The 54,253-nt window shown below is 71.8% G+C and carries 56 protein-coding genes and 2 riboswitches (1 of these 58 cut by a window edge); of the genes, 17 read left to right on the top strand and 39 right to left on the bottom strand.

The genetic code is table 11. The features are described 5' to 3' along the window. Positions 1-24: 24 nt before the first annotated feature. The 5 genes from ACYF6T_RS36085 to ACYF6T_RS36105 all read right to left on the bottom strand — a co-directional run bounded on the left by ACYF6T_RS36085 (position 25) and on the right by ACYF6T_RS36105 (position 4,330). The gene (locus ACYF6T_RS36085) at positions 25-219 is read right to left on the bottom strand and encodes a hypothetical protein (protein WP_461701858.1); all 195 of its coding nucleotides are present in this window, start codon (positions 217-219) and stop codon (positions 25-27) included. A 219-nt stretch (positions 220-438) separates the two neighbouring features. Then, positions 439-1,020 (bottom strand): hypothetical protein, encoded by a 582-nt coding sequence (locus tag ACYF6T_RS36090; RefSeq protein WP_461701860.1) that lies wholly within the window; start codon positions 1,018-1,020, stop codon positions 439-441. A gap of 35 nt (positions 1,021-1,055) precedes the next feature. Then, entirely contained in the window at positions 1,056-1,631 is a 576-nt protein-coding gene (locus ACYF6T_RS36095) for a GNAT family N-acetyltransferase (protein WP_461701862.1), read from the bottom strand. Continuing rightward, the gene (locus ACYF6T_RS36100) at positions 1,609-3,837 is read right to left on the bottom strand and encodes an MMPL family transporter (protein WP_461701863.1); all 2,229 of its coding nucleotides are present in this window, start codon (positions 3,835-3,837) and stop codon (positions 1,609-1,611) included. The genes ACYF6T_RS36095 and ACYF6T_RS36100 overlap by 23 nt, the downstream gene beginning before the upstream one ends. 190 nt (positions 3,838-4,027) lie before the next feature. Further along, positions 4,028-4,330 (bottom strand): hypothetical protein, encoded by a 303-nt coding sequence (locus ACYF6T_RS36105; RefSeq protein WP_461701864.1) that lies wholly within the window; start codon positions 4,328-4,330, stop codon positions 4,028-4,030. A 127-nt stretch (positions 4,331-4,457) separates the two neighbouring features. Between ACYF6T_RS36105 and ACYF6T_RS36110 the strand changes: the two genes are divergently transcribed. Beyond that, positions 4,458-5,249 carry an SAM-dependent methyltransferase gene (locus ACYF6T_RS36110; protein ID WP_461701866.1) on the top strand — a complete coding sequence of 264 codons (792 nt, stop codon included), beginning with the start codon at positions 4,458-4,460 and terminating at the stop codon, positions 5,247-5,249. A 61-nt stretch (positions 5,250-5,310) separates the two neighbouring features. Here the strand turns inward: ACYF6T_RS36110 and gatB are convergent, their stop codons facing one another. From gatB to ACYF6T_RS36140, 6 genes are all read right to left on the bottom strand, one after another. Next, positions 5,311-6,825 carry an Asp-tRNA(Asn)/Glu-tRNA(Gln) amidotransferase subunit GatB gene (gatB, locus tag ACYF6T_RS36115; RefSeq protein ID WP_461701868.1) on the bottom strand — a complete coding sequence of 505 codons (1,515 nt, stop codon included), beginning with the start codon at positions 6,823-6,825 and terminating at the stop codon, positions 5,311-5,313. 15 nt (positions 6,826-6,840) lie between these two features. Further along, positions 6,841-7,080: a hypothetical protein gene (locus tag ACYF6T_RS36120; RefSeq protein WP_365883766.1), complete on the bottom strand. Its 240-nt coding sequence runs from the start codon at positions 7,078-7,080 to the stop codon at positions 6,841-6,843. Then, a complete protein-coding gene (gatA, locus tag ACYF6T_RS36125; RefSeq protein WP_461701869.1) occupies positions 7,077-8,576 on the bottom strand; it encodes an Asp-tRNA(Asn)/Glu-tRNA(Gln) amidotransferase subunit GatA in 1,500 nt (499 codons plus the stop codon). The genes ACYF6T_RS36120 and gatA overlap by 4 nt, the downstream gene beginning before the upstream one ends. 2 nt (positions 8,577-8,578) lie before the next feature. Then, the gene (gene gatC, locus ACYF6T_RS36130) at positions 8,579-8,875 is read right to left on the bottom strand and encodes an Asp-tRNA(Asn)/Glu-tRNA(Gln) amidotransferase subunit GatC (protein WP_031117542.1); all 297 of its coding nucleotides are present in this window, start codon (positions 8,873-8,875) and stop codon (positions 8,579-8,581) included. 85 nt (positions 8,876-8,960) lie between these two features. Beyond that, positions 8,961-9,452 carry a cupin domain-containing protein gene (locus ACYF6T_RS36135; RefSeq protein ID WP_461701872.1) on the bottom strand — a complete coding sequence of 164 codons (492 nt, stop codon included), beginning with the start codon at positions 9,450-9,452 and terminating at the stop codon, positions 8,961-8,963. A 26-nt stretch (positions 9,453-9,478) separates the two neighbouring features. Continuing rightward, positions 9,479-9,850 (bottom strand): DUF4267 domain-containing protein, encoded by a 372-nt coding sequence (locus tag ACYF6T_RS36140; RefSeq protein ID WP_461701874.1) that lies wholly within the window; start codon positions 9,848-9,850, stop codon positions 9,479-9,481. Between the two features lie 95 nt (positions 9,851-9,945). Between ACYF6T_RS36140 and ACYF6T_RS36145 the strand changes: the two genes are divergently transcribed. Beyond that, complete coding sequence (locus ACYF6T_RS36145; protein ID WP_461701875.1) at positions 9,946-10,527, top strand: TetR/AcrR family transcriptional regulator; 582 nt, start codon at positions 9,946-9,948, stop codon at positions 10,525-10,527. A gap of 21 nt (positions 10,528-10,548) precedes the next feature. On the opposite strand, the gene ACYF6T_RS36150 is transcribed toward ACYF6T_RS36145, so the two are convergent. From ACYF6T_RS36150 to ACYF6T_RS36170, 5 genes are all read right to left on the bottom strand, one after another. Next, positions 10,549-12,789 (bottom strand): putative bifunctional diguanylate cyclase/phosphodiesterase, encoded by a 2,241-nt coding sequence (locus tag ACYF6T_RS36150; RefSeq protein WP_461701876.1) that lies wholly within the window; start codon positions 12,787-12,789, stop codon positions 10,549-10,551. Positions 12,790-13,036: 247 nt separating this feature from the next. After that, positions 13,037-15,232 (bottom strand): NAD-dependent DNA ligase LigA, encoded by a 2,196-nt coding sequence (gene ligA, locus ACYF6T_RS36155; RefSeq protein ID WP_461701877.1) that lies wholly within the window; start codon positions 15,230-15,232, stop codon positions 13,037-13,039. Positions 15,233-15,245: 13 nt separating this feature from the next. Next, a complete protein-coding gene (locus tag ACYF6T_RS36160) occupies positions 15,246-16,244 on the bottom strand; it encodes a methionine synthase (RefSeq protein ID WP_461701879.1) in 999 nt (332 codons plus the stop codon). Next, the gene (locus ACYF6T_RS36165) at positions 16,241-16,939 is read right to left on the bottom strand and encodes an SDR family oxidoreductase (RefSeq protein ID WP_461701880.1); all 699 of its coding nucleotides are present in this window, start codon (positions 16,937-16,939) and stop codon (positions 16,241-16,243) included. Before ACYF6T_RS36165 ends, ACYF6T_RS36160 begins: the two co-directional genes overlap by 4 nt. 7 nt (positions 16,940-16,946) lie before the next feature. Further along, a complete protein-coding gene (locus tag ACYF6T_RS36170; protein WP_461701882.1) occupies positions 16,947-17,486 on the bottom strand; it encodes an LOG family protein in 540 nt (179 codons plus the stop codon). A 51-nt stretch (positions 17,487-17,537) separates the two neighbouring features. Here ACYF6T_RS36170 and ACYF6T_RS36175 point away from each other — a divergent pair, with 51 nt between their 5' ends. Both ACYF6T_RS36175 and ACYF6T_RS36180 read left to right on the top strand, forming a co-directional pair. Further along, entirely contained in the window at positions 17,538-17,861 is a 324-nt protein-coding gene (locus ACYF6T_RS36175) for a DUF427 domain-containing protein (RefSeq protein WP_461701884.1), read from the top strand. A gap of 62 nt (positions 17,862-17,923) precedes the next feature. Beyond that, positions 17,924-18,703, top strand: a complete 780-nt coding sequence (locus tag ACYF6T_RS36180) for an alpha/beta fold hydrolase (RefSeq protein ID WP_461701885.1) — start codon at positions 17,924-17,926, stop codon at positions 18,701-18,703. A gap of 24 nt (positions 18,704-18,727) precedes the next feature. Here the strand turns inward: ACYF6T_RS36180 and mnmA are convergent, their stop codons facing one another. Further along, positions 18,728-19,855 (bottom strand): tRNA 2-thiouridine(34) synthase MnmA, encoded by a 1,128-nt coding sequence (mnmA, locus tag ACYF6T_RS36185; protein ID WP_461701887.1) that lies wholly within the window; start codon positions 19,853-19,855, stop codon positions 18,728-18,730. Between the two features lie 60 nt (positions 19,856-19,915). On the opposite strand from mnmA, the gene ACYF6T_RS36190 reads away from it, so the two are divergent. Both ACYF6T_RS36190 and ACYF6T_RS36195 read left to right on the top strand, forming a co-directional pair. Then, positions 19,916-20,569 (top strand): N-acetylmuramoyl-L-alanine amidase, encoded by a 654-nt coding sequence (locus ACYF6T_RS36190; RefSeq protein WP_461701888.1) that lies wholly within the window; start codon positions 19,916-19,918, stop codon positions 20,567-20,569. A gap of 213 nt (positions 20,570-20,782) precedes the next feature. Further along, on the top strand, positions 20,783-22,336 hold the full coding sequence (locus ACYF6T_RS36195; protein WP_461701890.1) for a multicopper oxidase family protein: 1,554 nt from the start codon (positions 20,783-20,785) through the stop codon (positions 22,334-22,336). 13 nt (positions 22,337-22,349) lie between these two features. On the opposite strand, the gene ACYF6T_RS36200 is transcribed toward ACYF6T_RS36195, so the two are convergent. The 3 genes from ACYF6T_RS36200 to ACYF6T_RS36210 form a co-directional block, all read right to left on the bottom strand. Further along, entirely contained in the window at positions 22,350-23,513 is a 1,164-nt protein-coding gene (locus ACYF6T_RS36200) for a cysteine desulfurase family protein (protein WP_461701892.1), read from the bottom strand. A gap of 114 nt (positions 23,514-23,627) precedes the next feature. Next, positions 23,628-23,909: a DUF4190 domain-containing protein gene (locus ACYF6T_RS36205; RefSeq protein WP_461701894.1), complete on the bottom strand. Its 282-nt coding sequence runs from the start codon at positions 23,907-23,909 to the stop codon at positions 23,628-23,630. 38 nt (positions 23,910-23,947) lie between these two features. Further along, entirely contained in the window at positions 23,948-24,112 is a 165-nt protein-coding gene (locus ACYF6T_RS36210; protein ID WP_461701896.1) for a hypothetical protein, read from the bottom strand. 145 nt (positions 24,113-24,257) lie between these two features. Between ACYF6T_RS36210 and ACYF6T_RS36215 the strand changes: the two genes are divergently transcribed. Further along, complete coding sequence (locus ACYF6T_RS36215) at positions 24,258-24,884, top strand: TetR family transcriptional regulator (protein ID WP_461701897.1); 627 nt, start codon at positions 24,258-24,260, stop codon at positions 24,882-24,884. A 105-nt stretch (positions 24,885-24,989) separates the two neighbouring features. On the opposite strand, the gene ACYF6T_RS36220 is transcribed toward ACYF6T_RS36215, so the two are convergent. Then, entirely contained in the window at positions 24,990-25,379 is a 390-nt protein-coding gene (locus tag ACYF6T_RS36220; RefSeq protein WP_461701899.1) for a hypothetical protein, read from the bottom strand. A gap of 141 nt (positions 25,380-25,520) precedes the next feature. Beyond that, positions 25,521-26,498, bottom strand: a complete 978-nt coding sequence (locus ACYF6T_RS36225) for a helix-turn-helix transcriptional regulator (RefSeq protein WP_461701901.1) — start codon at positions 26,496-26,498, stop codon at positions 25,521-25,523. A 104-nt stretch (positions 26,499-26,602) separates the two neighbouring features. On the opposite strand from ACYF6T_RS36225, the gene ACYF6T_RS36230 reads away from it, so the two are divergent. Continuing rightward, entirely contained in the window at positions 26,603-27,190 is a 588-nt protein-coding gene (locus tag ACYF6T_RS36230; protein ID WP_461701902.1) for a TIGR03086 family metal-binding protein, read from the top strand. Here ACYF6T_RS36230 and ACYF6T_RS36235 read toward each other — a convergent pair. Next, positions 27,177-28,037: a thioesterase family protein gene (locus ACYF6T_RS36235; protein WP_461701904.1), complete on the bottom strand. Its 861-nt coding sequence runs from the start codon at positions 28,035-28,037 to the stop codon at positions 27,177-27,179. The two genes, ACYF6T_RS36230 and ACYF6T_RS36235, sit on opposite strands and share 14 nt — an antisense overlap. Before the next feature lie 135 nt (positions 28,038-28,172). Here ACYF6T_RS36235 and ACYF6T_RS36240 point away from each other — a divergent pair, with 135 nt between their 5' ends. Next, the gene (locus ACYF6T_RS36240; RefSeq protein ID WP_461701906.1) at positions 28,173-29,396 is read left to right on the top strand and encodes an alpha/beta hydrolase; all 1,224 of its coding nucleotides are present in this window, start codon (positions 28,173-28,175) and stop codon (positions 29,394-29,396) included. On the opposite strand, the gene ACYF6T_RS36245 is transcribed toward ACYF6T_RS36240, so the two are convergent. The 9 genes from ACYF6T_RS36245 to ACYF6T_RS36285 all read right to left on the bottom strand — a co-directional run bounded on the left by ACYF6T_RS36245 (position 29,305) and on the right by ACYF6T_RS36285 (position 39,198). Then, the gene (locus ACYF6T_RS36245) at positions 29,305-29,961 is read right to left on the bottom strand and encodes a trimeric intracellular cation channel family protein (protein WP_461701907.1); all 657 of its coding nucleotides are present in this window, start codon (positions 29,959-29,961) and stop codon (positions 29,305-29,307) included. The genes ACYF6T_RS36240 and ACYF6T_RS36245 overlap by 92 nt on opposite strands. Positions 29,962-30,049: 88 nt before the next feature. Further along, positions 30,050-31,312 (bottom strand): ABC transporter ATP-binding protein, encoded by a 1,263-nt coding sequence (locus ACYF6T_RS36250; RefSeq protein WP_461701908.1) that lies wholly within the window; start codon positions 31,310-31,312, stop codon positions 30,050-30,052. A 23-nt stretch (positions 31,313-31,335) separates the two neighbouring features. Beyond that, positions 31,336-32,433, bottom strand: coding sequence for an ABC transporter ATP-binding protein (locus tag ACYF6T_RS36255; protein WP_461701909.1), 1,098 nt, complete (start codon positions 32,431-32,433; stop codon positions 31,336-31,338). Continuing rightward, positions 32,430-33,428 carry an ABC transporter permease gene (locus ACYF6T_RS36260; RefSeq protein ID WP_461701910.1) on the bottom strand — a complete coding sequence of 333 codons (999 nt, stop codon included), beginning with the start codon at positions 33,426-33,428 and terminating at the stop codon, positions 32,430-32,432. The genes ACYF6T_RS36255 and ACYF6T_RS36260 overlap by 4 nt, the downstream gene beginning before the upstream one ends. Positions 33,429-33,538: 110 nt before the next feature. Beyond that, entirely contained in the window at positions 33,539-35,332 is a 1,794-nt protein-coding gene (locus ACYF6T_RS36265; RefSeq protein WP_461701911.1) for an ABC transporter substrate-binding protein, read from the bottom strand. 69 nt (positions 35,333-35,401) lie between these two features. After that, positions 35,402-36,409 carry an ABC transporter permease gene (locus tag ACYF6T_RS36270; protein ID WP_461701912.1) on the bottom strand — a complete coding sequence of 336 codons (1,008 nt, stop codon included), beginning with the start codon at positions 36,407-36,409 and terminating at the stop codon, positions 35,402-35,404. A gap of 329 nt (positions 36,410-36,738) precedes the next feature. Then, a complete protein-coding gene (locus ACYF6T_RS36275; RefSeq protein ID WP_461701936.1) occupies positions 36,739-37,494 on the bottom strand; it encodes an enhanced serine sensitivity protein SseB C-terminal domain-containing protein in 756 nt (251 codons plus the stop codon). 171 nt (positions 37,495-37,665) lie between these two features. Beyond that, positions 37,666-38,463 carry an enhanced serine sensitivity protein SseB gene (locus ACYF6T_RS36280; protein ID WP_461701913.1) on the bottom strand — a complete coding sequence of 266 codons (798 nt, stop codon included), beginning with the start codon at positions 38,461-38,463 and terminating at the stop codon, positions 37,666-37,668. A 60-nt stretch (positions 38,464-38,523) separates the two neighbouring features. Then, on the bottom strand, positions 38,524-39,198 hold the full coding sequence (locus tag ACYF6T_RS36285) for an AAA family ATPase (protein ID WP_461701937.1): 675 nt from the start codon (positions 39,196-39,198) through the stop codon (positions 38,524-38,526). A 172-nt stretch (positions 39,199-39,370) separates the two neighbouring features. Further along, a riboswitch (glycine riboswitch) is annotated at positions 39,371-39,472 on the top strand. After that, a riboswitch (glycine riboswitch) is annotated at positions 39,473-39,581 on the top strand. A 75-nt stretch (positions 39,582-39,656) separates the two neighbouring features. Here ACYF6T_RS36285 and gcvT point away from each other — a divergent pair. The 4 genes from gcvT (at position 39,657) to ACYF6T_RS36305 (ending at position 43,980) form a co-directional block, all read left to right on the top strand. Further along, the gene (gcvT, locus tag ACYF6T_RS36290; protein ID WP_461701914.1) at positions 39,657-40,784 is read left to right on the top strand and encodes a glycine cleavage system aminomethyltransferase GcvT; all 1,128 of its coding nucleotides are present in this window, start codon (positions 39,657-39,659) and stop codon (positions 40,782-40,784) included. 98 nt (positions 40,785-40,882) lie between these two features. Further along, positions 40,883-41,260, top strand: a complete 378-nt coding sequence (gene gcvH, locus ACYF6T_RS36295; RefSeq protein WP_461701915.1) for a glycine cleavage system protein GcvH — start codon at positions 40,883-40,885, stop codon at positions 41,258-41,260. 15 nt (positions 41,261-41,275) lie between these two features. Next, on the top strand, positions 41,276-42,541 hold the full coding sequence (gene glyA, locus ACYF6T_RS36300) for a serine hydroxymethyltransferase (protein ID WP_461701916.1): 1,266 nt from the start codon (positions 41,276-41,278) through the stop codon (positions 42,539-42,541). Between the two features lie 56 nt (positions 42,542-42,597). Continuing rightward, a complete protein-coding gene (locus tag ACYF6T_RS36305; RefSeq protein WP_461701918.1) occupies positions 42,598-43,980 on the top strand; it encodes an L-serine ammonia-lyase in 1,383 nt (460 codons plus the stop codon). Between the two features lie 25 nt (positions 43,981-44,005). Here the strand turns inward: ACYF6T_RS36305 and ACYF6T_RS36310 are convergent, their stop codons facing one another. From ACYF6T_RS36310 to ACYF6T_RS36325, 4 genes are read right to left on the bottom strand one after another with little or no spacing between them, the layout of a single operon-like run. Next, positions 44,006-45,103 carry a caspase, EACC1-associated type gene (locus ACYF6T_RS36310; protein WP_461701919.1) on the bottom strand — a complete coding sequence of 366 codons (1,098 nt, stop codon included), beginning with the start codon at positions 45,101-45,103 and terminating at the stop codon, positions 44,006-44,008. Continuing rightward, positions 45,100-45,519 carry an effector-associated constant component EACC1 gene (locus ACYF6T_RS36315; protein ID WP_461701920.1) on the bottom strand — a complete coding sequence of 140 codons (420 nt, stop codon included), beginning with the start codon at positions 45,517-45,519 and terminating at the stop codon, positions 45,100-45,102. Before ACYF6T_RS36315 ends, ACYF6T_RS36310 begins: the two co-directional genes overlap by 4 nt. Next, on the bottom strand, positions 45,516-46,721 hold the full coding sequence (locus tag ACYF6T_RS36320) for a hypothetical protein (RefSeq protein WP_461701921.1): 1,206 nt from the start codon (positions 46,719-46,721) through the stop codon (positions 45,516-45,518). The genes ACYF6T_RS36315 and ACYF6T_RS36320 overlap by 4 nt, the downstream gene beginning before the upstream one ends. Next, positions 46,718-47,569, bottom strand: coding sequence for a hypothetical protein (locus ACYF6T_RS36325; RefSeq protein ID WP_461701922.1), 852 nt, complete (start codon positions 47,567-47,569; stop codon positions 46,718-46,720). The genes ACYF6T_RS36320 and ACYF6T_RS36325 overlap by 4 nt, the downstream gene beginning before the upstream one ends. 196 nt (positions 47,570-47,765) lie before the next feature. Here ACYF6T_RS36325 and ACYF6T_RS36330 point away from each other — a divergent pair, with 196 nt between their 5' ends. Next, on the top strand, positions 47,766-48,797 hold the full coding sequence (locus tag ACYF6T_RS36330) for a phosphatidylinositol-specific phospholipase C domain-containing protein (RefSeq protein WP_461701923.1): 1,032 nt from the start codon (positions 47,766-47,768) through the stop codon (positions 48,795-48,797). Between the two features lie 104 nt (positions 48,798-48,901). Beyond that, the gene (locus tag ACYF6T_RS36335; RefSeq protein ID WP_461701924.1) at positions 48,902-49,459 is read left to right on the top strand and encodes a glycoside hydrolase family 25 protein; all 558 of its coding nucleotides are present in this window, start codon (positions 48,902-48,904) and stop codon (positions 49,457-49,459) included. 22 nt (positions 49,460-49,481) lie between these two features. Here ACYF6T_RS36335 and ACYF6T_RS36340 read toward each other — a convergent pair whose 3' ends face one another. Next, complete coding sequence (locus tag ACYF6T_RS36340) at positions 49,482-50,165, bottom strand: NADPH-dependent F420 reductase (protein WP_461701939.1); 684 nt, start codon at positions 50,163-50,165, stop codon at positions 49,482-49,484. A gap of 79 nt (positions 50,166-50,244) precedes the next feature. Next, entirely contained in the window at positions 50,245-51,246 is a 1,002-nt protein-coding gene (locus ACYF6T_RS36345) for a zinc-dependent alcohol dehydrogenase family protein (protein WP_461701925.1), read from the bottom strand. A 91-nt stretch (positions 51,247-51,337) separates the two neighbouring features. On the opposite strand from ACYF6T_RS36345, the gene ACYF6T_RS36350 reads away from it, so the two are divergent. Then, entirely contained in the window at positions 51,338-52,246 is a 909-nt protein-coding gene (locus ACYF6T_RS36350) for an AraC family transcriptional regulator (RefSeq protein ID WP_461701926.1), read from the top strand. A 34-nt stretch (positions 52,247-52,280) separates the two neighbouring features. On the opposite strand, the gene ACYF6T_RS36355 is transcribed toward ACYF6T_RS36350, so the two are convergent. Beyond that, positions 52,281-52,982 (bottom strand): FadR/GntR family transcriptional regulator, encoded by a 702-nt coding sequence (locus tag ACYF6T_RS36355; RefSeq protein ID WP_461701927.1) that lies wholly within the window; start codon positions 52,980-52,982, stop codon positions 52,281-52,283. A 207-nt stretch (positions 52,983-53,189) separates the two neighbouring features. Between ACYF6T_RS36355 and ACYF6T_RS36360 the strand changes: the two genes are divergently transcribed. Then, positions 53,190-54,253, top strand: the 5' portion of a protein-coding gene (locus ACYF6T_RS36360) for a 2-isopropylmalate synthase (protein ID WP_461701928.1). It continues 613 nt past the right edge of the window; the window shows 1,064 of its 1,677 coding nt (coding positions 1-1,064); the start codon lies at positions 53,190-53,192; its stop codon lies off the right edge, out of view.

The following is a 54,253-nucleotide window of genomic DNA, read 5'->3' on the forward strand; positions in this document are numbered from 1 at the left end:
TCGTCTCCCCCGTCTCCCCCGCCGTCACGCGGCGCGCGGCTGCCGGTTCCGGCGGAAGCGCGAGGTATGGGATTCCGTGGCCGCCCGGTCGCGCTCGGAGCGCTCCGCCTCGCGGCGGGCGGCGCGGCGGTCGCGGACCACCTCGCGGGCCAGGCGCTCGTGCTCGGCCTGGCGGATCAGTTCGGCGGAACGGAACTGGTGAAGGTCGTACTCATACATGGTGTGTCCCCTGGCAGAAGGTCGGTTCCGGCTTCGCTCTCGGCGATGACTCAACCTTCGTCTCCCAGGGGGGTGCGCCACATCGGGAGAGTTCCGCATCTTCCGGGGCCGCGGGGGCCTTAGACGCGCGTGAGGGGCCTCAGGGACCTCCGTAAGGCGCACGGGTGTGCTGACGGAGGGCCTAAGGCCCCTCATGACCTGCGCCGACTCGGGCGGTGATCAGCTCGTGGAGGGCAGGCTGAACAGGACGTCGGTGTACTTGAGGACCGCCAGCAGCAGCCCCAGGACACCGAGCGCGACGCCGCCCCACGCGACCGACTTGATCCACACGGGCTGCGGCCTGCCGGGGACGCCGAAGGCGGGCCGGACCAGCACCACGACGCCGACGATCAGCGCGAGCAGCGCGAACACGCCGCCCCAGAACGCGGTGGCGTGCCAGGCGTCGCCGTAGATCTCCTTGACCTGCTTGGCGACGCTCGCCGTCGAGGAGGTCTCCAGCTGGCCCTTGAGGGTCTCGCGGGCCGCGGCCACGGTGCCGACCCAGCTGCCGGTCAGCGAGACGAAGCCGAGTGCGGCGGAGACGACCGCGCCCGCGCCCTGGCCGACACCGGAGGGACCGGCCTCCGCCTCGGCGGCCAGCTGCGCGTCCTCACCGGCCGCCCCGTCCGTCGCCTCCGCGTCCGTCGCCTCGTCGTCCGCCTCCTCGGCTTCGCCGGCCGCGGTGAGGTCCTCCGTCTCCTCGTCGGGCTTCACTTCGGTGGCCTCGGTCGTACCGGCCTCGTCAACTGTCTTCGTTCCCATGTCTGGCACCGTACGGACGCTCTCTGAGAGGGGGCTTAATGATCGTTCTGTGCGGCACGCGCGCGTGCTTCACGCCACTGCGGGGCGAGGATCGACCACACCTCCAAGTCGTGCCGCACCCCACCATAGGGGTGCGCTTCGCGGCGTACTCCGTCGCGGGTCATCCCCAGGCGCCGGGCGACGTTCAGGCTGGGGGTGTTGCCCGAGGCGGCGACCCATTCGACCCGGTGGATGCCGCGTTCCTCGACCGCCCAGTCGATGAGGACCCGCATCGCGCGCGTGATCAGTCCGCGTCCGGTCGCGGCCGGCTCCAGCCAGCACCCGACCTCGCAGTTGCCGGTCGCCGCGTCGAAGTTCAGGGTGAGCACCCCGCCGACGAGTTTCCCGTCCCGCCAGATGCCGTGGTACGAGGCCGTGTCGGCGGCGCGCATGTCCGCGTAGCGCTGGAGCGTCTCGCGCGCCGAGGCCACGTCGGTGACGTGCTGCCCGAAGGGGATGAACCGGCCGATGAACTCCCGGCCGCGCTCCAGGTGGGCGTGGAACTCCTCGGCGTGCCAGGGCTCCAGCGGCCGCAGTTCGGCCCCGTCGTCACCCAGGGATATCGCGTACATCGCCCCGCTGCTCCTTCTCCAGTTCCGCCACGACGTCCGTGAGCCTCTCATGGGCGGCGCGGCACTCGGGCGGCTCGATGCTGATGCGGGGCATACGGCGCTCCAGCCAGCCCGGCAGCCACCAGTTGGCGCTGCCGAGGAGGTGCATGAGGGCGGGGACGAGGAGGGTGCGCAGGACGAAGGCGTCCAGGGCCACGGCGGAGGCGAGGGCGATGCCGAACATGGCGATCACGCGGTCGCCGCTGAGCACGAAGGCGAGGAAGACGGAGATCATGATGACCGCGGCCGAGTTGATGACCCGGCTGGTCTCGGCGAGCCCGACGCGGACCGCGCGCCGGTTGTCGCCGGTCTCCAGCCACTCCTCGTACATCCGGCTGACCAGGAAGACCTGGTAGTCCATGGAGAGGCCGAAGAGGACCGACACCATGATCACGGGCAGGAAGGGCTCGATGGGGCCCGCCCGGCCCAGGCCCAGCAGCTCGCTGCCCCAGCCCCACTGGAAGATCGCGACGACGACGCCGAAGGCGGCGGCGACCGCGGCGACGTTCATCGCGGCGGCCTTCACCGGGATGCCGACGGACCGGAAGGCGAGCAGCAACAGCAGGCAGCCCAGGCCGATGACCACGCCCACGAACAGGGGCAGCTTGCCGACGATGACGTCCGCGAAGTCGTCGTAGGAGGCCGTGACACCGCCGACGTGCAGGTCGAGCGAGGTGCCGGTCTCGGCGCGCGGCAGCACCTCGGTGCGCAGCCGGTCGACGAGGTCGCTGGTCTTCTGCGACTGGGGTGCGGAGGTCGGCACGACGGTGAAGTAGGCGGTGTCCCCGCCCGCGTCGTACGTCACCGGGGTCACCGAGGCGACGCCCTCGGTGGTGCGCAGGGTGGCGTCGAGGTTGTCGAGGGCGAGCCTGTCCTCGGCGCCGTCGACCTTGGTGACCAGGGTGAGCGGGCCGTTGACGCCGGGGCCGAAGCCGTCGGCGAGCAGGTCGTAGGCCTGGCGTGTGGTGGACGTCTTCGGGTCGTTGCCCTGGTCGGAGGTGCCGAGGTGGAGGGAGAGGGTGGGCAGGGCGAGGATCGTCATCACGGCCAGCGCGACGACGCCGAGCACCTTGGGGTGGCGCTCGACCAACGCCGACCAGCGGTGCGCGAACCCGGTCGGCATCTCGGGCTGCGGGCCGTGCTCGGTCAGGCGCCGCCGCTCGCGCCGGCTGAGGGCGTGCATGCCGATGAAGGACAGCAGGGCGGGCAGCAGGGTGACGGAGGCGGCGACCGTGAGGACGACGGTCAGCGAGGCGGCGATCGCGACGCCGTTGAGGAAGCTCAGCCGCAGGATCAGCATGCCGAGCAGGGCGATGCAAACGGTGGCACCCGCGAAGACGACGGCGCGTCCGGTGGTGGCGACGGCGTTGGTGGCGGCCTCGGTGACGGACAGCCCGCGTTTCAGGCCGCGCCGGTGTCTGGTGACGATGAACAGGGCGTAGTCGATGCCGACGCCGAGCCCGATCAGCATGCCGAGCATGGGCGCGAAGTCGGCCACCGTCATCGCGTGCCCGAGCAGCACGATCGCGCCGTACGCGGTGCCGACGCCGACCAGCGCGGTCGCGATGGGCAGCAGGGAGGCGGCCGGCGAGCCGAAGGCGAGGAACAGCACGACCGCGGCGACGACCACGCCGACGACCTCGGCCAGATGCCCGCCGGAGGACTCGGTGAGGGCGATCGCGCTGCCGCCCAGCTCCACTTCGAGGCCGTCGCCGTCGGCGGCCCTGGCCGCCTTGACCACGGCCTGGGCCTCGCCCCTGGGGATGTTCTCGGCCCGGTCCGCGAAGGTGATCGTGGCGTACGCGGTGTGCCCGTCGGCGCTGATCCGGCTCGTGCCCTGGCCGTCGTAGGGGCCGGTCACGGAGGCGACCCCGGGGAGGTTGCCGATCTTGTCGAGGACCCTGGTCATGGTCTGCTCGACGTCGGCGGCGCGCACGGTCCCGGACGTGGTGTGCCACACGACGGTGTCGCTGTCCCCGCCGGCGTCCTGGAAGCCGTCCCGCAGCAGCTGGGTGGCGCGGCCCGACTCGGTGCCGGGTGCCTCGTAGTCGTTCGAGTAGGCCGAGCCGGCGACGGCGGCGGCCGCGCTCACCCCGCCGAAGGCGAGGAGCCAGAGCAGAACGGCGAGGAGGCGGCGTTGGACACACCAGCGTGCGAGTGCTGCCACGAACGTGCTCCCATGGGGATGTGTGGATCTTTGACCGGGAACAGTCGTTCATAACATGAACAGCCCGCAAAGAACGCATGAGCAATGCGAAGACCACTCTCGCAGGCGAATGTGATCGTTTATGCCGTTCGTGTGCTTCTTCACAGGAGTGGGAGGCAGATCACAGGACAGTAACGAGAACTCTGTCACCTCAGTCGAACTGGTCTCCCAGGGCCATCACCATCGCCCCGAAGATCAGCAGCCACAGCGCTCGCCGGGTGTGCCCGCGCGAGCCCAGGACGGCGGCCCCGGCGCAGACGGCGGCGCCGAAGGCGTAGGCGGCCGGCACCAGCGCCGGCAGGCCGGAGGCGGCCCGGAGCGCGGAGGCGGCCAGCCCGGCGAGAGCCAGCAGCGCCCCGGTTCCGGCAGCCGTCCAGCGGGCCCGCCGCGCCTCGGCGGCCGGGTCCGCGACGTCCCGTATGCCGGAGGTCTCGGAATCACCGCGTCCACTCATGGCGGGCGAGCGTAGCGCGTCCGGCTGAGAAACCTGGTGCGCCGGGTCTCGTTTGAAGATACGACGGTGCTTCTGCGTATCCCCTTGCGCTGCCCCGGATCCCCGCACCCAAGGAGCCCGCTCACCGATGTCCGACGCCGCACGGGACACCCTGGCCGACCGCCTGACCCACCCCCGCTACCCGCGCAGCAACCACTACGACGTCCGCTGGACCATCGACAACCAGATGGGCCCGCACGCGCTGTGGCTGCTGGAGTGGCTGGCGCCCGCGCTCGGCCTGGACGGCCTGCGCCCCTGCGCCCGGGTGCTCGACCTGGGCTGCGGTCGCGCGATGACGTCCGTGTTCCTGGCCCGCGAGTTCCACGCCCAGGTCACCGCGGCCGACCTGTGGGTCGGGGCCGACGACAACGCCCGGCGCATCGCCGAGGCGGGGTTCGCCGACCGGGTGCAGCCCGTGCACGTCGAGGCCCACGACCTGCCCTTCGCCGAGGGCGGCTTCGACGCGGTCGTCAGCATCGACGCCTACCAGTACTTCGGTACGGGCGACCTGTATCTGCCCACGCTGACCCGGCTGTTGAAGCCGGGCGGACGGATCGGCGTGGTCGTGCCGGCGCTGCGGGAGGAGCCCGAAGGGGCCGAGCCGCCGGAGCATCTGCGGCCCTGGTGGGAGCCGGAGTACTGGTGCTTCCACTCCGCCGGCTGGTGGCGCCGGCACTGGACCCGCAGCGGTGCCGTCGAGGTGGAGACGGCCGACTGGCTGGAGGACGGCTGGCGGGACTGGCTGCTGTGGTGCGAGGTGGTCGCCGAGGAGAGCCCGGAGGAGTTCCACCGCACGACAGCCCGCCGGGTCGCCGAGATGGTCCGCGCCGACGAGGGCCGCGCGCTGGGGTTCGTACGGGTCGTCGGGCGCCGCACGTAGCAGCCGTACGGCCCCGCAGAGCGCGTCAGCGCCTCTCCGGGGCCGTGCCGGCCGGGTGTGCTCAGCCCTCGCTGACGCCGAGCTTCTCCAGGATGAGCTCCTTGACGCGGGCCGCGTCGGCCTGGCCGCGGGTGGCCTTCATGACCGCGCCGACCAGGGCGCCGGCCGCGGCCACCTTCCCGCCGCGGATCTTGTCGGCGATGGCCGGGTTGCCGGCGATGGCCTCGTCGACGGCGGCGGTGAGCGCGCCCTCGTCGGAGACGACCTTCAGGCCGCGCTTGTCGACGACCTCGTCCGGGGTGCCCTCGCCCGCGAGGACGCCCTCGATGACCTGGCGCGCGAGCTTGTCGTTCAGGTCGCCCTTGGCGACCAGCTCGGTGACCCGGGCGACCTGCGCCGGGGTGATGGCCAGTTCGTCCAGGGAGACGCCCGACTCGTTGGCGCTGCGGGCCAGTTCGCCCATCCACCACTTGCGGGCGGAGGCCGCGTCGGCACCGGCGTCGATCGTGGCCACGATCGGCTCCAGGGCGCCGGCGTTGAGGATGGCCTGCATGTCGGTGGCGGAGACGCCCCACTCCTCGCGCAGCCGGTTGCGGCGCACCAGCGGCAGTTCGGGCAGCGCCGCCCGGATCTCCTCGACCCACTCGCGGGACGGGGCGACCGGGACCAGGTCCGGCTCCGGGAAGTACCGGTAGTCCTCGGCCTCCTCCTTCACGCGGCCCGAGGTCGTCGACCCGGTGTCCTCGTGGAAGTGCCGGGTCTCCTGCACGATCGTGCCGCCGGAGGACAGCACGGCCGCGTGCCGCTGGATCTCGAAGCGGGCCGCGCGCTCCACCGAGCGCAGCGAGTTGACGTTCTTCGTCTCCGAGCGCGTGCCGAACTTCTCGCTGCCCTTGGGCATCAGCGAGAGGTTCACGTCGCAGCGCATCTGGCCCATCTCCATGCGGGCCTCGGAGACGCCGAGCGCCCGGATGACCTCGCGCAGCTCGCGGACGTACGCCCGTGCGACCTCGGGAGCGCGCTCGCCCGCGCCGACGATCGGCTTGGTGACGATCTCGATCAGCGGGATGCCGGCGCGGTTGTAGTCCAGCAGCGAGTGCGAGGCGCCGTGGATACGGCCCGTCGCGCCGCCCACGTGGGTGGACTTGCCGGTGTCCTCCTCCATGTGGGCGCGCTCGATCTCCACGCGGAAGGTCTCGCCGTCCTCCAGCTGCACGTCGAGGTAGCCGTTGAAGGCGATCGGCTCGTCGTACTGGGAGGTCTGGAAGTTCTTCGGCATGTCCGGATAGAAGTAGTTCTTCCGGGCGAAGCGGCACCACTCGGCGATCTCGCAGTTCAGCGCGAGACCGATCTTGATCGCCGACTCGACGCCGGTCGCGTTGACGACCGGGAGGGAGCCGGGCAGGCCGAGGCAGGTGGGGCAGGTCTGCGAGTTGGGCTCGGCGCCCAGTTCGGTGGAACACCCGCAGAACATCTTGGTCTTGGTGCCGAGTTCGACATGGACCTCAAGGCCCATGACGGGGTCGTACGACGCCAGCGCGTCCTCGTACGACACCAGGTCGGTCGTGGTGGTCACGGTGAAACTTCCCTCTCAGCCCAGCAGGACGTCGTCGTCGCCCAGCCGCTTCAGCTCGCGGTACAGGATGGCGAGGCCGGTGACGATCGCGGCGGCGGAGACGGTGGCGTCGATCAGCCGCAGCGTGTCGTTCTCCAGGCGGGCCTTCTTGATCTGCTTGACGACGCTCACCGCGCCGAAGGCAGTGGTGGCCATGGACAGGTACGTGCCGGACTTGGACTTCTTGAAGTCCTTGGCCTTGGACAGCTTGCTCACAGCGACGGAGCCTCCTCCAGGAGCGGGTGCCCCCACTTTTCCACGAAGGCGGCCTCGACGGCGGCGCCGACCTTGTACAGCCGGTCGTCCTTCAGGGCCGGGGCGATGATCTGCAGGCCGACCGGGAGGTTGTCCTCCGGGGCGAGACCGCAGGGCAGCGACATGGCCGCGTTGCCCGCGAGGTTGGTCGGGATGGTGCACAGGTCGGCCAGGTACATCGCCATCGGGTCGTCGGCGCGCTCGCCGATCGGGAAGGCGGTGGTGGGCGTGGTCGGCGAGACGATCACGTCGACCTGCTCGAAGGCCTTCTCGAAGTCGCGCGTGATGAGCGTGCGCACCTTCTGGGCGGAGCCGTAGTAGGCGTCGTAGTAACCGCTGCTCAGCGCGTAGGTGCCGAGCATGATGCGGCGCTTGACCTCGGGGCCGAAGCCCGCCTCGCGGGTGAGGGAGGTGACCTCCTCCGCGGAGTGCGTCCCGTCGTCGCCGGTCCGCAGGCCGTAGCGCAGGCCGTCGAAGCGGGCGAGGTTGGAGGAGCACTCGGAGGGCGCGATGAGGTAGTACGCCGACAAGGCGAGGTCGAAGGACGGGCAGTCCAGCTCGACGATCTCGGCGCCCAGCTCCTTCAGCAGGGCGACGGACTCGTCGAAGCGCTGGATGACGCCGGCCTGGTAGCCCTCGCCGCGGAACTGCTTGACGACGCCGACGCGCATGCCGGCGACGCTGCCGTTGCGGGCGGCCTCGACGACCGGCGGGACCGGCGCGTCGACGGACGTGGAGTCCAGCGGGTCGTGGCCGGCGATGACCTCGTGCAGCAGGGCCGCGTCCAGGACCGTACGGGCGCAGGGGCCGCCCTGGTCGAGGGAGGACGAGAAGGCCACCATGCCGTAGCGGGAGACCGCGCCGTACGTCGGCTTCACGCCGACCGTGCCGGTGACGGCGGCCGGCTGGCGGATGGAGCCGCCGGTGTCGGTGCCGATGGCGAGGGGGGCCATGTGGGCGGCCAGCGCGGCGGAGGAACCGCCGCCGGAGCCGCCGGGGATGCGGGTGAGGTCCCACGGGTTGCCGGTCGGCCCGAACGCGCTGTTCTCCGTCGAGGACCCCATGGCGAACTCGTCCATGTTGGTCTTGCCGAGGATGACGACGTCGGCGGCCTTCAGCCGCTTGGTGAGCGTCGCGTCGTACGGCGGGATCCAGCCCTCCAGGATCTTCGAGCCGACGGTCGTCGGAACGCCCTCGGTGGTGAAGATGTCCTTGAGGGCGAGGGGCACGCCGGCCAGCGGGCCGAGCTTCTCGCCCCGCTCGCGCTTGGCGTCGACGGCACGGGCCTGGGCCAGCGCGCCCTCGCGGTCGACGTGCAGGAAGGCGTGCACCTTCTCGTCGACGGCCTCGATGCGGGCCAGGTGGGCCTCGGTGACCTGGACGGCCGTCAGCTCGCCGGAGGCGATCTTCGCGGCGGTCTCGGCGGCGGTGAGCTTGATGATGGTGCTGTCCGTCATGGTCAGTCCTCCCCCAGGATCTGCGGCACCTTGAAACGCTGCTGCTCCTGGGCCGGGGCGCCGGAGAGAGCCTGCTCGGGGGTGAGCGACGGACGGACCTCGTCCGGCCGCATGACGTTGGTCAGCGGGAGCGGGTGCGAGGTCGGCGGTACGTCTTGGTCGGCGACCTCGCTGACGCGGGCGACCGCGCCGATGATGTCGTCCAGCTGTCCCGCGAAGTGGTCGAGCTCTTCGGGTTTCAGCTCCAGACGCGCCAGCCGGGCGAGGTGGGCGACCTCCTCGCGCGTGATGCCAGGCATGCAGCGTTCCTCTGGGGTGAGTGTGTGTGGTTTGGGCCCAATCCTAGGGGGCGGGAGGCTCCGGCCGTTAAACGGTTTCCCCGGCTCAGCGGCGGGCCTCCCAGGCGTGGCTGTGCAGGAAGTGGTTGTCGTACAGCTCCTGCACGTCGAGCAGGCTCTCCGGAGCCACCTCGCCCAGGCGGATGCGCTGCAGGTGGCGGAAGTACTCGAAGCGCTCGACGCCCGGTGTGATGACGATGAGCAGGTCCGCCGGGGCGCCCGGGACGGCGGCGAAGGCGTGCGGGCGGTCCGGCGGGACGACGATCAGATCGCCGGGTCCGACGGTGACGACGTCCTCACCCGACAGGACGTCGAGGGCGCCGTCGAGCAGGTAGAACATCTCGGCGGAGTGGTGGTGCGTGTGCGGGCGGGCTCCGTCGGCGCCCTCGGCGAGGGTGACGCGCACGGTGGACAGCGCGCCGCCGGTGGCGCTGCTGTCGGCCAGCAGCTTCACGGCGACCGGAGCGCCGCCGACGACCTCGGCCTCCGCGTCACGGACCAGGACGGTCTCGTCGAACTTCGGTACGAACAGCGACATGGCTCGGCTCCCCCAGTGAGACGTGGTCAGACCGCGAACAGCAGTCCCGCTCCGATCAGTACAACGATCGCCGTGGCGAAGTGGATCCCGAACGCCACGGCTTTCGCTCCGCCGTTGCGCAGGACTATCACGGTGTCGCCGAACGGGATCAGCGCCACGGCCAGCAGGAACCAGGCCTCGGCGTGTGCGCCGGCGAAGGCCAGCACGGCCAGCCCGACCACGCCGAGGGTGCCGTCGCGCAGCCCCTTGATCGAGAGGTAGGCCCCGGCGTCGCCCTCCGGCCGGGCGGGCACCCCGTAGCCGGCGGCGGCCGCGGCGGGCTGGAACAGGAACCGGTAGCCGAGGAAGAGGCAGAACAGGTCGAGCAGCACGGCCAGCGTGTAGGCGGTGACGGTCATTTCTCGCTCCTTCATCGATTCGCTAGCGGCGCTAGCGGCAAGAGCGAAGCTAGCAGAGCACCGACAGATTGGCTAGCGCTGCTAGAATTCCTGGCATGTCGATCCAGACGCGCCGGGAGCGCGAACGAGCGGAACGCGAGCGGCTGATCGTCACGGCCGCGCGGGAGCTGGCGGAGGCCGAGGGCTGGGACGCGGTGACGACCCGGCGGCTGGCGGCGGAGATCGAGTACAGCCAGCCCGTCCTCTACAGCCACTTCAAGGGCAAGGACGCGATCATGGCGGCGGTCGCGGTGCAGGGCTGCGCGGACCTGGCGGTGGAGCTGCGCGCCGCGCGCACGGCGGCCGAGGGCCCGCGCGAGGCGCTGGCGGCGGTGGGCGAGGCGTACGCGTCCTTCGGACGGCGGCGACCGGCCCTGTACGACGCGATGTTCACCCACGCGGTGGACCTGCCGTTCGCCACACCGGAGGCCCCGGCGCCGCTGCAGGAGGCGTTCGGGGAGCTGGTCGCGGTGGTGGAGCCGATCGCGGCGGAGGGCGAGGACGTCGCCCTGCTGACGGAGACCTACTGGGCGGGGCTGCACGGCCTGGTCACGCTGATGCGCAGCGGCCGACTGCCGGAACGCGCCCACGACCAGCGGCTGGCCCTGCTGATCGGCCACTTCACGGCCGCGCTCTGAGGTCCGCGCGGGCGGTGGGGGCTACTCGGCCGCCGGCAGGGCGGCCCGTGGCCGCTGCCACCCCCGGGAGCCCCGGGCCCGCAGCCATGCCGTGGTCTCCTCGGGGGGCATGGCCGCGGCCACCAGCCAGCCCTGTACGGCGTCGCAGCCGAGGTCCCGCAGCCGCTCCCAGGTCTCGTCGTCCTCGACGCCCTCGGCGACGACCAGGAGGCCCAGCGAATGGGCGAGGTCGACCGTGCAGCGCACGATCTCCGCGTCCTCGGTGTCGACGGCCAGCCGGGCCACGAAGGAGCGGTCGATCTTCAGCTCGCTGACCGGGAGCCGGCGCAGGTGGACCAGGGACGAGTAGCCGGTGCCGAAGTCGTCCAGGGACATCTTCACGCCGTGCGCGGTCAGCCCGGCCAGTGTGTCCGCGGCCCGCTGCGGGTCCTCCAGCAGGACGTGTTCCGTTATCTCCAGCTGGAGCGCCCCCGCGGGCACCCCGTGCCGGGCGAGCCGCGCCGCCACCGAGCCCGCGAACCCCGGCGTGTGCACGTCGCGCGGCGACACGTTGACCGCCACCGGGACGTACAGGCCCTGCGACCGCCACTCGGCCACCTGCCCGAGCGCCGTCTCCAGCACGTACTCGGTGAGATGGGGCATCAGCCCGGACGACTCGGCGATCGCTATGAACTCGTCCGGCGGCACCTTCCCCCGCTCCGGGTGCACCCAGCGGACCAGCGCCTCCAGCCCGGCCACCTGGCCGTCGAAGCGGACCTTGGGCTGGTAGTGCAGCTGCACCTCGTGCGCGTCCAGCGCGCGCCGCAGGTCACCCAGCAGCCCGAGCCGGTCCGGGGTGTTGGAGTCCCGCTTGGACTCGTACACCTCCACGCCCGTGCGGTCCCGCTTCGCCTGGTACATGGCCACGTCCGCGCGCCGCAGCAGCCCCTCGGCGTCCAGCGCGTGGTCGGGGAAGACGGCGACGCCCGCGCTGGCCTCCAGCACGAGGGTGAGCCCGTCCAGGTCGAGCGGGGAGCTGAGCGCGGCGACCAGCCCGCGGGCCACCCGCGTCGCGGACGTGGTGGAGTCGGCCACCGGCAGTAAGACGGCGAACTCGTCGCCGCCGAGGCGCGCCGCCTCCGCCCCGCGCGGCAGCGCCACCCGCAGCCGGTCGGCGATCTGCAGCAGCAGCCGGTCGCCGGCGAGATGGCCCAGCGTGTCGTTGACCGACCGGAAGCGGTCCAGGTCGATGAGCATCAGGGCCGAGCGGGCGCCGATGCGCTCGGCGTCGTCCAGCGCGGTCCAGATGCGCTCCAGCAGCCACTGCCGGTTGGGCAGCCCGGTCAGCGGGTCGCGCAGCTGCTCCTCGGCCCGGGCGCGGGCGATCCACAGGGTGGAGTCGAGGGCGATCAGCGGGATGGAGAACAGCGGCAGCAGCACCGGCTGGGCGGCGGCGACCACGCACACCAGCGGCGCGATGCCGAGCAGCGCGACCGCGACCAGGCCCTGTCTGACCAGGGCGGTGCGGGCGACGGTGGGCAGTCCGGCGTGGCGCGGGGCGTGCAGGTACCACAGCAGGGTGCGGGTGACGAGGAGGTAGGCGGCGGCCACCAGCACCACCTCGGGGGCGGTGTAGACCGTCCAGGTGCCGGGGTTCCAGGGCTGTTCCACGGAGGGCACCCGGCCGAAGACGCCGAGCACCAGGGCGCCGGCGCCGATGCCGAGGATGTCCACGGAGCCGTGCAGCACGCCCTGCCGCCAGCGGCCCCGCCGGGCTATGCCGACCAGGACGACGACGGTGAGGCTGACCATGCCGGCCGGGACCCAGCCGTACAGCAGCAGCACGGCGAGGGTGAGGGCGGCGCCTGAGCCGGTGCCGCCCCACCAGCGGGCGCGGCCCATCATGACCAGGTGGCCGACGATGATGCCGGTCAGCACGGCCAGGGACCAGCCGGTGGTGCCGGACGGGAAGAGCGCGTGCGTCCCGGTGAAGGCCCGGAAGAAGCCGGCGCCCAGGACGAAGGCGGCCGCCGCGACGACCGCCGCGGGCAGGGTGGGCCAGGGAAGGCGGCGTTCCGTCTCGGCGCCGGGAAGGCCGGGGGGGTGCGCCACGGTGAAGCGGGGGGCGCCGGGATCGTGCGTCGCGGTGTACTGTCCGGTGCCGCGCCCCTCAGCGCCCGGACGCTCCGCAGGCCGCACGGCCCAGCGGCTCGCCCGCCACGCGCCGGACACCCGGCGCCGGAGCAGCCGTGAGTCCGGGGCGGCGCTCTCGGTCGGTTCCATTCCCGTCCCTCTCACAGCCGGCGGTGCCCACGCCACGCGGAAAACCCTTCCCCGTTGTTCCCTCACAGCCCTTCACGAACAACGGGGATGCCCCAACCGCAGCTGGGCACGGCAGGCGCACATCTCAACAGTAGGCCGCAGAAGGCTTCCACGGGCAGCGGTCGTCGACGGTTGCCCGAATGCGCCCCGGCCACCCTTATGCATCTGGTATGCGCCGATCGGGTGGCCTTCAACCGCCACACACGCACTACTGCTCTGCGGCAAGCGCGACTTCGGCCGCCGCCTCCGGCCCCTGTTCCAGCAGGACCTCGAAGCCCTCCTCGTTCAGGACGGGGACCTTGAGCTGCATCGCCTTGTCGTACTTCGAACCAGGATTGTCGCCCACCACCACGAAGGACGTCTTCTTCGAGACGGAACCGGTCACCTTCGCGCCCCGGCCCTGCAACGCCTCCTTGGCGCCGTCGCGGGTGAAGTGCTCCAGTGTGCCGGTCACGACGACGGTGAGGCCTTCCAGCGGGCGCGGCCCCTCGTCCTCGCCGGAGCCCTCCTCCTCCATGCGCACGCCGGCGGCCCGCCACTTGCGCAGGATCTCCTGGTGCCACTCCTCCGCGAACCACTCCTTGAGCGAGGCGGCGATGATGCCGCCGACGCCGTCGGTGGCCGCCAGCTCCTCCTCGGTGGCCTGCTCGATGCGCTCGATCGAGCGGAACTCGCGGGCCAGCGCCTCGGCGGCGACCGGGCCGACGTGACGGATCGACAGACCCGTCAGCACGCGCGCGAGGGGGCGCTCCTTGGCGGCGGCGATGTTCTCCAGCATGGCGAGGGCGTTCTTCTTCGGCTCCCCCTGCTGGTTGGCGAAGACCGTGGCGATCTTCTCCTCGCCCGTCTTCGGGTCGCGCTTGGGCAGGCCGCTGTCCTGGTCGAGGACGTACGCCTTGATGGGCAGCAGCTGCTCGATGGTGAGGTCGAACAGGTCGCCCTCGTCCTTCAGCGGCGGGTCCGCGGGCTCCAGCGGCTTGGTGAGGGCGGCCGCGGCGACGTACCCGAAGTGCTCGATGTCCAGCGCCTTGCGGCCCGCGAGGTAGAACAGCCGCTCGCGCAACTGGGCCGGGCAGGTGCGGGCGTTCGGGCAGCGCAGGTCGACGTCGCCCTCCTTCATCGGCCGCAGCGGTGTCCCGCACTCGGGGCACTCCGACGGCATCACGAACGCGCGCTCGCTGCCGTCGCGCAGGTCGGCGACGGGTCCGAGGATCTCCGGGATGACGTCACCGGCCTTGCGCAGCACGACCGTGTCGCCGATGAGGACGCCCTTGGCCCGGACGACGTCCTGGTTGTGCAGGGTCGCGAACTCGACCTCGGAGCCGGCCACCGTGACCGGCTCGACCTGGGCGTACGGCGTGACCCGGCCGGTGCGGCCCACGCCGACGCGGATGTTGATGAGCTTGGTGTTGACCTCCTCCGGCGCGTACTTGTACGCGATGGCCCAGCGGGGGGCGCGCGAGGTGGAGCCGAGCCGGCCCTGGAGGGGGATCTCGTCGAGCTTGACGACCACGCCGTCGATCTCGTGCTCCACGGAGTGGCGGTTCTCGCCGTAGTGGGCGATGAACCCGCGGACGCCGTCGAGGTCGTCGACCACCCTGTTGTGCGTGGAGGTGGGCAGGCCCCAGGTCTTGAGCAGGTCGTACGCCTCGGACAGGCGGGTCATGCCGGTGAAGCCCTCCAGGGCGCCGATGCCGTGGACGACCATGTGGAGGGGGCGGGAGGCGGTGATACGCGGGTCCTTCTGGCGCAGTGAACCGGCCGCCGCGTTGCGCGGGTTGGCGAAGGGCTTGTCGCCCGCCTCCACCAGGCGGGCGTTGAGCTCCTCGAACTTCTCCATCGGGAAGTAGACCTCGCCCCGGATCTCCACGAGGTCCGGGACGCGCTCCCCCCGCAGCCGGTCCGGAATGTCCGCGATCGTACGGACATTGGGGGTGATGTCCTCACCGGTGCGGCCGTCGCCCCGCGTCGCCGCGCGCGTGAGGCGGCCCCGCTCGTAGGTGAGGTTCACCGCGAGGCCGTCGACCTTGAGCTCGCACAGGAAGTGGAAGTCCTGGTCGCCGAGCTCCTTGTGGATGCGGTCGGCCCAGGCGGCGAGCTCGTCGTCGTTGAAGGTGTTGTCCAGGGACAGCATCCGCGAGCGGTGCTCGACCGCCGTGAACTCCGTCTCGTACGAGCCGGCGACCTTCTGCGTCGGCGAGTCCGGCGTGCGCAGCTCCGGATACTCCTCCTCCAGCGCCTCCAGCGTCTTCAGGAGCTTGTCGAACTCCGCGTCGCTGACGACGGGAGCGTCCTTCACGTAGTACCGGAAGCGGTGCTCCTCGACCTGCTCCGCCAGCTTCGCGTGCTTCTCCCGCGCCTCGGCGGGCACCGTCGTCTCCGCCTGCTGCTTGTCGCCGGCCACCGTGTTCCTCCCGTTACTCTGGGTCGTCCGCGAGGGATCTCGCCGCCCGGACGCAGTGGGCGAGCGCCCTGCGCGCGTACTCCGGGGAGGCCCCCGCGAGCCCGCACGCCGGAGTGACCGTGACGGCCTCCGCGAGAAGCGCCGGAGACAGCCCCAGCCTGCGCCACAGCGTCCTGACACCCATGACGCTACCGGCAGGGTCTGACAACGGGCCGTCCGTGCCCGGCACGACACCCGCGAAGAGCCGGGTGCCCCCTTCCACCGCCTCGCCGATCATCTCGTCGTCACGCTCGGTGAGCAGCGAGACGTCGAACGAGATCGCCGCCGCGCCCGCCCGGCGCAGCAGGGCGAACGGGACGTCCGGCGCGCAGGAGTGGACCACGACGGGACCGTCCCCATGCACCCCGGCGACGTCGCGCAGGGCCGCCTCCACGATCTGCCGGTCCACCGCCCGGTGGGTCCGGTACCCGCTGGCGGTCCTCACCTGTCCGCGCAGGACGGCGGTGAGCGAGGGTTCGTCGAGCTGCAGCACGACCTGCGCGCCGGGCACCCGCCGCCGCACCTCCGCCAGGTGCAGCCGCAGTCCCTCGGCGAGGGAGGCGGCGAGGTCGCGGCAGGCGCCGGCGTCGGAGAGCGCGGCCTCGCCGTTCCTGAGCTCCAGCGCGGCGGCCAGCGTCCACGGCCCGACCGCCTGCACCTTCAGCGGGCCCTCGTACCCCTGGGTGAACTCCTCCAGCGCGTCGAGGTCCTCCCCCAGCCAGCTCCGCGCCCGCTTGGTGTCCCGCCCCGGCCGGTCCCCGATCCGCCAGCCGCTGGGCTCCACGCGCGCGTACAGCTCCACGAGCATCCCCGCGGTCCGCCCGATCATGTCGGCGCCCGGCCCGCGCGCGGGCAGCTCGGGCAGGAACGGGAAGTCCTCGAAGGTGCCGGTGGCGGTCTTGGCCGCCTCCCGGGCGTCGCCGCCGGGCAGGGAGCCGACGCCGGTGGCGGGACCGAACGCGAACTCCGTCACCGTCCCGGCCTCACCGTCAGGTCGTTGACCTCCGCGTCCCGCGGCAGGTCGAGGGCCATCAGGATCGTCGTGGCGACCGACTCCGGGTCGATCCAGCGGCCGGGGTCGTACTCCTTGCCCTCCTGCTGGTGGACCTTGGCCTGCATGGGGCTCGCGGTGCGGCCCGGGTAGACGGAGGTGACCCGGACGCCCCCGGCGTGCTCCTCGTGGCGCAGGGCGTCCGCCAGGGCCTTCAGACCGTGCTTGGAGGCGGCGTACGCGGACCAGTCGGCGTGGGCGTTCAGGCCGGCGCCGGAGTTGACGAAGACCACGTGGCCCCGGGCGGCGCGCAGTTGGGGCAGGAAGTGGCGGGTCAGCTCGGCGGGGGCGACGAGGTTGACGTTCAGCTGGTGGCGCCAGGACTTCGGGGTGAGTTCGCCGACCGGGCCGAGGTCGACCACGCCCGCGATGTGCAGCAGGGAGTCCACGCGGTCGGGGAGCGTCTGGTGGGAGAAGGCCCAGGACAGCCTGTCCGGGTCGGCGAGGTCGCCGACCAGCGTCCGCGCGCCGGGGAACCGCGCCGCCAGTTCCTTCGCGCGGCCCGCGTCGCGCGCGTGCAGGACGAGGTCGTCCCCGCGCGCGTGCAGGCGGCGGGCGACGGCCGCGCCGATGCCGGAACCCGCTCCGGTGATCACATGTGTAGCCATGCCCGCCATGCTCGCATCACCGGGTGCCCTGCGACTCCTCCAGGTAGGCCAGCGCCCCCACCGGCTCCTCCGCGAAGAACACCAGGTCGGTGAGGGGGCGCGGCAGGAACCCCTCGTCCTCCATCCGCCGGAACTGCTCCTTCAGGCCGTCGTAGAAGCCGGCGGTGTTGAGCAGGACGACGGGTTTGTCGGTGTGCCCGTGCTTCTTCAGCTCCAGGATCTCCGTCGCCTCGTCGAGCGTGCCGGTGCCGCCCACCATGATCACCACGGCGTCGGACTTCTCCAGCAGCAGCTTCTTGCGCTCGGCGAGGTCGCCGGCGATCACCATCTCGTCCGCGCCCTGCCGCGCCTTGGCCGCCAGGAACGCCACGGAGACCCCGCACAGCCGCCCGCCCGCCTCCTGCACGCCGTCGGCGACCACCTTCATCAGGCCGACGTCGGAGCCGCCCCACACGAGCGTGTGGCCGCCCTTGCCCAGCAGTCTCGCGAACTCCTTGGCGGGGCGGGTGTAGCGGTCGTCGAGGTCGGCGGCGGAGAGGAAGACGCAGATTCGCATGCGGCCACCGTACGCGGGAAGAACCGGCGCCCGGCGAGCGCTGCTCCTTCCATGGCCCAAGGACACACGATCACCATCGAGCAAGGCGACCAGCACGTGCGCGTGGTGCACGGCGACCAGGTCCTGGCGGAGAGCGAACGGCCGCTGGTCCTCAGGGAGACGGGCTGTCCGGTGCGGTACTACATACCCGCCGAGGACGTCCGCCTCGATCTGCTGACCCCTTCCGACACCCACACCTACTGCCCCTTCAAGGGGACCGCGTCGTACTGGTCCCTGCCGGACGCGGCGGACCTCGTCTGGTCGTATCCCGATCCCAAGCCGGACGTGGCCGAGATCAAGGACCATCTGTGCTTCTACGACGTCGAAGTGTCGTAAGCCGAAGTGTCGCGAGCCGATAAGGGCGATGAGCTCGCTCCCGTGGGGCAGTCTCCACGGGTATGGACAAGAAGACGATTTCGCGCGACGGCACACCGATCGCGTACTCACGCACCGGGCAGGGTCCGGCTGTCGTCCTCGTGAGCGGCGCGATGTCCACGGGCGCCACGGTGGCGCCCGTGGCCCCGCTCCTGGCCGACCGGTTCACCGTCGTCGCGTACGACCGCCGGGGCCGCGGCGAGAGCGGGGACACGGAGCCGTACGCGGTGGACCGGGAGATCGAGGATCTCGCGGCGCTGATCGAGGCGGTGGGCGGCGAGGCGTCGCTGTACGGCATGTCGTCGGGCGGCGCGCTGGTGCTCCGGGCGGCGGCGAGCGGGCTGCCGCTGCGTCAGGTGGCGGTGTACGAGCCGCCGTTCGCCGTGCACGAGGGCGGCGCCGAGGAACGCGCCCGGTACACCGAGCAGCTCACCGCGGCCCTCGCCGAGGGCCGGCGCGGGGACGCCGTGGAGCTGTTCCTGACCGCCACCGGCATGGCCCCGGAGATGATCGCCGGTGCCCGCCAGTCCCCCATGTGGCCGGGCATGGAGGCACTCGCGCCGAGCCTCGCCCACGACGACGCCTGCATGGGCGACGGACTCGTCCCCCGCGACCTGCTGGCCGGGATCGGTGTGCCGGTCCTCGCCCTGGCCGGCGGCGCGAGCCCGGGGTGGATGTGCGAGGCCGCGCGGGCGGTCGCGGAGGCGGTCCCGCAGGGCACGTACCGCCTGCTGGAGGGCCAGACCCACGCGGTCGACCCCCAGGCCCTGGCACCGGCGCTGGCGGAGTTCCTCGGCGGCTGAGCCGGCCCGTCGGCCGGCCCCCGGCTACACCGCCGCCGTCGCGCGCGTGGTCGACGCGATCGTCGCCGAGCCGACCACGCGCGTGCCGTCGTACAGGACGATCGCCTGGCCGGGGGCCACGCCGCGTACCGGCTCGGTGAAGGTGACCTCCAGACGGCCGTCGACGACTTCGGCGCGCACCTCGGTCTCACCGCCGTGGGCGCGCAGCTGGGCCGTGTAGGTGCCGGGGCCGGCGGGGGCGGCGCCGCACCAGCGGGGCCTGATGGCGGTGAGGGCGGTGACGTCGAGGGCCTCGGCCGGGCCGACCGTGACCGTGTTCGTCACCGGCGAGATGTCGAGCACGTAGCGCGGCTTGCCGTCGGCGGCCGGTGTGCCGATCCTGAGGCCCTTGCGCTGGCCGATGGTGAAGCCGTACGCCCCCTCGTGCGTGCCGAGCTTCGTGCCGGACTCGTCGACGATGTCGCCCTCGGCCCTGCCGAGGCGGTTGGCCAGGAAGCCCTGGGTGTCGCCGTCGGCGATGAAGCAGATGTCGTGCGAGTCGGGCTTCTTGGCGACGGCGAGACCGCGGCGCTCGGCCTCCGCGCGGATCTCGTCCTTGGTGGTGACCGTGTCGCCGAGCGGGAAGAGGGCGTGGGCGAGCTGCCTGTCGTCCAGGACGCCGAGGACGTACGACTGGTCCTTGGCCATGTCGGAGGCGCGGTGCAGCTCCCGGGAGCCGTCGGGCAGCGTGACGATCTTCGCGTAGTGGCCGGTGCAGACCGCGTCGAAGCCCAGCGCGAGGGCCTTGTCCAGCAGCGCGGCGAACTTGATCTTCTCGTTGCAGCGCAGGCACGGGTTGGGGGTGCGGCCGGCCTCGTACTCGGCGACGAAGTCCTCGACGACGTCCTCGCGGAAGCGGTCGGCGAGGTCCCAGACGTAGAACGGGATGCCGATGACGTCGGCGGCGCGGCGGGCGTCGCGGGAGTCCTCGATGGTGCAACAGCCCCGGGCACCCGTGCGGAACGACTGCGGGTTCGCGGAGAGCGCGAGGTGGACGCCGGTCACGTCGTGGCCGGCCTCGGCGGCGCGGGCGGCGGCGACGGCGGAGTCCACGCCGCCGGACATGGCGGCGAGTACGCGAAGGGGGCGGGAGCGCTGCGGGGTGTCAGTCATAACCCTTCCAGGGTACGGGGGCGCGGGAACCGCGGCTCGCGTGTATCCGTTGTGGATCACATGGGGGCGAGCGAGAGCGACACGGACCGGCGGATCGGGCGGCGGGCCCTGCTCGTGGGCGGGGCGGCGGCCGGGGTGGGCGTGGCCGCGCTGGCGCGCGAGGAGCTGGCGCATCTGTGGTGGCGGCTGCCGGGGGTGGACAAGCCGCGGGTGGCGGGCGCGGTGGACTTCCGGGGCGCGCTGTGGGTGGCGGCCTCGCCAGCGAACTACCGGCGCGCGGACCGGCCCGCCGACTACGCGATAGACCGCGTGGTCGTCCACGTCACCCAGGGCGGTTACCGCAGCGCGGTGAGGGCCTTCCAGGACCCCGGCCACCAGGCCGCGGCGCACTACATCGTCCGCGAGGACGGCCGGATCACGCAGCTGGTCCGCGAGCTGGACGTGGCCTTCCACGCGGGCAACCGGGCGTTCAACGAACGCAGCGTCGGCATCGAGCACGAGGGCTTCGTGGAGGACCGCTCCTCCTTCACGGCCGCGATGTACGCCGCCTCGGCCCGGCTGACGGCGGGGATCTGCCGGCGCTACGGCATACCCGCCGACCGGGAGCACGTGATCGGGCATGTGGAGGTGCCGGGGACGGACCACACGGACCCCGGGCGGTACTGGGACTGGGACCGGTACATGGGACTGGTACGACGGGCCGAACAGACCTGACGCCAGTGATCCGATCGTGATGTTGTGCGTACGCCCCGTGCTGCATGTGTCCGATGCGTCCCGCGCGGCGGAGGTGACCTGCGGCACGCCAACTTGGCTTTTTTTCAGGGCAGTTGTGCCGTCGAGCACTTCACGGCGGCTACACAGCGCGCGCGGCCTCCTCCTAACTTCGGCCCAGTTCTCGCACAGACCCCGGGTCAACCATCCCGGTCCATGGCAGACATCACCGAGCCCGATGGCCGCACGAGCGACACGGGCAGAAGCAGCAAGTCCAGGCACTCCAAGACCAGCCGCACCTCCCGCGGCAAGGGCGTCCACCGGCGCAGGTTCCTCGGCGGCATGGCCGGGGTGGGCCTCGGGGCGGTCGCCGGGGCCGGCGGCGCCTTCTCCCTGCTGACGGAGGCGGGGAGGAACAGGGCGAGCGCCGCTGACGGCACCGCCACCCTGACCATCCCGGACCTGCTGGAGGGCACCACGTCCGACGGCACCACCACCTTCACGCTGGAGGCGAAGACGGGCACCGCGGAGGTGCTCTCCGGCGTCACCAGCGACACGATGGGCTACAACCAGTCCTTCCTCGGCCCCACCATGAAGTGGACCAGCGGCGACACGGTCCTGCTCGACATCACCAACAGCCTGGGCGAGGACACCACCGTCCACTTCCACGGCGCGCACGTCCCGGCCGAGATGGACGGCGGCCCGCAGGTGGCCTTCGCCGACGGCGAGACCTGGTCCCCGACGTTCACCGTCAAGGACGAGGCGAAGACGCTCTGGTACCACCCGCACGCGCTGGGCACCACGGCCAAGCAGGCGGTGCACGGGCTGGCCGGCATGATCATCGTGGCGGACGACTCCGACGCGTCCTCCGCCCTGCCCGGCACCTACGGCACCGACGACATCCCGCTGATCTTCCAGAGCCTGGCCACGGACGGCAGCGGCGACGTCAAGTACGACCTGTCCGGCTACCTCACCAACGGGCTGAGCTTCCCGCTGCTGCTCAACGGCACCAACGTCGACGACACCACCCTCACCTTCACCGCGAGCAGGACCCGCACCCGGTTCCGGGTGCTGAACGCCTCGCCGTCGGACATCATCACCGTCCAGCGCAGCGACGGCGGCACGCTGAACCAGATCGCCACCGACCAGGGCTACCTGACCGCGGCCACGGAGGTGGACGGCATCCGGCTGGTGGCGGGGGCGCGCGCGGAGTTCGTGCTGGACCTGTCGGAGGCGGTGACGCTCCAGGCCGTCGTCACCACCGGCTGGGTCCGGGGCGGCAGCGGCACCTACGACGTGCTGGCGATCAGCGCGTCCGGCACCGACACGCCGGACGACCTGCCGAGCTCGCTCAACACGATCGACCGGTACGACACCAGCGACTTCACCGCCCGGACCATCACGCTCGGCCAGAGCGGCACGACCATGACGATCAACGGGTCGGCGGGGACGAGCATGTCGTCCATGGCGATGATCAGCACCACGCTGGGCGCGAAGGAGATCTGGACGATCAAGAACAGCACCCAGCTGGAGCACTCGTTCCATCTCCACGACGTGCCCTACCAGTTGGTCTCCGTCAACGGCGAGGATCCCACCGGCGTGGACCTCGGCTGGTTCGACACCTACGAGGTGGTCGGCGGCGGCTCCATCGAGATCGCCATGGAGTTCACGGACTTCACCGACGACACCTACATGTACATGCTCCACTGCCATCTGCTGCAGCACGAGGACGAGGGCATGATGGCGTCCCTCATGGTGACGGAGAGCTAGGCCCCACCGGACATCAGGTCAGCCCCGCGGCGCGAGCGCGCTCCACCGCGGGGCCGATCGCCTTGGCGAGGGCGTCGACGTCGGCCTCCGTGGAGGTGTGGCCGAGGGAGAAGCGCAGGGTGCCGCGGGCCAGGTCCGGGTCGGTGCCGGTGGCGAGCAGGACGTGGCTGGGCTGGGCGACGCCGGCGGTGCAGGCGGAGCCGGTGGAGCACTCGATGCCCTGGGCGTCCAGGAGCAGCAGCAGGGAGTCGCCCTCGCAGCCGGGGAAGGTGAAGTGCGCGTTGGCGGGGAGCCGGTCGACCGGGTCGCCGCCGAGGATCGCGTCCGGGACGGCCGTGCGCACCGCCTCGACGAGGCTGTCGCGCAGGGCGCCGATCTCGGTGGCGAACCACTCGCGCTGCTCGGCGGCGAGGCGGCCGGCGACCGCGAAGGAGGCGATCGCGGGGACGTCGAGGGTGCCGGAGCGGACGTGCCGCTCCTGGCCGCCGCCGTGCAGGACGGGCACGGGGGTGTGCTCGCGGCCCAGGACCAGGGCGCCGATGCCGTACGGGCCGCCGATCTTGTGGCCGGAAACCGTCATGGCGGCGAGGCCGGAGGCGGCGAAGTCGACCGGGACCTGGCCGACGGCCTGCACCGCGTCGGCGTGCAGCGGGACCCCGAACTCCTTGGCCACCGCGGCCAGTTCGGCGACCGGCAGGACGGTGCCGATCTCGTTGTTGGCCCACATCACGGTCGCGAGGGCGACGTCGTCGGGGTCGCGGGCGATGGCCTCGCGCAGCGCCTCGGGGTGGACGCGGCCGTAGGAGTCGACGGGGAGGTACTCGACGGTCGCGCCCTCGTGCTCGCCCAGCCAGTGCACGGCGTCGAGGACGGCGTGGTGCTCGACGGGGCTGGCCAGGACGCGGGTGCGGCGCGGGTCGGCGGCGCGGCGAGACCAGTACAGGCCCTTCACCGCGAGGTTGTCGGCCTCGGTGCCGCCGGAGGTGAAGACGACCTCGCTGGGGCGGGCGCCGAGCGCGTCCGCGAGGGTCTCGCGGGACTCCTCGACCGTACGGCGGGCCCTGCGGCCCGATGCGTGGAGGGAGGAGGCGTTGCCCGTGATGCTCAGCTGGGCGGTGAGTGCCTCTGCCGCCTCCGGGAGCATCGGGGTGGTCGCGGCGTGGTCGAGGTATGCCATGGTGCCCTGATTCTACGGGGGCACGGTGGTGGCCCGGGCGGTCGGTGCACCCGCGTCGGCCATGCCCCGTCGTCCTCGGGGCGCCGGCCGTCGGTCACCGGGCGTCTTTCCGGCTCACAGGCTCCAGGACACCGTGTTGGACAGCTGCATGGCGATCACCAGGACCACGAGGTCGGCGGCGCCGAGGGCGAGGCCCAGGTAGGCGCGGCCCCGGCGGGTGGTGCCGCGCCAGAGGGAGACCGCGGCCAGGGCGATGGAGACCGGGCCGAGGAAGACGTTGAGGACGAGGAGCCCGACGAGGCCGAGGATGAAGGACGCGACCGCCATGCCGTCGGCGTCGCGGGCGGGCTTGCGGGCGTCGGTGCGGCCGGTGCGGGCCGGGGCGGTGAGTTGCATGGTGTTCAGCTCCTGGGGACGGGTGGCGAAGCGAACGGTCAGTGGGCCGAGGTGCGGCGACGGCTGTGGCGCTCGCGGGCGGCGAAGATGCCCAGCCAGACGGCGATGCCGACGGCGGCCAGGGCGGTGACGGTCAGCGGGGCGTGGGCGACGGTGCCCAGCACCACGCCGAGCAGCATGAAGGCGGCGACGAGGAACAGCATGGGATTCGATCCCCCTCCGGGGCGTCCGGGAGACGCCTCTCGTGACATTTCGGTGAACGGTTGTAGTAACACTTGTTCACTGACTTCCCAGTCTAGCGCGTCCCAAGGCTTTCCAATTCCGGAGAACAGTTGTTAACTGGATGACATGAGTCACACCCTCGGCATCCGGCAGGCACAGAAGCAGAAGACCCGGCAGGCGCTGCTGGACGCGGCGCTCGGCCTGTTGGAGGAGCAGAGCCTGAGCAGCCTGGGCCTGCGCGAGGTCACCCGCGCCGTCGGGGTCGCCCCGACCGCCTTCTACCGCCACTTCCGCTCCACGGCGGATCTCGGCGTGGCCCTGGTCGAGGAGGCGCTGGGCAGCCTGCACCCGATGATCCGGACGACGGTGTCCGCGGCGGACGACAGCGAGCAGCGCATCATCCGCGCCATCGAGCTGATCGCCCGTCACGTTGACGCGTACCCCGCTCATGTCCGTTTTATCGCCCGCGAGCGACATGGCGGAGTCCAGCCGGTGCGGGAGGCGATACGGGACCAACTGGCCCGGTTCGCCGAGGAGGTGAAGGCCGAGCTCGCCAAGGACCGGGAGGCGGCGGGCTGGAGCGACGACGACCTGCTCATGCTGGCGCATCTCTACGTCGACCAGATGCTCATCACCGCCTCGCTCTTCCTGGAGGCCCCGGAGACCTCTCCCGAGGAGCGCGAGCGCGTCGCGCAGGTGGCGACCCGGCAGATGCGGCTGATCAGCATCGGCCGCCGGCACTGGCTGGACTGAGCGGCCGCCCACGCGAAGGGGCGGCACCCGTGGACCGGGTGCCGCCCCTTTTCGGCCTTTCGGCCTTTCGGCCGTTTCCGCCGTTCCGTCTTTCCGCCGGCGTCGTCAGCTCTTCGTCGACTGGGCGGTCGCCTGCGCGGTGGGCGCACCGCTGGGCATCGCCCCGCCCTGGCCGCCGCCGGGCCCGCCGCAGCCGCCCATACCGCCGCCGGGCCCGCCCTGGCCCCCGGCGCCCGGACCGCCGGCCGCGCCGGTCGGCATGCCCGACGGCATACCCGACGGCGTGCCGCTGGGCCTGGCGGTGGCCTTGCCGGTGGGGGCGCCGGAGGGGGCGCCGCTCGGCCGCCCGGACGGGTTGCCGGTCGGCGCCTGACAGGACTGCTGCCCGGAGTTGGAGCCGGAGGAGGACGAGGAGTCGCCCGAGCCGCAGGCCGCCAGGGCCAGAGGCGAGAGCGCCAGCAGGGCCACGGCGGGGACGAGACGCGCACGCTTCATGAGAAACAACTCCAGGGAAGATGAGGAGGCCTTGAGAACCGGAACTCAATCAACGGCCCTTAGGGCTTCCTTGGGGGCGCCCTGTTCCCGCCCTGTCAATCGGGTAAAGCACGGCCCAAGAGGCGCCCCTGACCGGCGAGTTCACGATTCCCCGTCGGCTACCCGCTGGTACAGGTTCGTGACGGAGGCGGCCGCCGCGGCCAGTTCCGCGCGCACCTCCGGCGGCGCGAGGACCTCCACCTGGTCGGCGAACATCAGCAGTTGGCGGGCCTCGCGGACGAAGCCGTACGACAGCCGGGCGGTCACCCACTCGCTCACGCCGTCGTCGTCGGGCAGTCCGGTCAGGTACGCGGCGTTCAGGCGCTGGAACATGTCGAGGCGCTCGCGCCGGACCCGTACGGTGACGTCGAGCCCGCCGGGGCGCTCCTCGACCTGGCGCCTGAGCACCTCCCAGACGTCGGCGAGTTCGACGCCCGGCCGCCGCTTCACCGGCTCCGGCAGGACGGTGGCCGCGTGCACCCGGTCGGCGCGGAAGAGCCGCGGCCGGCCTCGCCGGTCGGCGACCAGGTACCAGACTCCGGCCTTGGAGACCAGGCCGTACGGATCGACGGTGTACGTCCGCGTCTCCCGCTCCCCGCTGTGCCGGTAGCGCAGCCGCAGCCGCCGGTCGGTGAAGACGGCGTCCTGCAGCACGTCCAGGTCGACGGCCTTCAGCGGGCCGCCCTTCCAGCGCGTGGCGTCGACGAGGATACGGCGGCTGGTGACCTCGGCGGCCGGACGGTACGGCGCCGGCAGCGCGGCCATCACCTTGCGCAGCGCCGAGCCGAGGGCCGCGTCCAGGCCGAGCGCGGCGTGCGCGCCCTGCGCGGCCAGGATGAACAGGGCGCGGGACTCGTCGGCGGTCAGTCCCGTCACGTCCGTCCGGAACCCCGCGAGCAGTTCGATGCCGCCGTGCCGGCCGCGTTCGGCGTAGACGGGGACGCCGGAGGCCGACAGCGCCTCGACGTCCCGGTAGATCGTCCGCACCGACACCTCCAGCCGGCCGGCGAGTTCGTGCGCCGGGAGCCGGCCGCGGGTCTGCAGGAGCAGCAGGATCGAGAGCAAACGGTCGGACTTCACGGCACCAGAGTCCTCCGCCGGGAAAGCCGCGGCAAATGTTGACGGAAACTGTCAGGTTAAGCGGGGACTCTTCGATCACCGGCACACGAACGGAGAGGCATCCCATGAACGCCATCGACCCCCGCCCCCTCTACGCCCGCGCCACCGAGCAGGCCGCCGCGCTGGTCCGGACGGTCCGTCCCGAGCAGCTGTCCGGCCCCACCCCGTGCACCGAGTTCGACGTCCGCACCCTGATCAGCCACATCGTCGGCGGCACCCGGCGGATCGCGGTGGTCGGCGAGGGCGGCGACGGGCTGGCCGTGCACCCCTTCGCCGACGGCGTGCGGGACGAGGAGTGGACGGCCGTGTACGACGAGGCCCGGGCCCGCGCCCTGAAGGCATGGGAGCAGGACGCCCGGCTGGAGGCCCCGGTCCGGGTCCCGTGGGGCGAGGTGCCGGGCCGGGCGGCGCTGTCGGGCTATGTGATGGAACTGGTCACCCACACCTGGGACCTGTCCGAGTCCCTCGGCCGCCCGCTCGCCCTCGACCCGTCCCTCGCCGAGTTCGCCCTGGCGGTCGCCCGCCGGGTGCTGCCCGACCCGGAACGGGACGCGGAGACGCCTTTCGACTCGGTCCGGCCGGCCCCCGAAGGGGCCGGCGTCTACGGCGAGCTGGCGGCCTGGCTGGGGCGGCGGCCGCTCAGCCGAGCCTGACCCGCGCGAGCTGGCGGGACTGGGCGACCAGCCGGTCCGCGCTGTCCCAGACCTCGGCGTCCTCCTCCAGGAAGCCGCCGGCGAGGTTGCGGGTGGTGATCGAGACGCGCAGGGGTCCCGGCGCCGGGCGGCAGCGGACGTGGACGGTGAGCTCGACGGTCGGGACCCAGCCGGACAGGCCGATCTCGAAGGCGGTGGGCGGGAGGGCGTCGACCGCGAGGAGCAGGGAGAGGGGGTCGGCGTCACGGCCGTCGGCGAGGCCGAACCAGGCCCGCATCTCGCCCTTGCCGGAGGGCGCGCCCAGCGCCCAGCCCAGGGTGGCGGGGTCCAGCTTGAGCATCAGGCGGTCGGTGATGGCCGAGCTGCCGGGGACGGGGGCGGGACCGTCCTCGGGGCCGAAGCACTGGTCCATCGGCGGGATCGCTGGGGGTACGGCGGTGGTGCGGACGTCGTCGGGCAGGGCGTCGAGGTCGCCGTAGGAGGCGAGGACGCGGATGCGCTCGACCTCGCGTCCCTCGCCGTCGTACTGGAAGAGCGAGGCCTGGCCGGTCGACAGGGTGCGGCCGGTGCGCACCACCTCGGTGCGGACGACCGCGGGGCCCGGCTGGGACGCCGTCAGGTAGTGCGCGGAGATGGTGAAGGGGTCCGCGTGCGGCAGGGCGTCGGCGAGCGCGCGGCCGAGGACGGCCAGCAGGTAGCCGCCGTTGACGGCGTTGATGATCGTCCAGCCGGCGGACAGGTCGATGTCGTAGACGCCGGGAGCGCGGCGGGTGAGCGCGGTGTCGCGGTCGAACTCGCTGTCGCCGATCGTGGCCCGTACGGCCGCGGCGGAGGCTGCATCTGGCATGGGTGAACGGTACAACAGACAATTACTAAGCGGTAGCTTTGGCTTACCGGCGAGACAGGTGAGACCTGGGCAATTTCTCGGTAAGTGTCCGACTCGTCCGTAAACCCGGCGCCCCCTTCCGCCCTCTCCAGGGACATGAGCCTCACCGGGACACCGTTCCTCTACACGCTGATCGTGCTGTCCGTCGTCGCCCTCGTCGTGCCGCTCGTGCTGTGGTCGCGTCTGCGCGGGCCACGGGTGCTGCGCCTGGCGGCCCGGGCGCTGATGCTGCTCTTCGCCCAGGGCACCGCGGTCGCCCTGGTCTTCGTACTGGTCAACAACGAGAACAACCTGTACGACAACTGGGCCGACCTGCTCGGCACCGGCAACCACGTCCAGCAGGCGGCGAACCTGGGCGTCGACGGCACCGGCGGAATAGCGCTGAAACGGTTGCCCAAGGTGAAGCAGACCTTCACCGCGGCCACCGGCCCCGGCCTGCGCGGGGTGCGCGAGACCCAGCTCAAGGGCCGCGTCTCCGGCGTGAACGCCGAGGTCTACGTCTGGCTGCCGCCCCAGTACGGCAAGCCGGCCTACCGCCACCACAGGTTCCCCGTGGTCGAGCTGCTGCCGGGCTACCCCGGCTCGGCGAAGGCCTGGTTCGGCTCGCTGCACGTGACCAGCCAACTGGCCCCGCTCATGAGGAACGGCGAGGTCGCGCCGTTCATCCTGGTCGCCCCGCGCACCAACCTGCTGGCCGGCGTCGACACCGGCTGCGCCAACATCCCCGGCACGGTCGACGCCGACACCTGGCTGAGCATCGACGTACCGCGGATGGTCACGGACAACTTCCGCGCCCAGCCCGCGCCCGGGGGGTGGGCGGTCGCCGGCTACTCGGCCGGCGCGCACTGCGCGGCCAAGCTGGCCGTCGCCCACCCCGACCGCTACATGGCCGCCGTCAGCATGTCCGGCTACGACGACCCCATCGGGGAACGCAACTCCCTGGCCGCCCAGAACCCCGCCCTGCGCGCCGCGAACAACCCCTACCTGCTGCTGCGCTCGGCCCGCACGCCACCCCGGATCGCCCTGTACCTCTCCGGCCAGCCGCACGACGGCTACGAGGCCGCCGTGGCCCTGGAGCAGATCGCGAAGGCCCCGACGACCGTGCACGTGGTCTACATCCCGAAGAGCGCCGGCGGGCACACCATGGCCCTGTGGCGGCCGCAGGTGGTGCCGGCGTTCCGCTGGCTGACCCTGGAGATGGGCCAGCACCGCGCCCGGACCGGCGGCGCTACTCCTCTCGCACCGTCGAGCGGCGGTTCCACGCACGCGGCGCTCGCCAGTGGAACCGCATCGCGAGCAGGCGCAGGACGAAGGCGGTGACGGCCGCGAGGGCGCTGGTGAGCGGGGTCAGGGCGTCGTAGTGGATGCACAGGACCACCATCGTGGCGCCGACGATGGCCGGGACCGCGTACAGGTCGCGGTCCCAGCGCAGCAGTGAGGGCACCTCGTTGGCGAGGACGTCGCGCAGCACACCGCCGCCCACGGCCGTGGCGAGGCCGAGGGCGGCGGACTGGGTGAGGCCGAGCCCGTACTCGTACGCCTTCATCGTCCCGGCGACGCAGAACAGGCCGAGACCGGCCGCGTCGAAGACGTTCACGCCGGCCTGGATGCGCTCCACCTGCGGGTGCAGGAAGAAGACCAGCAGGGCGGCCAGGAGCGGGGTGACGAAGTAGCCGAGGTCGGTGAAGGCGGCGGGCGGGATCGCGCCGATGATCACGTCCCGGAACAGCCCTCCGCCCAGCGCGGTGACCTCGGCGAGGACGGCGATGCCGAAGACGTCGAAGTTCTTGCGGACGGCCAGCAGCGCGCCGGAGATGGCGAACACGAAGATGCCGACGAGGTCGAGCGTGTGCTGGACGGAGGGGCTGAACATTTGCTGGAGCACCCTCATATTCTGACGCAACAGCGAGCCCCCGCCTTACAAACGAAGGCGGGGGCTCGCTGATTCTCGCTGGATTACTGCTCCGGCTGGACTACTTCTCCGTGGATGCCTCTCCCGAGGGCGCCTCGTCCGCAGCCGTCTCGTCCGCAGCCGTCTCGGTCGACGGCTGCTCCTCCGCGTGTTCCTCGGCCAGCTCGGCGACCTCCGCCGCCACCGCCGCCGACGTCTCCGCGGACTCGGCCAGCACCTCGTCGGCCACCAGCTCGGCCGCCTCCTTGGCCACGCTCAGCAGGACCGTGTCCTGCGGGGCCTGGTCCTCGAAGTTCTCCGGGTGGTGGCAGGCGACCTGCTGACCGGGCCTGAGCTCGGTCAGCGGCGGCTCGGTGGTCTTGCAGATCTCCGTCGCCTTCCAGCACCGGGTGTGGAAGCGGCAGCCGCTCGGCGGGGAGATCGGCGAGGGCACGTCGCCGCGCAGCAGGATGCGCTCGCTCTTGGCGTTCTTGCGCCGCGGGTCCGGGATCGGCACCGCCGACATCAGGGCCTTGGTGTACGGGTGCATCGGCGCCTTGTACAGCGCCTCCCGGTCGGCCAGCTCGACGATCTTGCCGAGGTACATCACCGCGATCCGGTCCGAGACGTGCCGGACGACCGAGAGGTCGTGCGCGATGATCACGTACGTCAGGCCCAGCTCCTGCTGGAGGTCGTCGAGCAGGTTGACGACCTGGGCCTGGATCGACACGTCCAGCGCGGAGACCGGCTCGTCCGCCACGACCAGCTTCGGGTTCAGGGCGAGCGCGCGGGCGATGCCGATGCGCTGGCGCTGACCGCCGGAGAACTCGTGCGGATAGCGGTTGTAGTGCTCGGGGTTGAGGCCCACGACCGACAGCAGCCGCTGGACCTCCTTCTTCACACCGCCCTCGGGCTCGACGCCCTGCAGCCTGAAGGGGGCCCCGACGATCGTGCCGATGGTGTGGCGCGGGTTCAGCGACGAGTACGGGTCCTGGAAGATCATCTGCACGTCACGGCGGAGCGGACGCATGCCGCTGACGCCGAGGTGCGTGATGTCCTTGCCCTCGAACTCGACCTTGCCGCCCGTCGGCTCCAGCAGCCGGGTGATCAGCCGGCCCATCGTCGACTTGCCGCAGCCCGACTCGCCCACGACGCCGAGGGTCTCGCCCTTGCGGACCTCGAAGTCGATGCCGTCCACGGCGTGCACGGCACCGACCTGCCGCTGGAGCAGGCCCTTCTTGATCGGGAAGTGTTTCTGGAGCCCGGTCACCTTCAGCAGGGCCTCGCCGGGGGCGGGGTTCTCCTTGGTGGCCACGGTGCCTTCGCTCTGCGCAGGGATGCCCACTGCTGCGTCCTTAGGGTTCTCGCTCACAGCTTCGGCGCAATCTCTTCGGTCCAGATGCGCTCCCGCTGCTCCTGCGTCATGTGGCAGGCGGCCCAGTGCTGGCTGCCGACCTCGGTCAGCTCGGGGCGGACCGTGCGGGTGATGTTGTCCTTGGGGATGTCGGCGTACGGGCAGCGCGGGTTGAAGGCGCAGCCGGACGGGACGTTGATCAGCGAGGGCGGGGAGCCCTTGACCGGGATCAGGCGGTCCTGCTGCTCGCGGTCCAGGCGCGGCATCGAGCCGAGCAGGCCCCAGGTGTAGGGGTGGCGGGGCTCGTAGAACACCTTCTCCGCCGGGCCCCGCTCCACGCAGCGGCCGCCGTACATCACCAGGATGTCGTCGGCCAGTTCGGCGACGACGCCCAGGTCGTGGGTGATGATGATGACAGCGGAGCCGAACTCCTTCTGCAGGTCCCGGATCAGGTCGAGGATCTGCGCCTGGACGGTCACGTCCAGGGCGGTGGTCGGCTCGTCCGCAATGAGCAGCTCGGGGTTGTTGACCAGCGACATCGCGATCATCGCGCGCTGGCGCATACCGCCGGAGAACTCGTGCGGGTAGTTGTCGACGCGCTTGTCGGGCTGCGGGATGCCCACCCGGTCGAGCATCTCGACCGCGCGCTTCTTCGCGGTCTTCTTGTCGACGTCGTGGTGGATGCGGTACGCCTCCACGATCTGCTGGCCGATCGTGTAGTACGGGTGCAGCGCGGACAGCGGGTCCTGGAAGATCATCGCCATGTTGCGGCCGCGCAGCTTGCGTACGTGGTCGGGGTCGGCGGACAGCAGCTCGGTGCCGTCCAGCCAGATCTCGCCGGAGATCTGCGCCTTGCGCTTGCCGTACTGGCCGGCGGTGTGCAGGCCCATGATGCCGAGCGAGGTCACCGACTTGCCGGAGCCCGACTCGCCCACGATGCCGAGGGTCTTGCCCTTCTCCAGCTGGAAGCTGAGCCCGTCGACGGACTTCACCAGGCCGTCGTCGGTCGGGAAGTGCACCTTCAGGTCGCGCACTTCCAGGAAGGACGTCGGGGCCGGCGAGGCGGCCGTGGGCTCGCCCACGGCGGCTCCCGTCTTGCTGAGTTCCGTCATGAGAGCCTCACTCGGGGGTCGATCACGGCGTACAGGATGTCCACCACGAGGTTGGCGATCAGCACCGCGAGAGAAGTGATCAGGGTGACGCCCAGGATGATGGGCAGGTCCTGGTTCTTGATCGCGTCGAGTACAGCGCGGCCCAGACCGGGCAGGTTGAACGTGGACTCGGTCAGGATAGCGCCGCCGATGAGGGCGCCGAGGTCCATGCCGAGCATGGTGAGGATGGGGGTCATCGTGGAGCGCATGGCGTGCTTGCCGATGACGACCTGCTCCTTGAGGCCCTTCGCGCGGGCGGTGCGGATGTAGTCCTCGCCGAGGATCTCCAGCATGGTGGCGCGGGTGATCCGGGCGTACATGGCCGCGTACAGGAACGCGAGGGTGATCCAGGGCAGGAGCATGCTCTCGAACCAGCGCGCCGGGTTGTCCGCGAAGGGGACGTACTGCGAGTCGACCCAGTGCAGTCCGATGTCGAAGACCGCGATGCTGATCAGACCCGTGAAGTAGATGGGGAGCGAGACACCGGACAGTGCGACGACCATGGCGCCGCGGTCCCAGATGCTGCCCCGCTTGAGGGCGGACAGGACACCCGCCGCGACACCGAAGACCAGCCACAGGACGGCGGCACCGAGCGCGAGACCCAGGGTCACCGGGAAGCGGTCGGTCAGCACCGGCCACACGGCCTGCTCGCTGCGGAACGAGTAGCCGAAGCAGGGTGCGGCGCAGTGGGTGACGTCGCCGCCGCCCGAGTAGGTGCGGCCGACGAAGATGCCCTTGAAGAACTCCCAGACCTGGGAGTAGATCGGGTCGCCCAGGCCCAGCTTCTCGCGTACCGCGGCGACGGAGGCCGGGTCGGCCTGCTTGCCCACGAAGCTCGACGCGATGTCGACGCCCGCCCACTTGGGGACGAGGAAGAAGATGCCGAAGACCACCATGATGATGACCACGAGCATCACTGCGGCGGCGAACAACCGCCTGATGAGGTAAGCGAGCACAGCTAACGGCCCGCCGCGGACCGCGGGCCACCGGAGGTCTTCCGGTGGCCCGCGCTCACGCTGCGCCGGCCTTCACCTGCCTTTCGTGCCGTTCGGCGGGTGTGCCGGGACTACTTGGGGTTCTTCAGACCGAGGTTGACGAAGTCGTACATGCCGCTGTAGCCGTCCGACGTGTAGACGTTCGCCAGGTTGTCCGAGCGCCAGTTGATGAACTTCTCGAAGACGAAGGGCAGGTAGTAGCCGCCCTCCATGACCTTGTGGTTGATCTGCGTGGCGATCTTGGTCTTACCGGACTCGTCCAGCGTGTTGACGTACTGGTCGAACAGGCCGTCGATCGTCTTGTCCTTGATCAGGGCGTAGTTGTTGTTACCGCTCGGCAGGATGTACTTGCTGTCCCACAGCGGCAGACCGAAGCCCTGGACGGACGGGAAGTCCGGACCCCAGCCCATGATGATGATGCCGTAGCCCTTCTTCTTCACGTTCGAGGGGCTGCCGATGATGCCGCTGGTCTGCGAACCGTCGTACTGGTCGATCTGCGCGTTGATGCCGATCTTCTTCAGCGACGCCTGCAGGGACTGGGCGGTGGCCACCTCGACCGGCTTGTTGTTGCGGACCGCGATGGTGGTGGAGAAGCCGTTCGGCTTGCCGCAGGCCTTCAGCTCTTCCTTGGCCTTGGCGGCGTTGCCGTTCTTGTTGGCACCGGCGAGACCGTACGGGTCGTACTTCTGGCCCTCGGCGCCCGCGACGGACGGCGGGAGCATGTTGGTGCCGATGTCACCACCGGCGATGGGGCCACCGCGCGCGGTCTGCAGCGACACGTGGTCGGCGCCGTAGATGACCGCCATGCGGCAGTGGATGTTGTCGAACGGCTTCACGCTCTGCGGGAAGGTCGCGTAGCGGATGTAGCCGGAGACCGGGTTGTCCAGGTTGGCCTTGTGCTCCTTCAGGGCGGTGGTACGGCCCTGGGGCGACATGCCGGTCTGGTTGATGTCCAGGTCCAGGTCACCGCTGAGCAGACGCTGGTCGAGCTGGTTGGCGTCCGAGAAGAACGTGACCGTGATCTTGTCCGGGTACGCCTTGCGGATCGGGTCCGAGGACTGCTTCCAGTTGGGGTTGCGCACCAGGGTCAGGTTCTTGCCCGGGCTGTACGACTGGAACTTGTACGGGCCGGAGGAGAACGGGTGCAGCGTGTACTTGGACTTGGTGTCCTTGTCCTGGCGCACCGGCGAGGCCGAGACCAGGGCCAGCATCTCCTGGAAGTCCGAGTTGGCCTTCGGCAGGTGGAAGACGATGGTCTTGTCGTCCGGCGTGTCGATCGCCTTCAGACCGAGCTTGTCGGCGCTGGTGTCCTTGTACGGGCCCTTGTACTCGCCCTTCGGGTCCAGGACGTCCTTCAGGTACGTCGGACCGCCGGACAGCACGTCCTGCGCCCAGATGCGCTCGATGCCGTACTTGACGTCCTTGGACGTGATCGGCTTGCCGTCCTCCCACGTGATGCCGTCACGCAGGGTGTACGTGTAGGTCTTGCCGTCGTCCGAGACCTTGGCGAGACCGGTGGCGAGGTCCGGGGTCAGCTCGGCGCCGGCCTTGCCGGGCTCCGTCTTGTTCGTGACGAGCTGGCGGCTGTAGTAGCGCGCGAAGTTCCACATGAAGCCGTAGTAGCCGCGCGTGGTGTCCCAGAAGTCGGCGTCCTGGGCGCCGCCGAACTTCAGGGTCCCGCCCTTCTTGGCCAGCGAGGCCTGGGCGACCTTGTTGTTGGCGGCGTCGTAGCCGGCGGCACCGGTCTTCGAACCGCTGTTGTCGTCGCTGCCGCCGCCGCACGCCGCTGTGGTCAGCAGTGCGGCGACCGCAGCAGCAGCGGCCAACGCCTGCTTACGCCGCCCTGAGGTGCGTTGGGTAGTCACGATCTCGGATCCTCCGGATTTGATGAGAGACCCCGTGTAGGTGCCACGGGACGCTTGGGGTACGGCGGTTCAGCGGGAGCCCTTCGGGTCCAGCGCGTCCCGCACGCCGTCGCCGAAGAGGTTGAAGGCAAGAACGGTGATGAAGATCGCCAGACCGGGGACCACCATGTACATGGGGTCCGAGTCGTAGTAGTCGACCGCGCTGGAGAGCATCTGCCCCCAGGAGGCCGTGGGCGGCTTGACGCCCACGCCCAGGAAGCTGAGTGCCGCCTCGGTGAGGATGTTGGTGGGGATCATCATCGTCGTGTAGACGATGATCGGCGCGACGAGGTTGGGCAGCAGTTCCTTGAACAGGATGTACAGGCGCCCGGCGCCCAGCGAGCGGGCCGCCTCGACGTACTCGCGTTCGCGCATGGAGAGGGTCTGACCGCGCACCACGCGTCCGATGTACGGCCAGCCGAAGAACCCGATGACCAGGATCATCACGAACACGCGGACGCTGGAGCCGGTCAGGCCCAGCATCTCGTTCGGCATGACGGAGACCAGGGCGATCGTGAACAGCAGCTGCGGGAAGGCCAGCAGACCGTCCATGACCCGGCTGATCAGCGAGTCGACCCAGCCGCCGAAGAAACCGGCCAGGATGCCCAGGACGGTGCCCAGGACGACGGCGACCACGGCGGACAGGAAGCCGACCAGGAGGGAGACCCGGGCGCCGTAGAGGATGCGGGCGAAGATGTCGCGGCCGTTGACCGGCTCCACACCGAGCAGGTGGTCGCCGCTGATGCCGCCGAACGAGCCCTTGGGCGTGCCGAACAGGGGGTCGATCAGGTTCTCGTGGTAGACGTCCGGGTCCTGCCCGAGAAGGTTCGTGATCACCGGCGCGAGCAGGGCGACGACGATGAGAACGAGCACGACCACGCCGCCCGTGAGCGCGAGCTTGTCCCGCTTCAGGCGCTCCCAGGCGATCCGGCCCAGGGAACGCCCCTGGACGGCCTTCGCCGCCGCGCCGGCAACCGCCGCTTCCTCGGCCGCGCTCGGGGCCGCTTCCGCGGTCGGCTCGTGCAATGGTGCCGTCATCTGGCAGGGACCCCTCTCAACCGGCGGTAGCCGGCCCGCACTTGCCGCTGTAGCGGCGTGATCAGTCCTTCGTACAGAGGGTGAACGGCATGGCGAACACCATCACGAACACCCCTGGTGCGGGAGTCTTCAACGCTTTGGCGATCTGTTGCCAGACTTGGCGGTGAAAGGATGCGTAAACGTGATGCGGGCTGGGGGGTTCCGTTATCCGGACAGCGGGTAACGGGGGTCGGACGCGGACCAACCCGGACACATGCCGCACAGCGGGACGTTCCGGCGCCATCTACGCGCGAAGATCGGCCGACTCCGGTCTGGACCAGAGGCCGGTCTCAGTATGCGCCGTGCGCGGGCGGGAAGCCGTATCCGGCCACCGGCGCCTGCGCGGGAGCCGCGTGTGCCTCACGGTCGTAGAAGGGGCGCGTGTTGGCCCGCATCCACATCGCGACGGGGTCGTACTCGTCGGACATCGCCACCGTCGACACCGGCAGGCCGTCGGGCACGGCGCCGATCGACTGCTGCATCATCGCGCGGACCGAGTCGACGGCGGGCGGCGAGGTGTCGTACACGTCGAGCCCGACGGCGAGGTACGGCGCCCCGAGGGCCGGCTGGACCCAGGCGCGGCGCAGGGAGCGGACGGCCGGGGTGCGATGGGCGTTCTGCGTGAGCAGGGCGTAGAACTGGGGGACCTCGATGCCGGGCTCGGACAGCCGCAGCGGGCCGGCGGGCTGGCGGTCCAGGCCGGTCGCGATGCGGCGCAGGTCGAGCCAGGGGATGCCGACGCCGCCGCCGGGGGCGTGCGGGTTGAGCCAGAGGCCGTAGTGGTCGGGGTAGAGCGTGCGGGCCACGTCGAGGCCGCCGACCACTTCGTAGGAGCGGTTCCAACCGCTGGCGCTCAGTTCCTGGGCGGAGGTGACGCAGGGCGCGTAGCCGTAGCCGTCGACCTCCATGTTCCCGTACTGGGCGTCCGGGGAGCCGGCCTGGCCGTGCCACAGCAGCATCCAGATCTGGCCGGCGCCGGGGGTGGCGAGGGCGCGGAGGAGTGCCTCGTAGGCGTCGTAGCGCCCGGGCGTCACCTGGCGCAGCATGTGCTCGACGCTGCCGCTGAGGCTCGCGCTCACCTGTCGTACCGCCCCTTCGAAGAGTTGCCCCGCGTTGTGTGACAGCTTAAGCGCCCGGTAGCCCGGGGCTCGGTGTGCGTGCGCGTGTGCGGGCGGAGTGCGGCCCCGCGCCCCTGGTCGTGCCGCGCCTGGCGGTGTCTACAGGTGGTCCCTCGTATAGAAAGGGCGTACCTGGTCGCGCATCCAGGTGGCCACGGGGTCGTCCGTGACGTCCAGCAGGACCAGGTTGACCGGCCACTTGGTGGGGATCCTGGTGACCGCGCGCTCCAGGGCCTGGAGAGGGAGGGCCCGCAGGTCGCCCTCCCACTGGGAGAGTTCGACGCCCACGAACATCACGGGGTCGGCCGTCTCGATCGCGGCGAGGCAGCGGCGGGCCGTGACGACCACGCCGGCCCGGGCGAACTCCTCGGAGGCGGCGGCGAGGAAGTCGATCGGGTCGTCCTGCCAGTCCGGTTCGTAGAGCTTGACGCGGCCGCCGGAGGCCGGGCCGTCCAGGGGGGTGCGGCCGGCGCGGCAGAGCTCGGCCACCGCGGCCGGCGGCAGCGGGATGCCGAGCACGCCGTCGGGGTTGACGGCGATGCCGACCTGCGGGGGCAGACCGCGGGCGAACTCGACCGCCGGGGCGATGGTGTACGACATGTGGTTGCCGACGACCTGGCGGAACTGCTCCTCGGAGCTGAAGACGGGCACGTAGGCCTGGCCCTCGATCTCCAGCGTGGGCAGGTCGAGGGGGCCGCTGTGCGGGCCGCCGCCGTTGGGCAGCGGGATCCAGACGAAGCTGCGGCCCAGCACCTCGACGATCCGGCCGACGGCGGAGGGTACGCCGAGGGAGGCCGACAGCACCTCCTCCAGCTCGTTGCCGGGCCATCCGCCGTGCGGATGGGGGTGCGCCTGTGCCGGGAAGTCCGCGGGGAAGTCCGCCGCCGGGAAGTCCATCTGCCTACCGCCTGCTTGGAACCTGCTGTGGCTGCACAGGCTAACGGGTGCCGGCCGGCGTCAGCCCGTGAAGCCGATCCTGCGCAGGCCGTCCGCCGCGTCGCGGTCGAGCAGGACGGCCGTGTCGACCCCCTCGGGCAGCTCGCCGCGCTCGACGGAGCGCAGCAGACGGGCGGCGGTGGCCCGGTGGCGCAGGAAGGCGTAGCGCGAGACGCCCCGGCCGCGCTCGCGCTGGCCCCGCAGCGCGGTGTCCGGGGCGACGTCCAGCAGGAGCAGGTGCAGGCGGCCGCCGCGGCGGCGGGCGGCGCGGGCCAGCCAGCCGCGCACCCAGGGCTGCGTGCCGCAGTCGTGGACGACCACGCCCTCGCCGCCGCGCAGGGCCCGGCGCAGCCCGGCGTAGTGGGAGAGGCGGACCAGGGGGCGGTAGAGGGCGTACGGGAGGAAGCCGGGGACGCGGCGCTCCCAGCTCTCGCGGGCGTCCTGGGAGTCGATGCGCGGGCCGCGCACCGCGCGCCGCATCAGCGTGGACTTGCCGCTGCCGGGCAGGCCGGTGATCACCACCAGGTCGCGGGGGCCGAAGAGCAGGACGTGCGGGCCGCGGCCCGCGCGGTCGCGCAGATCGCGGACGACCGCTGCCGGGCGCCTGCCGGACCGCTCGCGGGCCGGGGCGGCGGGCTGCGCGGGCAGGGCGATGCCCGACGTCGTCGCGTATGCCGTCGTCCTTGTCACCGTGATCGTCCTTCCCGCGGGGGTCAGGAAAGTTTCTCCCCACTCAATGTAAAGAGACGGTAATGGACGATCTCTCGCGGTTCCGTTCGCGTCCGGCCACAGCCCTGTTACAGGTGCGGCCCTGCCGTGGGCCCCGCAGGCGTGCAATGATGTGCCCGCCAACTGCATACCGGCCGTTTGAATCCGCGCGGGAGAGTCCCCGGAGGTCCTCGCGACCCGGGGCGCCGAAGGAGCAAGTCCCTCCCTTGAATCTCTCAGGCCCCGTTACCGCGCGGGCGAGGCACATCTGAAAAGCGGACCGCCGCCCGCGGTGGTCCCACCCAAGGTGCAAGCCGTGCCCCTGTGTGGTCATGGCGAACCTCTCAGGTTCCGATGACAGATGGGGAGGAACGACCTCGTCCTCCCCCATGCTCGAACGAGCTCGCACGGGAGGTACCCCCATCGCCTTGGGAGACGACCGTCCGATGAGCAGTACCGAACCCACTGGATTGCGTCACACCGCGCTCGATGCGCTGCATCGCTCGCTCGGTGCGACGATGACCGACTTCGCCGGCTGGGACATGCCGCTGCGCTACGGCTCCGAGCGCGACGAGCACCACGCCGTGCGCACCCGCGCCGGGCTCTTCGACCTCTCCCACATGGGCGAGATCACCGTCACCGGTCCGCAGGCGGCGGCCCTTCTCGACCACGCCCTCGTCGGCAACATCGGGGGCGTGCGCGTCGGCCGCGCCCGCTACACCATGATCTGCCAGGAGGACGGCGGCATCCTCGACGACCTGATCGTCTACCGGCTCGCCGGGACCGAGTACCTGGTCGTCGCCAACGCCTCCAACGCCCAGGTGGTGCTCGACGCGCTGACCGAGCGCGCCGAGGGCTTCGCCGCAGAGGTCCGCGACGACCGCGACGCCTACGCCCTGATCGCCGTCCAGGGCCCGCAGTCCCCCGGCATCCTCGCCTCGCTCACCGACGCCGACCTCGACGGGCTGAAGTACTACGCCGGCCTGCCCGGCACGGTCGCCGGCGTCCCGGCGCTGATCGCCCGCACCGGCTACACCGGCGAGGACGGCTTCGAACTGTTCGTGAAGCCGGAGCACGCGGTGGAGCTGTGGCAGGCGCTGACCAAGGCCGGCGAGGGCGTCGGCCTGGTCCCGTGCGGGCTGTCCTGCCGGGACACGCTGCGCCTGGAGGCGGGCATGCCGCTGTACGGGCACGAGCTGTCCCGCGAGCTGACCCCCTTCGACGCCGGGCTCGGGCGGGTCGTGAAGTTCGACAAGGAGGGCGACTTCGTCGGGCGTACGGCGCTCGAGGCCGCCGCCGAGCGGGCCGCGTCGGCGCCGCCGCGCGTCCTGGTCGGCCTGGTCGCCGAGGGCCGCCGCGTCCCGCGCGCCGGGTACCCGGTCGTCGCCGGCGGCGAGGTGATCGGCGAGGTCACCTCCGGCGCCCCCTCCCCCACCCTGGGCAAGCCGATCGCCATGGCCTACGTCGACGCGGCCCACGCGGCACCGGGCACGCCCGGCGTGGGCGTCGACATCCGGGGCAGTCACGAGCCGTACGAGGTCGTGGCGCTGCCGTTCTACCGGCGCCAGAAGTAGCGACCGCAGGTGACGTCGAGCACGAGAACGCTGCTCACGTACGCCTTCCGCAGTCCCCCATTCACCAGCACTCCCCCGCGTACAGGAGAATTCAGGCCATGAGCAACCCCCAGCAGCTGCGCTACAGCAAGGAGCACGAGTGGCTGTCGGCCGCCGAGGACGGCGTCGCGACGGTCGGCATCACCGAGTTCGCGGCCAACGCGCTCGGCGACGTCGTCTACGCCCAGCTCCCCGAGGTCGGCTCGACGGTGACCGCGGGCGAGTCCTGCGGCGAGCTGGAGTCGACCAAGTCGGTCAGCGACCTGTACTCGCCGGTCAGCGGTGAGGTCACCGAGATCAACGAGGACGTCGTCAACGACCCGTCGCTGGTGAACTCCGCCCCCTTCGAGGGCGGCTGGCTGTTCAAGGTACGCGTCGCGGAGGAGCCGTCCGAGCTGCTCTCCGCCGACGAGTACACCGCCTTTTCCGCCGGCTGAGGAGTCGTAGGCCTGATGTCCGTTCTCAACACGTCCCTGCACGAGCTCGACCCGGAGGTGGCCGCGGCCGTCGACGCCGAGCTCGCGCGCCAGCAGTCCACCCTGGAGATGATCGCCTCCGAGAACTTCGCGCCGCTCGCGGTGATGGAGGCCCAGGGCTCGGTGCTGACCAACAAGTACGCCGAGGGCTACCCGGGCCGCCGCTACTACGGCGGCTGCGAGCACGTCGACGTCGCCGAGCAGATCGCGATCGACCGGGTCAAGGAGCTGTTCGGCGCCGAGTACGCCAACGTGCAGCCGCACTCGGGCGCCTCCGCCAACCAGGCCGCCCTGTTCGCGCTCGCCCAGCCCGGCGACACCATCCTGGGCCTGGACCTGGCGCACGGCGGCCACCTGACCCACGGCATGCGGCTGAACTTCTCCGGCAAGCAGTTCAACGTGGTCGCCTACCACGTCGACGCCTCCGGTCTGGTCGACATGGCCGAGGTGGAGCGGCTCGCCAAGGAGCACCGGCCGAAGGTGATCATCGCGGGCTGGTCGGCGTACCCGCGGCAGCTGGACTTCGCCGCCTTCCGCCGGATCGCCGACGAGGTCGGGGCCTACCTGTGGGTCGACATGGCGCACTTCGCGGGCCTGGTCGCGGCCGGTCTGCACGACAACCCGGTGCCCTACGCCGACGTCGTCACCTCCACCACGCACAAGACGCTCGGCGGTCCGCGCGGCGGCATCATCCTCGCCCGCGGCAAGGACTTCGCGAAGAAGCTGAACTCCTCCGTCTTCCCGGGCTTCCAGGGCGGCCCCCTGGAGCACGTGATCGCGGCGAAGGCGGTCTCCTTCAAGGTCGCGGCGAGCGAGGAGTTCAAGGAGCGCCAGCGGCGTACGGTGGAGGGTGCGCGCATCCTCGCCGAGCGGCTGACCGCGGCGGACGCCCGCGAGGCCGGCGTGAACGTCCTGTCGGGCGGCACCGACGTCCACCTGATCCTGGTCGACCTGCGCGAGAGCGAGCTGGACGGGCAGCAGGCCGAGGACCGCCTCCACGAGATCGGCATCACGGTCAACCGCAACGCCGTACCCGACGACCCGCGCCCGCCGATGGTGACCTCGGGTCTGCGGATCGGCACCCCCGCCCTCGCCACCCGCGGCTTCACCGCCGAGGACTTCGCCGAGGTCGCGGACGTCATCGCCGAGGCGCTGAAGCCGTCGTACGACCGCGAGGCGCTGAAGGTCCGGGTCCGGGCACTGGCGGACAAGCACCCGCTGTACCCCGGCATCGGCAAGTAGTTCCCCGGTGGGGGCATCCGACGACGTGTGCCCCCACCCTCTTTGGAGGAGTTCCCGTGGCCATCTCGGTCTTCGACCTGTTCTCGATCGGCATCGGCCCGTCGAGCTCCCACACCGTCGGCCCGATGCGCGCCGCCCGCATGTTCGCCCGCCGGCTGCGCAACGAGGCGCTGCTGGCGTCCACGGCCGCGGTGCGCTGTGAGCTGTACGGCTCCCTGGGCGCGACCGGCCACGGGCACGGCACGCCGAAGGCCGTCCTGCTCGGCCTGGAGGGCGACTCGCCGCGCACGGTGGACGTGGAGACCGCGGACGAACGGGTGGAGTCGATCAGGGCGGCGCAGCGGCTGCGGCTGCTCGGCGAGCACGAGATCGCCTTCGACGCCGACCAGGACCTGGTGCTGCACCGCCGCAAGGCGCTCCCCTACCACGCCAACGGCATGACGCTGTGGGCGTACGACGCCTCCGGCGCCGAGCTGCTGACGAAGACGTACTACTCGGTCGGCGGCGGTTTCGTCGTCGACGAGGACGCGGTCGGCGCGGACCGCATCAAGCTCGACGACACGGCCCTGAAGTACCCCTTCCGCACGGGCGACGAGCTGCTGCGCCAGACGAGGGAGACGGGCCTGTCGATCTCCTCGCTGATGCTGGAGAACGAGCGCGCCTGGCGCACGGAGGAGGAGATACGCGCCGGGCTGCTGGAGATCTGGCGGGTGATGCAGGCGTGCGTGTCGCGCGGCATGTCCCGCGAGGGCATCCTGCCCGGCGGGCTGCGGGTGCGCCGCCGCGCCGCCATGACGGCCCGTCAGCTGCGGGCGGAGGGCGATCCGTTGGCCCACTCCATGGAGTGGATCACGCTGTACGCGATGGCGGTCAACGAGGAGAACGCGGCGGGCGGCCGCGTCGTCACCGCCCCGACGAACGGCGCGGCGGGCATCATCCCGGCGGTCCTGCACTACTACGTCAACTTCGCGGCGGGCGGGGCCTCCGAGGCCGAGAAGGAGGACGGCGTCGTGCGGTTCCTGCTGGCCGCGGGCGCGATCGGCATGCTGTTCAAGGAGAACGCCTCCATCTCCGGCGCCGAGGTCGGCTGCCAGGGCGAGGTCGGCTCCGCCTGCTCCATGGCCGCGGGCGCCCTCGCCGAGGTCCTCGGCGGCTCGCCCGAGCAGGTGGAGAACGCGGCCGAGATCGGCATGGAGCACAACCTGGGCCTGACCTGCGACCCGGTCGGCGGCCTGGTCCAGATCCCCTGCATCGAGCGCAACGGCATGGCCGCGGTCAAGGCGGTCACCGCCGCGCGGATGGCGATGCGCGGGGACGGCTCGCACAAGGTGTCCCTCGACAAGGTCATCAAGACCATGAAGGAGACCGGCGCGGACATGTCCGTGAAGTACAAGGAGACCGCGCGGGGCGGGCTCGCGGTGAACATCATCGAGTGCTGACGGGCGCCGTCACACCGTCACACCGTCACGCCGTCCAGCGGGTGAGGTCGGCACGGACGGCCCGGATGCGGGAGTCGTCCGCGCCCGCCGCACGGCTCAGGTCGGCGGCCAGGGACGTGAGGATCTCGGCCGCGGCCGCCGGGTCCCCCGCCTCTCCGGCGAGGACGCCGTGCAGGTGGCGGTAGTAGAGGAGGTCGGCGTCGTCCGGCGGGAGCACGGACCCGGCGTCGCGGACGAGGGCGGACAGCAGACGGGCCGCCTGGTGGCGGCGGTGCTCACGCCTCGGTTCCCCGGCCGCCGTACGGACCTGGAGGGCGAAGCCGCACCGGGCGCGCAGGCCCTGTCTCGTGGCGCCGGTGCCGTGCGCCGGGTTGGCGGTGAGGGCCAGGTCGCCGCTGGCACCCACGGCGCGCTGGAGCGGCTCGGGGCGGCCGGCCGCCGGGAGCGTCACCGCCAGCCGGCGGTGCACGGTGGCCAGGTCCAGGTGGGCCGGGCCGTCCGGCACCCCCTCGCGCAGGAGGAGGAGCAGGGCCTCGGTGAAGGCGGTGGGCCGCCCGGGGTGCCCGGGCTGGTAGTCGGCCTGGCGCTTGGCCTCGGTCGCGGTGAGCAGGTGGATCCGCGACGCCTGGTCCGCCTGGAGCGCCGTACCGGAGAAGCAGCAGTCCAGGACGGCGACCCGGAACCGGGCCGGGACCCTGCGCATCGCGTCGAACACGTCACCGACGGGCAGCGACGTGGCGGCGCTGCGCGGCGACCGGTCCACGGTGCCCACCAGGGCCAGGCCCACCTGGTCGGCGCCCCGGGGCACGACCCCGTGTCCGGCGAAGTAGAAGAGCAGCACGTCGAGTTCACCGCCGTCGGCCGGCGGCGCGTGCTCGCCGGGGTGCAGCAGCAGGTCGAGGACGTCGGCGCGGGAGCCCGGGTCGATCCGGTGCCGGACGCCGTGCGGGGCGAAGTGGCCGAGGGGGCCGGTCAGCAGGTCGTGCAGGGCGGTGACACCGTGCGCGGCCTGCGGGACCGGCGTGAGGTTGCTCGGGTGGACGTGCGAGGCGGTGCCCACCAGGACGGCCCTGGTCCGCTCGGGGCGGGGCGGGAACGCGGCCCAGTCGGCGTCGCTCGTCAAGGCGCGGGGTCCTCCGGCTGCCCGGCGGCCCGGAACTCGGTGAACGCCCGCAGCGCCGCGTCGAGGTCCTGCTGGTCGGAGGTGAGCTTCGTGACCGTGCCGTCTGGCAGGGTCACCTCGAAGGCGACCGGCCGGCTCGTCGAGCGCTGCCCGAGCCAGTAGCCGAACGCGCCGACGGCCGCGCTGAGCACCGGGCCGGTGGCGGTGAGGAGCTCCACGGCGGTGGCGAGGCCGCCGAGCTTGCCGGGCGGCGGCGGGACGCTGCGCAGCCGGACCGCCTCGCGCAGGTCCTCGTCGTCGTCGAACCAGTGGGCGAGGTCGCGGACGAGGACGTCGGCGTCTTCGGGGGGCAGGGTGGCGAAGGTGACGGTCAGGGCGGGGGCGGGAGTGGGCGCGGGTGCGTCAGGGGTGGTCACGTGGTTCTCCCGTAGGTGAAACCGGGGGGTGGCGGGGGCAGGTCGGGGCCGGGGGCCGGGGGTTGCGCGCGGGGCGCGGGCGGCTCCTGTCCAGGTGTCGGGGCGAACAGCGGCGGGTGGCCGGGGACTTCGTACGGCAGGCGGAAGGCGGCCGTCGCCTCGGCGGGCGGCACGCGTTCGGACAGGGCCTGCTCGAACGGGCCGAGGGGCACGGGTACGTCCTGCTGCCGGACGCCGGGCAGCGCGACGCCGTGCAGGGTGGCGAACGACCGCCAGGCGAGCTGCCGTTCGTGGGGCGCGCGGACGGGACACACGACGGCCCGGCCGGGGCCGGGCACGGAGAGGGTCGCGGCGACCAGTTCCGCCAGGCGCGGCGGCACCGGTTCGTCGGAGGCGAGGGTGACGCGCATGCGGTGGGCCGGGGCGACGGCGGCCTCGGCGAGCAACTCCCCGTAGCGGGCGGCGGCGTGGGCGGCGAAGGGGACGGCGGGTGCCTGGTGGCCGATCGCCGGGTTGAAGCGGCCGGGCAGGGCGAGGGTGCGGTACTCGCGCAGCAGCCGCTCGACGTGGGCGTGGTCGGCGGGCGTCCAGGGCAGCGGCTCCAGGCGTACGGCGAGGACCAACGCGGCCTGCGCGCGGGCCAGTTCCGCCCACACCGGCTCCCAGTCCACCGCCTGAGCGGTGAGCGGCTCGACGGTGACCCCGAGGGGGAACGCGGCGTCCGAACGGCCGATCCGCTCCCACCTCAGCCGCTTGCGGACCTCCATCAGATGGGCGGTGCCGTCGGTGAACGGCTGGAGCGCGCGGGCGAGTTCGGCGCCGGACAGGTCAGCCGCGCGCACGTGCCGGGGCAGTGCGTCCAGCTCCTCGCGCAGTCGCCGGGCGGCACCGCGCGCGCCGGCACGATCGGCCCCCTGGGCACGGGCGAGGAGCACGCACGACAGCCCGGTGCCGGCATCCCGGCCCGCCGCGCGGGGTGTGGCGTACCGCAGCTCCCAGCAGCGGCCGTCGGCGGCCCAGCCGGCGGCGAGCCAGGCCCGTTCCCGCTCGACGACCTGCGCGCGCCGCCGCTCCTCGGGCAGTCCGAGGGCGGCGGCGTTGTCGACCAGCGCCGGGTCCGGCGCCAGCCGCACGCCGGTGCAGCACCAGGCGAGGGGGCCGGAGCCGGCGAGATCGACGTATCCGCCGGGGGCGGAGGTCACGAGGTCCAGCCGCCGCTCTGGGGGCCGTTCGGTCCCGGCGGAGGCGGCTGGACCGGCATCGACGGGAACTGGCCCGTGGTGTACGGCGCTTGAGGAGGCGGACCGGGATAGCCGCCGGTGACCTGCGGCGGCGGGTCGGCGTACGGCTGCGGATCGGACTGCTCCAGCGCGACCATCAGCCCCTCACGGCAGGCGAGATGCACGGCCTCGCGCATGGCGCGGGCGCCCTCGCTGCGCAGGATCTGGTGCTCGATCTGGTTCTTGGCCTGCAGGCTCAGCCACAGGTCGCCGAGGAACTGCCCGAGCAGTTGGTACCCCCTGCGCGAGCGCCACATCATCCAGCCCAGGTAGAGGCTGCTGCCGTACGTGAAGACGGAGATGTAGGCGACGTAGGTCCGTTCCCGCAGGACCAGCCGGCCTTGCTCCTCCCCCACGGCCAGCGGAAACCCGCGCGCCTGCAGGACCCGGCGGACGCCCAGGTAGGCCTGGTCCCGGCGGCCGTGGCGTTCGGCGAGCAGCACCCTCCACTCGGCGATCGGTTCGGGCAGCCGGGCGAACAGGATGACGACCCAGAAGACCACGATGGCCACCAGGGTCATGAACAGCCACATGCCGAACGCCGCGGTCCCCCCGACGATGAACAGGAACAGGCCGAGCACCGTCCCGACCAGATACACCAGCACCGACAGGACCAGTCCCCGCGCGAACAGGGCGAAGACCACACCTGGTCCCACCGACTCGTTGAGCTGTTCCTCGATGCCCCGGAACCGCAGTGTCTTGTCCAGATACGCGGCGTTGCCGTCCCCGCCTCTCCAGCCCGGAAGCGGATTCACCTGGCCAGTGAACATGACCAGCCCCCCTTGTCCCCTCGTGCACTTGGCAGCGGTAAGCGCTCCAACGTGTCACAGGGATGGTTCCGTCCGGCGGATATCGGAAAACCCCGCGCGCGCCCGGACGTTCTGTGTTCTCCCGGGGACTACCGACCGGTAACCGACCTCCCTTACGCTGCCGCCGAACTCGGCCCCGCTGAAAGGGAGTTGGCACATGCGCGCACTGAGACGGCTGGCGGCGCTCTGCGGCGCCGCCGCGCTGCTGCTGGTGGTACCCGGCAACGCCCACGCGGCGTCGCCGAAGTTCTCCGAGACGACGACGATCGGGACGCACAACGCGTACGACAAGAGCAAGTACACCTACTGGGCGCAGGCGCTGGACTCCGGGGCCTCGCTGCTCGAACTGGACGTGTACGCGGACAGTCTGAGCCGGCGCTGGCGGGTGAGCCACGACAAGCCGTTGTCCAACGACAACAACTGCGAGTACGCGGACCAGCCGAGCGAGTTGTACGGCCAGAACCGCAACCAGGACCTGGGCAGTTGCCTGGACAACATGGCGGCCTGGGAGCAGCTCCACCCCGACCACGCGCCGATCATCGTCAAGGTCGAGTTGAAGGTGGGCTTCAACAACAACGTCGGCCTCGGACCGGACGAGTTCGACACGCTGGTGCACCAGAAGCTGGGCGGCAGCGTGTACACGCCGGCCGACCTGCTGGGCTCGTCGTACGCCACGCTCGACGCGGCGGCGAAGGCGAACGCCTGGCCGACGCGGGACGAACTCAAGGGCAAGTTCCTCTTCGAGGTGATCCCGGGCACGGTGGAGCAGGCGAACCCGTTCGACCACTACTGGACGGACGAGGAGTACGCCGACCACCTGCGGGACCTGTACGCGGCCGGGAACATCTCCGCCGCGCAGGCCTTCCCGGCGGTGCTGGGCGCGGCGAACGGCGATCCGCGCACCCGGTACCCCGACACCACGATCCGCCCGTGGTTCGTGTTCTTCGACGGCGACGCGGCGACCTACGTCAACAACGCCTACGCCACGTCCTTCTACTCCACGAACCACTACATCCTGATCATGACGGACGCGTACAACGTGTCCCCGGCGATCTCCTCGACGGCACCGACGGACGCGGAAGTCGCCGCCCGGCTGGCGCTGTTGGCCGCCGACCACGCGAGCGTGATCACCTCGGACTGGTCGACGAAGCCGGCTTCCGTGCTGAGTTCGGCGGCGGCCAGAAGTTGACGGCTTGAAGTCTTAAGGTATGGGGAGCACCACGCGTCAACTCCTGTCCCCCCACCGGACCATGAACCGGAATCGAGCCGGAACTCCAAGGAGTCGTTCCCCCCATGCTGCGAGGCATAGACGTCAGCGCGTACCAGTCTTCCTCCTACGACACGGACGGCCTCTCCTTCGTCTTCATCAAGGCGACGGAGGGCCGTTCGTACGTCAATCCGAAGCTCGCGGCCCAGACGAAGACGGCCCGCGACGCCGGCCTGGTGGTCGGCTTCTACCACTTCCTGTGGCCCGGTCACCTCGACGCCCAGGCCGAGTACTTCGTCAAACACGCCCCCGAGAAGGCGGGCGACATCCTCGCCGTCGACTGGGAGACGACGAGCGACGGCACGCACGCGACCAACGCGGAGAAGGACCTGTTCATCCGCAAGGTCAAGGAGCTGCGGCCGAGCCACCAGGTCGTCCTCTACACGAACCGCAACTTCTGGCTCAACATCGACACGACGTCCTACTCGGGCGACGCCCTGTGGATCGCCGACTACGTGACGGCGGGCAAGCCCCGCATCAAGGCCAAGTGGCGCTTCCACCAGTACAGCAGCGAACCTCACGACAAGGACGTCGCCGACTTCGCGAGCAAGGACGCGCTGAAGGAGTGGGCGAACGGCGCGTGACGTCCGGCCGGCGTGCGTGCCGTTACGCGCGGAAGTCCGCGGGCCGTTCCGGGGTCGCCTCCGACAGGGCCTTGGTCACCGCGTCCGCGCCTGCCCGCATGCCGTAGACCGGGGTGCCGGGCTGCTGGCGCCAGGAGTCGGCCAGGGAGCCCGTGTCGACCGTGTCGAAGCCCAGTTCGTCGATGAGGGCGCGGACCTTCTGCTTGGCCCGGTCGTCGTCGCCCGCGACGGGCAGGGCCATGCGGTCGGGGGCGCCGGCGGGGCGGGGGAGGTCGAGGATGTCCTGGGCGTAGGTCTCGTTGAAGGCCTTGATGACGGTGTGGCCGAGGTGGCGGGCCGTCCAGGCGCTCTCCGTGAGGCCCTCGTCCTCGATCTCCGCGATCCGGCCGTCCCGCTGCTTCGGGTAGTAGTTGCCGGTGTCGATCACCGCGACGTCGTCCGCCGCCCCGTCGAGCAGGCCGGAGGGGAGGTCGGGGATCGCCTTCAGGGGGATCGTGACGATGACGACCTCCGCGCCCCGTGCCGCCTCCTCCACCGCCACGGGGGTCGCGCCGGTCTCCTCGGCCAGCGCGGTGAGCGTGTGCGGACCGCGCGAGTTGGCCACGGAGACGTCGTGGCCGAGGGCGGTGAGCCGCCGGGTGAGGTTGCCGCCGATGTTCCCCGCGCCGATGATGCCGATCTTCATGGCTGCCCCTTCGCAGTCTATGCGTGTGCATGCGTCTGGGGGGCGTCAACGGTGAGGGGCCGGTCGCTATTCCGGTGGCTGCGCCGAACGGGGGACGGGCTCAGACCCGGACCACGATCTTTCCCGTGTGCCGGTTCGACTCCATCGCGCGGTGCGCGTCCTGGATCCGGTCCAGGCCCTCGAAGACCTCGCCGACCTCGGGCCGGAAGCCGCCGTCCAGCAGTCCGGCGTTGAGGAAGGCGGTGGCGCGGCGGCGGCCGGCGGGGTCAGTGGTGAGGGTGTAGTTGGCGTAGGTGTGGAGGGTGAAGGGCCAGGTCCGCGGGATCTCGGCGGGGCGGGGGTCCAGCCAGCCGTAGAGCACCACGGTCCCGCCGGTCGCCAGGCCCTCCGCGAGCCCTGCGAAGCCGGGTCCGCCGATCGCGTCGAACAGCACGTCGGCGCCCCTGCCGCCGGTCAGCCGCCTGACCTCCTTGGCGACGGCCTGCGGTTCCGAGCCGCCGGTGACGATCACCTCCGCCGCCCCCAGCTCCAGCAGCCGGCGCCGCTTGTCCTCGGTGCGGGTGGCGGCCAGCGGCACCGCACCGATGCGGCGGGCCACCTGGATCGCCGCCGTGCCGACGCCGCTGGAGGCGCCCGTGATCAGGACGTGGTCGCCGGGCCGCAGACCGGCGGTCTCCAGCAGGGCGCCGTAGGCCGTCGTGTACGTCAGCCAGGCCGCGGCCCCGGTGACCGCGTCCACGGCGTCCGGGCGGCGCACCACGGCCGACTCGGGCAGGACGACCCGCTCGGCGTACACGCCCTGGGCGCTCATCTCGATGCCGGGACCGGTCGTCACCGGGTCGCCGACGGCGAGGTCGGTGACGCCCTCGCCGACCGCCTCGACGACGCCGGCGGCCTCGTAGCCGAGGCGGGAGGCGGGGAGGGCCGGCTGGTAGTAGTAAGTGCCGCTGCGGAACAGGGCCTCGGCGCGGTTGAGGCCCAGGGCCTCGACGCGGACGAGGACGTGGCCGGGCGCCGGGTCCGGGACCTCGACCTCCTCGACCGTGAGCACCTCGGGTCCGCCGATCTCATGAAAAAGCACGGTACGTGCGGTGGTTGGCATGCCGACCACGCTAGGAGGCGGCCGCGAGACGATCCATGTCCTTCTGTCTCCACTTGCTGTCCGTACGTCTTGCGCGGGCTATCGTGCGGGCATGGACGTACTCAGCGACGCCGTGCGCGCGATGCGCACCGGACGGCCGCACTCCTCGCTCCGGGACAAGTACGCGCCCTGGGGCATGCGGTTCGAGGCCTCGGAGGGGTCCGGCTTCCACGTGATGCTGCGCGGGTCGGCCTGGCTGATCCCGGCGCGGGGCGAGCCGGTGGCCCTGGGGCCCGGGGACGTGGTGTTCCTGGCGCACGGGCACGGCCACGCGCTGGCCAGCGGCCTCGACGTGCCGCTGGAGACGATACGGCCGCAGGCGGACGGCCGCTGGCCCGAACCGCCGCCCGCGCCCGCGGAGTCGACGCCGGACGCGGTCATGCTGTGCGGCGCCTACGTGATGGACCACAGCCGCGCCCACCGGCTGCTGACCGAGCTGCCGGAGGTGGTGCACCTGCCCGCCCAGGTCGGCGCGCACCCCTCCCTGCGGACGGCGCTGGAGCTGCTCGGCACGGAGCTGAAGGAGCGCCGGCCGGGTGCGGACGCCATCGTCACCTCGCTGCTGGACACTCTGCTGCTGTACATCCTGCGCGCCTGGTGGCAGGACCGGCGCGGGGATTCGGGCTGGTCGGCCGCGCTGGCCGACCCGGCGGTGGCGGCGGCGCTGCGGGCCATCCACGGCGACCCCGCGCACCCCTGGACGGTGGAGGAGCTCGGCGCCGCGGGCGGCCTGTCCCGGGCGGCCTTCGCCCGCCGCTTCACCGCGCTGGTGGGCCAGCCGCCGCTCGCCTACCTCACCTGGTGGCGGATGACGACCGCGGGCCGCCTGCTGCGCGAGGCCGACCTCGCCCTGCGCCAGGTCGCCGAACGCACCGGTTACACCTCGGAGTTCGCCTTCGCCAAGGCGTTCAAGCGCGAGTACGGGATGGCGCCGGGGCAGTACCGCCGACGCGTGTCGTAGCGCCCGCCCTCCGGGGCCTACGCCGCCAACTCCCTCAGTCGACGGGAGCGTTGCGGGACGAGCCCCGGAACGGATCCTCCAGTTCGCCCCGCAGCACCTCCGCCGCCGTCTCCGCGTCCCCCTCCGCCACCGCCCGGGCCAGCGCCTCGTGCGCCTCGTCCCCGGTGTTCGGGTCGTGGGCGCGCAGACCGGTCAGGGCGAGCAGCTCCACCAGCCCCTCCCGCAGGACCGGCGTGAACTCGGCGAACAGGTCGGCGAGCACGGGGTTGTGGGCGGCGGCGACCACGGCCGCGTGGAAGGCGATGTCGGCGTCGACGAACGCCGCGTCGTCCCCGCCGGAGGCGGCACGCCGGCCCCGCAGCGCCCGCTCGATCGCGGTGACGTCCTCCGCGGTACGGCGGTGCGCGGCGAGCCGGGCCGCGTGCACCTCGACGGCCATGCGGACCTCGTACACGTCGGTCACCGCGGCCCGCCGCAGTCGCGTGGGCCAGTCCTCGGCGGGCTCGGTGGCGGTGACGAAGACGCCGGCGCCCTGCCGCGCCTGGACCAGGCCGGCGCCGGCGAGGGTGCGCAGCGCCTCGCGGACGGTGGAGCGGCCCACGCCGAGGTCCCTGGCGAGGGTCGTCTCGCCCGGGAGCCGGGTGCCGACCGGCCAGTGCCCGCCGGTGATCTGCTCGCGCAGGCGGGCGGCGGCCTGCTCGACCAGCGGGCTCGGGCGGAGGGGGCCGAGCGGCATCGGATGCACCAACCTGTTCGGGAGTCGGCGGGGTTCACGGGAAAACCCACTTGTCTGAGGACCTGATGGGTCGCTAGCGTACCGGCATGATCTTCCGCGGTCTCCTCCTCGGCTGCCGCGGCGGGGCCTGACGCGACCGGCACCCCGCCGCGGGTCGCCGTGCTGCCGGTCCGCACCGTCCGACCGAGCCGAAGGCAGTGACCGCCGATGCAGGCCGTCTGGAACCCCCAGCGCCCCAGCCCGATGCCGTACCACCGCTACCGCCCCTACCAGGACCGCGTGCACGTTCCCGCCGACGACCGGAGCTGGCCCTCCGCCCGGATCGAGCGCGCCCCCCTCTGGGTCCCCGTCGACCTGCGCGACGGCAACCAGGCCCTCGCCGAACCGATGGACACCCCCCGCAAGCGCCGCTTCTTCGACCTGCTGGTGGCGACGGGCTTCAAGGAGATCGAGGTCGGCTACCCCTCCGCCAGCCGCACCGACTTCGACTTCGTACGGCACCTGGTGACCACCGGCGCCGTCCCCGGCGACGTCACCCCCGTCGTGTTCACCCCGGCCCGGCCGGAGCTGATCGACCGGACCTTCGACGCGATCGAGGGGCTGGAGCGGGCCGTGGTGCACCTGTACATCGCCACCTCGCCGGTGTGGCGGGAGACCGTGCTGCGCCAGGACCGGCACGAGATCGAGAAGACCGTCCGGGAAGCCGCCGCGCATATGGCGCGCCGGGCCGGGGACGCCCCCGGCATCCGCTTCCAGTTCTCCCCCGAGACCTTCAACCTCACCGAACCCGACTTCGTCCTCGAACTGTGCGACGGGCTCACCGAGTTGTGGGACGCGAGCCCCGACCGCCCGGTGACCCACAACCTGCCCGCGACGGTCGAGATCGCCACCCCGAACGTCTACGCCGACCAGATCGAGTACGCCCACCGCCATCTCGCCCGCCGCGACGCGGTCGTGCTGTCCGTCCACCCGCACAACGACCGCGGCACCGGCGTCGCCTGCGCCGAACTCGCCGTGCTGGCCGGCGCCCAGCGCGTGGAGGGCTGCCTGTTCGGCAACGGCGAGCGCACCGGCAACGTCGACCTGGTGACCCTCGCGTTGAACCTGTACGTCCAAGGGGTCGACCCCATGCTGGACTTCCGCGACATCGACGCGGTCAAGGAGACCGTCGAGCACTGCAACCGGCTGCCCGTCCACCCCCGCCATCCGTATGCCGGCGACCTGGTCCACACGGCGTTCTCCGGCACCCACCAGGACGCGATCGGCAAGGG

Source organism: Streptomyces sp. 7R007 (genome assembly GCF_054850255.1).

Excerpts from the sequence above, each read along its gene's own strand:
- ACYF6T_RS36085 (WP_461701858.1), bottom strand. The coding sequence starts at position 219 with ATGTATGAGTACGACCTTCACCAGTTCCGTTCCGCCGAACTGATCCGC.
- ACYF6T_RS36090 (WP_461701860.1), bottom strand. The coding sequence starts at position 1,020 with ATGGGAACGAAGACAGTTGACGAGGCCGGTACGACCGAGGCCACCGAA.
- ACYF6T_RS36095 (WP_461701862.1), bottom strand. The coding sequence starts at position 1,631 with ATGTACGCGATATCCCTGGGTGACGACGGGGCCGAACTGCGGCCGCTG.
- ACYF6T_RS36105 (WP_461701864.1), bottom strand. The coding sequence starts at position 4,330 with ATGAGTGGACGCGGTGATTCCGAGACCTCCGGCATACGGGACGTCGCG.
- ACYF6T_RS36110 (WP_461701866.1), top strand. The coding sequence starts at position 4,458 with ATGTCCGACGCCGCACGGGACACCCTGGCCGACCGCCTGACCCACCCC.
- gatA (WP_461701869.1), bottom strand. The coding sequence starts at position 8,576 with ATGACGGACAGCACCATCATCAAGCTCACCGCCGCCGAGACCGCCGCG.
- gatC (WP_031117542.1), bottom strand. The coding sequence starts at position 8,875 with ATGCCTGGCATCACGCGCGAGGAGGTCGCCCACCTCGCCCGGCTGGCG.
- ACYF6T_RS36135 (WP_461701872.1), bottom strand. The coding sequence starts at position 9,452 with ATGTCGCTGTTCGTACCGAAGTTCGACGAGACCGTCCTGGTCCGTGAC.
- ACYF6T_RS36140 (WP_461701874.1), bottom strand. The coding sequence starts at position 9,850 with ATGACCGTCACCGCCTACACGCTGGCCGTGCTGCTCGACCTGTTCTGC.
- ACYF6T_RS36145 (WP_461701875.1), top strand. The coding sequence starts at position 9,946 with ATGTCGATCCAGACGCGCCGGGAGCGCGAACGAGCGGAACGCGAGCGG.
- ACYF6T_RS36150 (WP_461701876.1), bottom strand. The coding sequence starts at position 12,789 with ATGGAACCGACCGAGAGCGCCGCCCCGGACTCACGGCTGCTCCGGCGC.
- ACYF6T_RS36165 (WP_461701880.1), bottom strand. The coding sequence starts at position 16,939 with ATGGCGGGCATGGCTACACATGTGATCACCGGAGCGGGTTCCGGCATC.
- ACYF6T_RS36170 (WP_461701882.1), bottom strand. The coding sequence starts at position 17,486 with ATGCGAATCTGCGTCTTCCTCTCCGCCGCCGACCTCGACGACCGCTAC.
- ACYF6T_RS36175 (WP_461701884.1), top strand. The coding sequence starts at position 17,538 with ATGGCCCAAGGACACACGATCACCATCGAGCAAGGCGACCAGCACGTG.
- ACYF6T_RS36180 (WP_461701885.1), top strand. The coding sequence starts at position 17,924 with ATGGACAAGAAGACGATTTCGCGCGACGGCACACCGATCGCGTACTCA.
- mnmA (WP_461701887.1), bottom strand. The coding sequence starts at position 19,855 with ATGACTGACACCCCGCAGCGCTCCCGCCCCCTTCGCGTACTCGCCGCC.
- ACYF6T_RS36190 (WP_461701888.1), top strand. The coding sequence starts at position 19,916 with ATGGGGGCGAGCGAGAGCGACACGGACCGGCGGATCGGGCGGCGGGCC.
- ACYF6T_RS36195 (WP_461701890.1), top strand. The coding sequence starts at position 20,783 with ATGGCAGACATCACCGAGCCCGATGGCCGCACGAGCGACACGGGCAGA.
- ACYF6T_RS36200 (WP_461701892.1), bottom strand. The coding sequence starts at position 23,513 with ATGGCATACCTCGACCACGCCGCGACCACCCCGATGCTCCCGGAGGCG.
- ACYF6T_RS36205 (WP_461701894.1), bottom strand. The coding sequence starts at position 23,909 with ATGCAACTCACCGCCCCGGCCCGCACCGGCCGCACCGACGCCCGCAAG.
- ACYF6T_RS36210 (WP_461701896.1), bottom strand. The coding sequence starts at position 24,112 with ATGCTGTTCCTCGTCGCCGCCTTCATGCTGCTCGGCGTGGTGCTGGGC.
- ACYF6T_RS36215 (WP_461701897.1), top strand. The coding sequence starts at position 24,258 with ATGAGTCACACCCTCGGCATCCGGCAGGCACAGAAGCAGAAGACCCGG.
- ACYF6T_RS36220 (WP_461701899.1), bottom strand. The coding sequence starts at position 25,379 with ATGAAGCGTGCGCGTCTCGTCCCCGCCGTGGCCCTGCTGGCGCTCTCG.
- ACYF6T_RS36230 (WP_461701902.1), top strand. The coding sequence starts at position 26,603 with ATGAACGCCATCGACCCCCGCCCCCTCTACGCCCGCGCCACCGAGCAG.
- ACYF6T_RS36235 (WP_461701904.1), bottom strand. The coding sequence starts at position 28,037 with ATGCCAGATGCAGCCTCCGCCGCGGCCGTACGGGCCACGATCGGCGAC.
- ACYF6T_RS36240 (WP_461701906.1), top strand. The coding sequence starts at position 28,173 with ATGAGCCTCACCGGGACACCGTTCCTCTACACGCTGATCGTGCTGTCC.
- ACYF6T_RS36255 (WP_461701909.1), bottom strand. The coding sequence starts at position 32,433 with ATGACGGAACTCAGCAAGACGGGAGCCGCCGTGGGCGAGCCCACGGCC.
- ACYF6T_RS36270 (WP_461701912.1), bottom strand. The coding sequence starts at position 36,409 with ATGACGGCACCATTGCACGAGCCGACCGCGGAAGCGGCCCCGAGCGCG.
- ACYF6T_RS36275 (WP_461701936.1), bottom strand. The coding sequence starts at position 37,494 with ATGCTGCGCCAGGTGACGCCCGGGCGCTACGACGCCTACGAGGCACTC.
- ACYF6T_RS36280 (WP_461701913.1), bottom strand. The coding sequence starts at position 38,463 with ATGGACTTCCCGGCGGCGGACTTCCCCGCGGACTTCCCGGCACAGGCG.
- gcvT (WP_461701914.1), top strand. The coding sequence starts at position 39,657 with ATGAGCAGTACCGAACCCACTGGATTGCGTCACACCGCGCTCGATGCG.
- gcvH (WP_461701915.1), top strand. The coding sequence starts at position 40,883 with ATGAGCAACCCCCAGCAGCTGCGCTACAGCAAGGAGCACGAGTGGCTG.
- glyA (WP_461701916.1), top strand. The coding sequence starts at position 41,276 with ATGTCCGTTCTCAACACGTCCCTGCACGAGCTCGACCCGGAGGTGGCC.
- ACYF6T_RS36325 (WP_461701922.1), bottom strand. The coding sequence starts at position 47,569 with ATGTTCACTGGCCAGGTGAATCCGCTTCCGGGCTGGAGAGGCGGGGAC.
- ACYF6T_RS36330 (WP_461701923.1), top strand. The coding sequence starts at position 47,766 with ATGCGCGCACTGAGACGGCTGGCGGCGCTCTGCGGCGCCGCCGCGCTG.
- ACYF6T_RS36335 (WP_461701924.1), top strand. The coding sequence starts at position 48,902 with ATGCTGCGAGGCATAGACGTCAGCGCGTACCAGTCTTCCTCCTACGAC.
- ACYF6T_RS36345 (WP_461701925.1), bottom strand. The coding sequence starts at position 51,246 with ATGCCAACCACCGCACGTACCGTGCTTTTTCATGAGATCGGCGGACCC.
- ACYF6T_RS36350 (WP_461701926.1), top strand. The coding sequence starts at position 51,338 with ATGGACGTACTCAGCGACGCCGTGCGCGCGATGCGCACCGGACGGCCG.
- ACYF6T_RS36355 (WP_461701927.1), bottom strand. The coding sequence starts at position 52,982 with ATGCCGCTCGGCCCCCTCCGCCCGAGCCCGCTGGTCGAGCAGGCCGCC.